The 57,671-nt window shown below is 70.2% G+C and carries 52 protein-coding genes and 2 pseudogenes (2 of these 54 cut by a window edge); 51 read left to right on the forward strand and 3 right to left on the reverse strand.

From position 1 onward, the window contains the following. The 15 genes and pseudogenes from smc to ALLO2_RS09755 form a co-directional block, all read left to right on the forward strand. A pseudogene (smc, locus tag ALLO2_RS09685) lies at positions 1-1,357 on the forward strand (chromosome segregation protein SMC) (it extends 2,312 nt beyond the left edge of the window). A 63-nt stretch (positions 1,358-1,420) separates the two neighbouring features. Next, positions 1,421-2,665: a signal recognition particle-docking protein FtsY gene (gene ftsY / locus ALLO2_RS09690; protein WP_035731308.1), complete on the forward strand. Its 1,245-nt coding sequence runs from the start codon at positions 1,421-1,423 to the stop codon at positions 2,663-2,665. Positions 2,666-3,054: 389 nt separating this feature from the next. Continuing rightward, positions 3,055-4,608: a signal recognition particle protein gene (gene ffh, locus ALLO2_RS09695; protein ID WP_035731311.1), complete on the forward strand. Its 1,554-nt coding sequence runs from the start codon at positions 3,055-3,057 to the stop codon at positions 4,606-4,608. Between the two features lie 248 nt (positions 4,609-4,856). After that, a complete protein-coding gene (gene rpsP / locus ALLO2_RS09700; protein ID WP_035731314.1) occupies positions 4,857-5,303 on the forward strand; it encodes a 30S ribosomal protein S16 in 447 nt (148 codons plus the stop codon). Then, the gene (locus ALLO2_RS09705) at positions 5,304-5,537 is read left to right on the forward strand and encodes an RNA-binding protein (RefSeq protein WP_011437969.1); all 234 of its coding nucleotides are present in this window, start codon (positions 5,304-5,306) and stop codon (positions 5,535-5,537) included. A gap of 47 nt (positions 5,538-5,584) precedes the next feature. Further along, on the forward strand, positions 5,585-6,124 hold the full coding sequence (gene rimM / locus ALLO2_RS09710; RefSeq protein WP_011437968.1) for a ribosome maturation factor RimM: 540 nt from the start codon (positions 5,585-5,587) through the stop codon (positions 6,122-6,124). Positions 6,125-6,246: 122 nt separating this feature from the next. Next, complete coding sequence (trmD, locus tag ALLO2_RS09715; RefSeq protein WP_011437967.1) at positions 6,247-7,059, forward strand: tRNA (guanosine(37)-N1)-methyltransferase TrmD; 813 nt, start codon at positions 6,247-6,249, stop codon at positions 7,057-7,059. 220 nt (positions 7,060-7,279) lie between these two features. Then, entirely contained in the window at positions 7,280-7,636 is a 357-nt protein-coding gene (rplS, locus tag ALLO2_RS09720; protein WP_011437966.1) for a 50S ribosomal protein L19, read from the forward strand. Between the two features lie 184 nt (positions 7,637-7,820). Continuing rightward, positions 7,821-8,879 (forward strand): signal peptidase I, encoded by a 1,059-nt coding sequence (gene lepB, locus ALLO2_RS09725; RefSeq protein ID WP_011437965.1) that lies wholly within the window; start codon positions 7,821-7,823, stop codon positions 8,877-8,879. Beyond that, complete coding sequence (locus tag ALLO2_RS09730; protein WP_011437964.1) at positions 8,876-9,598, forward strand: ribonuclease HII; 723 nt, start codon at positions 8,876-8,878, stop codon at positions 9,596-9,598. The genes lepB and ALLO2_RS09730 overlap by 4 nt, the downstream gene beginning before the upstream one ends. Beyond that, a complete protein-coding gene (locus ALLO2_RS09735) occupies positions 9,595-9,891 on the forward strand; it encodes a DUF2469 domain-containing protein (RefSeq protein WP_035731318.1) in 297 nt (98 codons plus the stop codon). Before ALLO2_RS09730 ends, ALLO2_RS09735 begins: the two co-directional genes overlap by 4 nt. Before the next feature lie 300 nt (positions 9,892-10,191). Continuing rightward, complete coding sequence (locus ALLO2_RS09740; protein ID WP_011437962.1) at positions 10,192-10,548, forward strand: YraN family protein; 357 nt, start codon at positions 10,192-10,194, stop codon at positions 10,546-10,548. Beyond that, entirely contained in the window at positions 10,548-12,083 is a 1,536-nt protein-coding gene (locus ALLO2_RS09745) for a YifB family Mg chelatase-like AAA ATPase (protein ID WP_035731321.1), read from the forward strand. The genes ALLO2_RS09740 and ALLO2_RS09745 overlap by 1 nt, the downstream gene beginning before the upstream one ends. A gap of 110 nt (positions 12,084-12,193) precedes the next feature. Further along, positions 12,194-13,534 (forward strand): DNA-processing protein DprA, encoded by a 1,341-nt coding sequence (gene dprA, locus ALLO2_RS09750; RefSeq protein ID WP_011437960.1) that lies wholly within the window; start codon positions 12,194-12,196, stop codon positions 13,532-13,534. An 87-nt stretch (positions 13,535-13,621) separates the two neighbouring features. Then, positions 13,622-14,707: a tyrosine-type recombinase/integrase gene (locus ALLO2_RS09755; protein ID WP_023840225.1), complete on the forward strand. Its 1,086-nt coding sequence runs from the start codon at positions 13,622-13,624 to the stop codon at positions 14,705-14,707. A 93-nt stretch (positions 14,708-14,800) separates the two neighbouring features. Here ALLO2_RS09755 and ALLO2_RS26335 read toward each other — a convergent pair. Then, positions 14,801-16,027: pseudogene (locus ALLO2_RS26335) on the reverse strand (M23 family metallopeptidase); the annotation flags it as partial. 265 nt (positions 16,028-16,292) lie between these two features. Here ALLO2_RS26335 and rpsB point away from each other — a divergent pair. The 14 genes from rpsB (at position 16,293) to ALLO2_RS09830 (ending at position 31,325) form a co-directional block, all read left to right on the forward strand. Next, positions 16,293-17,162: a 30S ribosomal protein S2 gene (rpsB, locus tag ALLO2_RS09765; RefSeq protein ID WP_011437957.1), complete on the forward strand. Its 870-nt coding sequence runs from the start codon at positions 16,293-16,295 to the stop codon at positions 17,160-17,162. A 265-nt stretch (positions 17,163-17,427) separates the two neighbouring features. Further along, complete coding sequence (gene tsf / locus ALLO2_RS09770) at positions 17,428-18,042, forward strand: translation elongation factor Ts (protein ID WP_011437956.1); 615 nt, start codon at positions 17,428-17,430, stop codon at positions 18,040-18,042. Between the two features lie 276 nt (positions 18,043-18,318). Continuing rightward, positions 18,319-18,876, forward strand: a complete 558-nt coding sequence (gene frr / locus ALLO2_RS09775; protein WP_011437955.1) for a ribosome recycling factor — start codon at positions 18,319-18,321, stop codon at positions 18,874-18,876. Between the two features lie 138 nt (positions 18,877-19,014). Beyond that, positions 19,015-19,956, forward strand: coding sequence for a phosphatidate cytidylyltransferase (locus ALLO2_RS09780; protein WP_035731326.1), 942 nt, complete (start codon positions 19,015-19,017; stop codon positions 19,954-19,956). A 101-nt stretch (positions 19,957-20,057) separates the two neighbouring features. Continuing rightward, entirely contained in the window at positions 20,058-21,323 is a 1,266-nt protein-coding gene (gene rlmN / locus ALLO2_RS09785; RefSeq protein ID WP_023840223.1) for a 23S rRNA (adenine(2503)-C(2))-methyltransferase RlmN, read from the forward strand. Next, a complete protein-coding gene (locus ALLO2_RS09790) occupies positions 21,304-22,632 on the forward strand; it encodes a PHB depolymerase family esterase (RefSeq protein ID WP_232235003.1) in 1,329 nt (442 codons plus the stop codon). The genes rlmN and ALLO2_RS09790 overlap by 20 nt, the downstream gene beginning before the upstream one ends. A 161-nt stretch (positions 22,633-22,793) precedes the next feature. Next, on the forward strand, positions 22,794-24,074 hold the full coding sequence (dxr, locus tag ALLO2_RS09795; protein ID WP_011437951.1) for a 1-deoxy-D-xylulose-5-phosphate reductoisomerase: 1,281 nt from the start codon (positions 22,794-22,796) through the stop codon (positions 24,072-24,074). A 31-nt stretch (positions 24,075-24,105) separates the two neighbouring features. Beyond that, complete coding sequence (locus ALLO2_RS09800) at positions 24,106-25,290, forward strand: RIP metalloprotease (protein WP_011437950.1); 1,185 nt, start codon at positions 24,106-24,108, stop codon at positions 25,288-25,290. A gap of 109 nt (positions 25,291-25,399) precedes the next feature. Next, the gene (ispG, locus tag ALLO2_RS09805; protein ID WP_051875048.1) at positions 25,400-26,608 is read left to right on the forward strand and encodes a flavodoxin-dependent (E)-4-hydroxy-3-methylbut-2-enyl-diphosphate synthase; all 1,209 of its coding nucleotides are present in this window, start codon (positions 25,400-25,402) and stop codon (positions 26,606-26,608) included. Beyond that, positions 26,568-27,419, forward strand: coding sequence for a GNAT family N-acetyltransferase (locus tag ALLO2_RS09810; RefSeq protein ID WP_011437948.1), 852 nt, complete (start codon positions 26,568-26,570; stop codon positions 27,417-27,419). The genes ispG and ALLO2_RS09810 overlap by 41 nt, the downstream gene beginning before the upstream one ends. A gap of 241 nt (positions 27,420-27,660) precedes the next feature. Next, positions 27,661-28,734: an ABC transporter substrate-binding protein gene (locus ALLO2_RS09815; RefSeq protein WP_035731415.1), complete on the forward strand. Its 1,074-nt coding sequence runs from the start codon at positions 27,661-27,663 to the stop codon at positions 28,732-28,734. Between the two features lie 157 nt (positions 28,735-28,891). Further along, complete coding sequence (locus ALLO2_RS09820) at positions 28,892-29,689, forward strand: ABC transporter ATP-binding protein (RefSeq protein ID WP_011437946.1); 798 nt, start codon at positions 28,892-28,894, stop codon at positions 29,687-29,689. Then, positions 29,679-30,716, forward strand: a complete 1,038-nt coding sequence (locus ALLO2_RS09825; RefSeq protein WP_035731333.1) for an ABC transporter permease — start codon at positions 29,679-29,681, stop codon at positions 30,714-30,716. Before ALLO2_RS09820 ends, ALLO2_RS09825 begins: the two co-directional genes overlap by 11 nt. Positions 30,717-30,869: 153 nt before the next feature. Beyond that, the gene (locus tag ALLO2_RS09830) at positions 30,870-31,325 is read left to right on the forward strand and encodes an Rrf2 family transcriptional regulator (protein WP_011437944.1); all 456 of its coding nucleotides are present in this window, start codon (positions 30,870-30,872) and stop codon (positions 31,323-31,325) included. Between the two features lie 31 nt (positions 31,326-31,356). Here the strand turns inward: ALLO2_RS09830 and ALLO2_RS09835 are convergent, their stop codons facing one another. Together ALLO2_RS09835 and ALLO2_RS09840 are read right to left on the reverse strand one after the other, a co-directional pair. After that, entirely contained in the window at positions 31,357-31,881 is a 525-nt protein-coding gene (locus ALLO2_RS09835) for a DUF4439 domain-containing protein (protein WP_011437943.1), read from the reverse strand. Further along, positions 31,878-32,591: a hypothetical protein gene (locus tag ALLO2_RS09840; protein WP_023840220.1), complete on the reverse strand. Its 714-nt coding sequence runs from the start codon at positions 32,589-32,591 to the stop codon at positions 31,878-31,880. Before ALLO2_RS09840 ends, ALLO2_RS09835 begins: the two co-directional genes overlap by 4 nt. Positions 32,592-32,880: 289 nt before the next feature. Here ALLO2_RS09840 and rimP point away from each other — a divergent pair, with 289 nt between their 5' ends. The 22 genes from rimP to ALLO2_RS09945 form a co-directional block, all read left to right on the forward strand. Continuing rightward, positions 32,881-33,687 (forward strand): ribosome maturation factor RimP, encoded by an 807-nt coding sequence (gene rimP / locus ALLO2_RS09845; protein ID WP_011437941.1) that lies wholly within the window; start codon positions 32,881-32,883, stop codon positions 33,685-33,687. Then, positions 33,684-34,781 (forward strand): transcription termination factor NusA, encoded by a 1,098-nt coding sequence (gene nusA / locus ALLO2_RS09850; protein ID WP_011437940.1) that lies wholly within the window; start codon positions 33,684-33,686, stop codon positions 34,779-34,781. The genes rimP and nusA overlap by 4 nt, the downstream gene beginning before the upstream one ends. A gap of 7 nt (positions 34,782-34,788) precedes the next feature. Further along, positions 34,789-35,058 carry a YlxR family protein gene (locus ALLO2_RS24290; protein WP_011437939.1) on the forward strand — a complete coding sequence of 90 codons (270 nt, stop codon included), beginning with the start codon at positions 34,789-34,791 and terminating at the stop codon, positions 35,056-35,058. A gap of 282 nt (positions 35,059-35,340) precedes the next feature. Continuing rightward, positions 35,341-38,571, forward strand: a complete 3,231-nt coding sequence (gene infB / locus ALLO2_RS09855) for a translation initiation factor IF-2 (RefSeq protein ID WP_035731338.1) — start codon at positions 35,341-35,343, stop codon at positions 38,569-38,571. Positions 38,572-38,649: 78 nt separating this feature from the next. Then, complete coding sequence (locus tag ALLO2_RS09860) at positions 38,650-39,048, forward strand: DUF503 domain-containing protein (RefSeq protein ID WP_035731421.1); 399 nt, start codon at positions 38,650-38,652, stop codon at positions 39,046-39,048. Continuing rightward, positions 39,041-39,547 (forward strand): 30S ribosome-binding factor RbfA, encoded by a 507-nt coding sequence (gene rbfA / locus ALLO2_RS09865; RefSeq protein ID WP_011437936.1) that lies wholly within the window; start codon positions 39,041-39,043, stop codon positions 39,545-39,547. Before ALLO2_RS09860 ends, rbfA begins: the two co-directional genes overlap by 8 nt. A 61-nt stretch (positions 39,548-39,608) precedes the next feature. Then, the gene (locus tag ALLO2_RS09870) at positions 39,609-40,733 is read left to right on the forward strand and encodes a bifunctional oligoribonuclease/PAP phosphatase NrnA (protein WP_023840216.1); all 1,125 of its coding nucleotides are present in this window, start codon (positions 39,609-39,611) and stop codon (positions 40,731-40,733) included. Next, positions 40,730-41,713, forward strand: a complete 984-nt coding sequence (gene truB, locus ALLO2_RS09875; protein ID WP_035731343.1) for a tRNA pseudouridine(55) synthase TruB — start codon at positions 40,730-40,732, stop codon at positions 41,711-41,713. Before ALLO2_RS09870 ends, truB begins: the two co-directional genes overlap by 4 nt. Before the next feature lie 66 nt (positions 41,714-41,779). Then, complete coding sequence (locus ALLO2_RS09880; RefSeq protein WP_011437933.1) at positions 41,780-42,709, forward strand: bifunctional riboflavin kinase/FAD synthetase; 930 nt, start codon at positions 41,780-41,782, stop codon at positions 42,707-42,709. Between the two features lie 184 nt (positions 42,710-42,893). Beyond that, entirely contained in the window at positions 42,894-43,163 is a 270-nt protein-coding gene (gene rpsO / locus ALLO2_RS09885) for a 30S ribosomal protein S15 (RefSeq protein ID WP_011437932.1), read from the forward strand. A gap of 285 nt (positions 43,164-43,448) precedes the next feature. Next, complete coding sequence (locus ALLO2_RS09890) at positions 43,449-45,638, forward strand: polyribonucleotide nucleotidyltransferase (RefSeq protein ID WP_035731346.1); 2,190 nt, start codon at positions 43,449-43,451, stop codon at positions 45,636-45,638. 9 nt (positions 45,639-45,647) lie between these two features. Continuing rightward, positions 45,648-47,051 (forward strand): pitrilysin family protein, encoded by a 1,404-nt coding sequence (locus ALLO2_RS09895; protein ID WP_011437930.1) that lies wholly within the window; start codon positions 45,648-45,650, stop codon positions 47,049-47,051. 101 nt (positions 47,052-47,152) lie between these two features. Continuing rightward, complete coding sequence (gene dapB / locus ALLO2_RS09900) at positions 47,153-47,887, forward strand: 4-hydroxy-tetrahydrodipicolinate reductase (RefSeq protein WP_011437929.1); 735 nt, start codon at positions 47,153-47,155, stop codon at positions 47,885-47,887. Between the two features lie 65 nt (positions 47,888-47,952). Next, complete coding sequence (locus ALLO2_RS09905; protein ID WP_023840213.1) at positions 47,953-48,177, forward strand: hypothetical protein; 225 nt, start codon at positions 47,953-47,955, stop codon at positions 48,175-48,177. Continuing rightward, positions 48,174-48,674 carry a hypothetical protein gene (locus ALLO2_RS09910; protein ID WP_011437928.1) on the forward strand — a complete coding sequence of 167 codons (501 nt, stop codon included), beginning with the start codon at positions 48,174-48,176 and terminating at the stop codon, positions 48,672-48,674. Before ALLO2_RS09905 ends, ALLO2_RS09910 begins: the two co-directional genes overlap by 4 nt. Before the next feature lie 498 nt (positions 48,675-49,172). Beyond that, the gene (locus ALLO2_RS09915; RefSeq protein WP_023840212.1) at positions 49,173-50,123 is read left to right on the forward strand and encodes a UDP-glucuronic acid decarboxylase family protein; all 951 of its coding nucleotides are present in this window, start codon (positions 49,173-49,175) and stop codon (positions 50,121-50,123) included. Between the two features lie 409 nt (positions 50,124-50,532). Next, positions 50,533-50,889, forward strand: a complete 357-nt coding sequence (locus ALLO2_RS09920) for a hypothetical protein (RefSeq protein ID WP_035731348.1) — start codon at positions 50,533-50,535, stop codon at positions 50,887-50,889. A gap of 26 nt (positions 50,890-50,915) precedes the next feature. After that, on the forward strand, positions 50,916-51,983 hold the full coding sequence (gene galE / locus ALLO2_RS09925) for a UDP-glucose 4-epimerase GalE (protein WP_011437926.1): 1,068 nt from the start codon (positions 50,916-50,918) through the stop codon (positions 51,981-51,983). Next, entirely contained in the window at positions 51,961-53,589 is a 1,629-nt protein-coding gene (locus ALLO2_RS09930; protein WP_051623788.1) for a UDP-glucose/GDP-mannose dehydrogenase family protein, read from the forward strand. The genes galE and ALLO2_RS09930 overlap by 23 nt, the downstream gene beginning before the upstream one ends. A gap of 204 nt (positions 53,590-53,793) precedes the next feature. Beyond that, on the forward strand, positions 53,794-55,116 hold the full coding sequence (gene hisS / locus ALLO2_RS09935) for a histidine--tRNA ligase (protein ID WP_035731351.1): 1,323 nt from the start codon (positions 53,794-53,796) through the stop codon (positions 55,114-55,116). Between the two features lie 445 nt (positions 55,117-55,561). Further along, positions 55,562-56,359 (forward strand): FAD-dependent thymidylate synthase, encoded by a 798-nt coding sequence (gene thyX, locus ALLO2_RS09940; RefSeq protein ID WP_232235004.1) that lies wholly within the window; start codon positions 55,562-55,564, stop codon positions 56,357-56,359. Between the two features lie 65 nt (positions 56,360-56,424). After that, on the forward strand, positions 56,425-57,671 hold the 5' portion of the coding sequence (locus ALLO2_RS09945) for a phosphoketolase (RefSeq protein ID WP_035731354.1). 1,162 nt of this gene lie beyond the right edge of the window; the window shows 1,247 of its 2,409 coding nt (coding positions 1-1,247); its start codon is at positions 56,425-56,427; its stop codon lies beyond the right edge, outside the window.

The raw sequence follows: 57,671 nt of genomic DNA on the forward strand, positions 1-57,671 counted from the left end.
GNNNNCGGCATNCGAGATCGCCCGGTTGGAGGGCGCCCGATCACGGGCCGAAACAGCCCGTGATCGGGCATACGGAGCGTTGACCGAGCTCGAGGCGTCGCTCGCCGCGACATCGGAGCAGCCGGAGGCGGGGGAGCGGGCTCCGGATGAACGAGACCGGCTCGTCGCGGCTACCTCCGCCGTGCGCGCCGCCGAGGTCGAGGCCCGGTTGGCCGTCCGTACCAGCGAGGAGCGGGTGCGAGGCCTGCAGGGACGCGCCGACGGACTGATCCGCGCGGCGGCGAACGAGCGGGCGGCACGGGCCGCGGCGGCCCGTCGGCACGAGGTCCGCGAGCGGCAGGCGGCCGTCGCGACGGCGATGGGGGATGCGGCTCAGGTCGCTCTCGACCGACTGGACCATTCGCTGGCTCGCGCCGCGGCGGGGCGGGNGGNGGCCGACGCACTGCGCAAGGCCGCCGAGACGGAGCTGGTCGGGGTGCGTGACCAGGGGCGCGCTCTGGCCACCGAACTCGCGGCGCTGCGCGACGCCGCCCATCGCGACGAGCTGGCCCGAGCGGAGAAGCGGCTGCGGGTGGAGACCCTGGAAGCCAAGGCTCTGGAGGAGCACGGTATCGACGCCGATGACCTGGTGGCCGAGTTCGGCCCGGACACGCTGGTCCCGCCGGATGAGCCCGACGGCACCGCGGCGCCGTTCGATCGAGCCGAGCAGAGCGCCCGGGCCGCCACCGCGGAGAAGCAGCTGGCCCGGCTGGGGCGGGTGAATCCCCTGGCCCTCGAGGAGTTCGCCGCGCTTCAGGAGCGGGCCGCGTTCCTGTCCGCGCAGCTCGAAGACATCAAGAGCACCCGCCGGGATCTTCTGCTGGTCGTCGAGGAGGTTGATCTGCGGGTGCGTGAGGTCTTCGCCGTCGCGTTCGCGGACACCGCCCGTGAGTTCGAGATCGTCTTCTCGACGCTGTTCCCGGGCGGTGAGGGCCGGCTGGTGCTCACCGATCCTGATGACATGCTCACCACGGGCATCGAGGTCGAGGCGAGGCCGCCGGGAAAAAAGGTGAAGCGTCTGTCGCTGTTGTCCGGCGGGGAGCGTTCACTGACCGCACTCGCTCTCCTGCTCGCGATATTCCGGGCCCGCCCTTCGCCCTTCTACGTGCTCGACGAGGTCGAGGCAGCTCTGGACGACCGCAATCTCGGCCGACTGCTCGAGGCCGTCGAGGGTCTGCGTGAGAAGTCGCAGCTGATCATCATCACCCACCAGAAGCGGACGATGGAGATCGCTGACGCCCTGTACGGCGTGGCCATGCGGGGCGACGGGGTGACGACAGTGATCAGTCAGCGGCTGCGGGAGCGGGCGGCGCTCTGACGCCGCCGCCCTCCCGCCGGGCGAGCGCCACGGCCTTGTGGCGTCATCTGTCAGGATCGGTACGTGGAGCTCCTCATCCTGATCGTCGTCATCACCGTCGTCGTACTGGCCACCGTGGGCCTGGTGGCCGGCACGGCCCTGCGTCGACGCCCCCGCCGATCCATCGAGGAAGGCCCGCGCCCGGGCGCCGACTACCGTCCCGGGGTCGGTGACGACGCCGAGGTACCCCGCGATTCGGCGACCAGGACGGTCGACGACATCGGTCTTCCCGATGTGCTGCCGCCATCCCCGACGGAGAGCGATGGCGTCGGCGCCCCGCTCGCCGAGATACCGGCCGCGCCGGGGATCCCGGTCCAGGAGCGGATCCCACCGGAGGCACCGCCGCCGGCAGCCGGCCGCCTCGTCCGGCTGCGCCTGCGGCTGGCTCGTTCGCAGAACGCGCTCGGTCGCGGACTGCTCTCCCTGCTGTCCGGCGACAATCTCGACGAGGACGCGTGGGAAGACGTGGAGGCGACCCTGCTCCTCGCCGACGTCGGGGTCACGGCGACCACCGAGCTGGTCGCCGCGCTGCGGGAACGCACGAAGGTGCTCGGTGCCCGCACGCCCGCGGATGTGCGGGAGATGCTGCGCGACGAGCTGCTCGCCCAGATCGGTACGACGACCGACCGATCGCTGCGCACGACGGCCCCGGATCGTCCCGCCGTCGTGCTCGTCGTCGGTGTCAACGGCACGGGCAAGACCACGACCTGNGGAAAAATCGCGCGGCTGCTGGTCGCGGACGGGCGTACGGTCGTGCTGGGCGCGGCGGACACGTTCCGTGCCGCGGCCGCGGATCAGCTTCAGACCTGGGGTGAACGGGTCGGCGCGATCACGGTCCGCGGGGCCGAGGGGGGTGACCCGGCGTCGGTGGCGTTCGATGCGGTCCGACAGGGCACGCAGAGCGGCGTGGACACCGTGTTGATCGACACCGCCGGCCGGCTGCACACCAAGGCAGGTCTGATGGACGAGCTGGCGAAGATTAAAAGAGTGGTGGGCAAGCACGGTCCGGTCGACGAGGTGCTGCTCGTGCTTGACGCCACGACCGGTCAGAACGCGCTTGTCCAGGCGCAGGTGTTCACGCAGGCGGTTGATCTCACCGGAGTCGTGCTGACCAAGCTGGACGGTACGGCCAAGGGCGGGATCGTCATCGCCGTGCAGCGCGAGCTCGGTATGCCGGTGAAACTGATCGGCTTGGGAGAGGGTCCAGACGATCTTGCTCCCTTCGAGCCGGAGGCGTTCGTCGACGCGCTGTTGGGCGAAGCCGGCTGATCGATCGAGTGGCCGCCGGATCGACGAAGACCACAACGTGCTCAGCGTCAAGACCTTCCGGTCGTTCGGCATGTGACCTAAGCTTCATCACTGAGCGGAGCTGTGGGGCTCCGCGGTCAGCCGCGACATGTTCCTCGGTGTTCTCCTGGCTGGGGGGTGAGCGTCCGGCGAGGCGTCTCGCCCTCCTCAGCGCAGAGGGCGGACCCGGCAGGTGAATGACCAGGCCGGCGTCCGTGCGGGCATGCCTCGCCGGGCCGCGCACGTCGCGTCCGCGTCGATCGGCCGATGCGTGACGCCGTCGGTTGATCGGACACGGGGGTGTGCTGCCTTCGTCGTCGGGTGCGTACGCTGGTCCCTGCGGTCCGTCTGCGATCTCGGAGTGTGTGCGCGTGTTCGACACCCTTTCCAGCCGCCTCGACAAGGTCTTCGCGTCGCTGCGTGGCAGAGGGCGCCTTACCGATGCCGACATCGACGCCACCGCGCGGGAGATCCGGGTGGCTCTGCTCGAGGCGGACGTCGCGCTCCCGGTCGTCCGTGGCTTCGTGGCCGCGGTGAAGGAGCGTGCCCGCGGCGCCGAGGTCAGTGCGTCGTTGAACCCTGCCCAGCAGGTAATCAAGATTGTCAATGAGGAGCTCGTCGCGATCCTCGGCGGCGGCACGACGACGCTGCGGTACGCCAAGACCCCGCCGACGGTGATCCTGCTCGCCGGCCTGCAGGGAACGGGTAAGACCACCCTGGCCGGCAAGCTCGGGCGCTGGCTCAAGGCTCAGGGTCACACCCCGCTGCTGGTCGCGGCCGACCTGCAGCGTCCGAACGCGGTCAACCAACTGCAGGTGGTCGGGGCGCGGGCCGGGGTGGAGGTCTTCGCGCCCGAGCCCGGCAACGGGGTCGGGGATCCGGTGCGCGTCGCGCGCGACGCGCTCGCGCACGCGCACCGGCAGGTCTTCGATGTGGTCGTCGTCGACACGGCCGGGCGGCTCGGCGTCGACGAGGAGATGATGCGGCAGGCGGCCGACATCCGCGACGCCGTCTCACCGGATGAGATTCTCTTCGTCCTGGACGCGATGATCGGTCAGGACGCGGTCGCGACCGCGAGCGCCTTCGCCGATGGCGTGGGATTCAGCGGCGTGGTCCTGACCAAGCTCGATGGCGACGCGCGCGGTGGTGCGGCCCTTTCGGTCGCCCAGGTGACCGGTCGGCCGATCATGTTCGCCTCCACCGGTGAGGCCCTGGACGACTTCGACGTCTTCCACCCGGAACGCATGGCGTCGCGGATCCTCGGCATGGGTGACGTCCTCACCCTCATCGAGCAGGCCGAGAAGGCGTTCGAGGCCGAGCAGGCCGAGGCCATGGCGGCGAAGATGGTCGCCTCCGAGTTCACTCTCGAGGATTTCCTCGAGCAGATGCTCGCGGTCCGCAAGATGGGCCCGATCGGCAACCTGCTCGGCATGCTGCCGGGGATGGGCCAGATGAAGGATCAACTGGCGCAGGTCGACGATCGGGACGTCGATCGGGTGGTTGCGATCATTCGGTCCATGACGCCGACGGAACGGCGTGATCCCAGGATCCTGCAGGCGTCCCGCAAGGCTCGGGTCGCGCGTGGATCCGGGGTCACGGTCACCGAGGTCAACCAGTTGCTGGACCGGNTCGCCGAGGCCCGCAAGATGATGCGACAGATGGCTGGCGGCATGGGGATGCCGGGGGGGATGGGTCGAGCGAAGGCCGCCTCGGCTCGCAAGGCCGCGAAGAAGGGCAAGGGAGCCAGTCGCAAGGGTAATCCGGCGGCACGGGCGGCCCAGGCCAAGGCGCAGAAGTCCACTGCGCAGGAGCGGGCGGCGAAGGGCCCCGCGCTTCCGGACGGCATGCCGGATCTCTCGGCGCTGATGCGGCAGCAGGACGGCTTCGGTGGGATGCCGCCGCGCGGCCCCCGCGGGGGCCGTTGACCCGCGCGATGCGGCCGTGGGGCGGGTGCACGGGCTCCCCGCTCGTGTGCGGCGGTCACGATCTGGCAGACTGTAAGCTCAATACAGGCCCTGCCTGCCAGCGTCGGTGTGGCTGCCCTCATTCCTCGCGGTGTCGCGCGGGAGATGTGTGAGTGGCTGTCCGGCGCGGGTGCTTCCCACCACCGGGGCTCCATGCGCAGCCATGGAAAACCAGTGGTCATCGACATGTCTGGAGCCGTTCGACCACCGTGGCAACCAAGATTAAACTGCAGCGTCTCGGCAAGATGCGCGAGCCGCACTACCGCATCGTCGTGGCCGATGCCCGTACCAAGCGGGATGGTCGGGTCATCGAGTCCATCGGGCAGTACCACCCCAAGTCTGACCCGAGCATCATCAAGGTCGACGCCGAGCGGGTGGGGCACTGGCTCTCGGTCGGTGCACAGCCCACCGAGCCCGTCCTCGCGATCCTCAAGGTCACCGGGGACTGGCAGAAGTTNAAGANCCTGCCGGCGCCCCCGCCGATGAAGGTCGCCGAGCCAAAGGCGGACAAGCGGGAGATCTTCCAGGCGGCCGCGCGGGCCGCCGCGGGCGCCGAGGACCGGCCGGCGACCACGCCGAAGAAGGCCAAGAAGTCCGGGTCGGCAGAGGAAGCGGAAGCCGCCCCGGCCACGGACGCACCGGCCGCGGGGCAGTAGGTGCTGGAGGCGGCCCTCGAACATCTCGTGCGAGGCATCGTCGATCACCCCGACGACGTCCGGGTGGACCTGAACAACGGTCGGCGTGGACGCACCCTGGAGGTGCGGGTGCACCCCGAAGATCTCGGGAAGGTCATCGGTCGGCGAGGTCGTACCGCTCGTGCGCTGCGCACGGTGATGGGTGGTGTCGGAGGCCGGGGCCTTCGGATCGACGTCGTCGATGTGGATCGTTAGGATCTGTCGGCGTTGTCGCGAGCTTCGTCCTGATTGCCCGAGAAGTCGTGGCTGAGGAGATCGTCGTCGGGCGGATCGGCCGTCCGCATGGCATCCGCGGTGAGGTCACGATCGAGATTCGTACCGACGTGCCCCACCGCAGGTTTGTCGTAGGGGCGGTCCTCGGTCGCGAAGGGGGGGGGACTGCGCTCACCGTCTCCGGCGCTCATTGGCACTCGGGCCGCCTGTTGCTTCACTTTCGCGGGGTGGACGATCGTGGCGCCGCGGAGGCGCTGCGCGGCGTGCTCCTGACCATCGACGCGGATCAGGCGGGATCGCCGCTCGACGACGCCGACGGTGACGGCGAAGCCGTGGAGATGTGGTGGGATCGGGACCTGGTCGGCCTGCGGGCGGTGACCACGGCGGGCATGTTGTTGGGGCACGTCACCGACATCATTCACTCCCCTGCGGGAGACCTGCTCGCGATCGGCGGCCCGGACGGTGGCGAGCATCTCGTCCCCTTCGTCCGTGACATCGTGCCGACCGTCGACCCCCCCGCCGGCCGGATCGTCGTGGATCCGCCGCCCGGCCTGCTCGATCTCGATTAACCCGGGTCCTGGGCGGGNAGTCGGCTGCGCGCCCTCGGCCCGGTCTTCGGCTGGCGGGTAGATCGGGTTTCTGGGCAGGCAGCCGATATCTCTGAAAGAGCCGATATCTCTGAAAGCAGCCGATGCGCGCCGACATCGTCACCATCTTCCCGGCCTATCTCGAGCCCCTGCGTCTGTCGCTCGTGGGCCGGGCTCAGGAGCACGGAACCCTGCAGATCCATACACATGATCTGCGGATGTGGACCACGGATGTTCATCGCACCGTGGATGACGCCCCCTACGGGGGAGGCCCGGGGATGGTCATGCGGCCCGAGCCCTGGGACGCGGCGTTGTCGCAGATCACCGCACGAGTGGCCGATAGCCGGCCCCGGGTCGTCGTGCCGACCCCGGCGGGGACTCCGTTCACTCAGCGCCACGCCGAAGAACTGGCGCGCGAGCCCTGGCTGGTGTTCTGCTGCGGGCGCTACGAGGGCATCGACGCCAGAGTGATCGAGACCTGGGCCGATGACGAGATCTCCATTGGAGACTATGTGCTGGCCGGGGGCGAGGCCGCGACCCTGGTGATTCTCGAAGCGGTTACGCGGCTGCTGCCCGGAGTACTCGGTAACAGCGCCTCAGTCGCCGATGACTCTTTCTCCGACGGCTTGCTGGAGGGCCCGGTCTACACCCGTCCGCCGGTATGGCGGGGGACCGAGGTGCCGCCCGTTCTCCGCTCAGGCGATCATGAGGCGATCGCCCGCTGGCGTCGTTCCCAGGCGCTTCGTCGTACCCTGTTGCGGCGCCCGGACCTCCTGGAACACCGCGAGTTCGCCGAAGCGGACCGAGTCGTACTCGCTGCCGCCGCGGCCGAGGCGGCCGGGCGGATGCTGCCGGCCCCCACCGAGGGGACGGGCCTGATCCATCATCGTGACGTCGAGGGGCCGGGCGAGGGGTAGGGCGGTCCGCTCTCTCTCCCGGGTGTGGCACAGTAGGATGCAGTGTCCGTCGGTTCGTGACCGGTTCGGGCGGCCTCGGGTCGCATGTCTTTCCCGCGGGACACCTCGCGGTGATTGCGTCCACCCATGCCGGCCGGGTCGGCCTCGACCACGGATTGTCCACCTCGGTGCGTTCCGGGGCCGCGGACCATCCATCTCAACTCTTCAGGAAGCGACTGCCATGCACACCCTGGACAGCCTCGACGCCGAGTCGCTGAGGACCGACGTGCCCGAGTTCTGGCCGGGCGACACCCTCAAGGTCCACGTGCGGGTCGTCGAAGGAAACCGTCAGCGCATCCAGGTCTTCCAGGGTGCCGTCATCCGCCGCCAGGGTGGCGGGGTGCGGGAGACCTTCACCGTCCGTAAGGTCAGCTTCGGCGTAGGCGTGGAGCGGACCTTTCCCCTCCACAGCCCGATCGTCTCGAAGATCGAGATCGTGAGCCGTGGTGACGTCCGACGGGCCAAGCTGTACTACCTGCGTCAGCTGCGCGGTAAGGCCGCCAAGATCAAGGAGAAGCGTGAGCCGGTCGCGCGCTGAGGCCACCGCCACCCCGTGACGCGTCCGGATTCTCCATCCGCGACTTGCCGGTTGCCCGTGCAGGTGGCGCCGCCGTTGATGGACGAAGATAGGCGGCACGGTCCGCAACGCTGTCGCAAGGTGCGGCTGGTGGCACGTCGACCGGTCCGATGAGGTTTGACGGTCGATTCTGCGAGGTGGCGGCGTGAATGCATCCGATCCCAGTGGGCCTCGGGTACCGGGAAGAACCGATGGCGGTCAGCCGGACGGTGCGTGGCCGAGCCCTGCGGCCGAGCCTGACGGCCCGAAGGACCAGGCACAGCCCGACGGTCCGGAAGCCACCGGTCGTCGGGTTTCCCGGCCCGAGGCGGCGCGGACCCGTGGCCGTGGCTCGTTCCTCCGCGAGCTCCCGGTCCTTGTGCTGATCGCCTTTCTGCTCGCCCTGCTCATCAAGGCTTTTCTGGTCCAGGCGTTCTGGATCCCCTCGGAGTCGATGGAGCGGACGCTGCTGGTTGACGACCGGGTTCTCGTCAACAAGGTCGTCTACCACTTCCGCGACGTGCACCGGGGTGAGATCGTCGTCTTCAATGGCAAGGGAACCGGATTCGATCATGCCGAGTCCGTCGTCCCGCCGCCGAGCAACGCGTTCAGCAGGTTCGTTCGTGGCGCGCAGAACCTGTTGGGTCTCGGGGCCCCGAGCGAGACCGACTTCATCAAACGCGTCATAGCGGTCGGCGGCGACACGGTCGCGTGTTGCGATACCGCGGGCAGAGTCTCGGTCAACGGCCATCCGCTCGACGAGCCGTACGTCTACCAGAACGACTATCAGCGGTTCGGTCCGCTGACCGTCCCGGCTGGCTACCTGTGGGTGATGGGTGACCATCGCGGGGCCTCCTCGGATGCCCGGCAGAACGGACCGATCCCGAAGCATGCGGTGGTGGGACGGGCCTTCGTCCGTGTCTGGCCACTTGGCCGGTTCGGATTCCTGGGCGTTCCGAACGATTTCGCCGGGATTCCCGCCGCGTCGGTGCTGCCTCCGGCTCCTCGTGCGTCGGCCGGGTCGACCACATCCGCCGCGCTGTCTTCTACCGGCGACGCCGTGGTGCCGCTGCCGGGCTACCCGGCCACGGATGACGTATCCCTGTTCGCCCTTGCCGTGCTGATCCCTCCGGCGTGGACCGCCACCCGTCGGCCTCGCCGGATGCCACGAGGATCCACGCGCACGCGCGCACCAGGGACGGCTCGCCGCCGCGGTCCGTCATGAGACACTACGGTGTCGCTCTTCGCCGGGATGCCGGGCTGTTCGGTTACGAGCGCGCCCTGAACAGGCATGGTCTCGGCCCGGTCGCAGGGGTCGATGAGGCGGGTCGTGGGGCATGCGCCGGACCCCTGGTCATCGCCGCGGTGATTCTGGCTCCGGAGGCTCGTCAGCGGCTGGCGCGGTTGGCTGACTCCAAGCTCCTGACCGAGCAGATCCGTGAGAGCGTTTTCGAGGACGTGATGGCCGCCGCCGCGGCGTGGTCGACCGTCGTCATCTCCGCGGCCGAGATCGATCGGGTCGGCTTGCACGTGGCCAACATCACCGGAATGCGACGCGCGGTGGCGCGCCTGTCTGCGCGCCCGGGTTACGTGCTCACGGATGGATTCGCGGTCGCCGGTTTCGGAGTGGAGTCGTTGGCGGTGGTGAAGGGAGACCGGGTGGTCGCGTGCGTGGCGGCAGCTTCGGTCGTGGCGAAGGTGACGAGGGACCGGATCATGCGTGCGTTGCACACGCGCTATGCCGAGTACGATTTCGCGCAGCACAAGGGATACGTCACCGCGGCCCACGCGGCGGCGCTGGCGCGCTGCGGACCGTGTGACGAGCATCGGATGTCGTACGTCAACGTGGCTGCGCATGCGGCGACGACGAGGGAAGCACGATCGTTGCGGCTGGAGGACAGGGTGCTTGTGACCAGCCGGCATGGCGTCACGGAGACTGTATGAGCGCGGAAGACCTCGAGAAGTATGAGACCGAGATGGAGCTGCAGCTCTATCGCGAGTACCGCGACGTGGTGGGGCTGTTCTCGTATGTGATCGAAACCGAGNGCCGCTTCTACCTCGCGAACGACTACCAGATCGAGGTCAGGAACAGCACGGACGGCGAGGTCTTCTTCGAGTTGATCTTGCGGGACGCCTGGGTGTGGGACATGTTCCGGCCTGCGCGTTTTGTTAAGAATGTCCGAGTAGTCACCTTTAAAGATATCAACGTCGAGGAGTTGACCAAGGCCGAGCTCTGACGCCGACTCTCGGCGTCACGCTTTCCCGGCCCGGCTGCCTGATCGCCTCGGCATCTTGATCGTCTCGGCGGTATGTTCGGCGGATCGGCACCTCATTCCGGTCGGCTGTCGCCTGGATCGACGGTGCGATTCGACCCGTCNCCGAAGTCCGTGATGACCCGCTGAGATGTCCGCCCAGCTCGCTCCTGTGGAGAAACCCTCGTCATCCACATGTCGATCATGTGGATGGCTCTCCGGCCCGCCCACGTCCACGCTGGTCACGACCGGCGGGCACCCGTCCCCCGGCGAACGGGAGCGGCGATGCGGGCAAAGGACGCACTGGGCAGGTTCGGCGAAGATGTCGCCGCCCGCCATCTGGCGGCGGTCGGCGCCGAGATCCTCGACCGTAACTGGCGCTGCCGCGAGGGCGAGCTCGACCTTGTTGTGCAGGACGGTGAGAGCCTGGTGTTCTGCGAGGTCAAGACCCGATCCGGGACGCGTTACGGATCGGCCGCCGAGGCCGTCGTAGGTCGCAAGGCGGCTCGGATCAGACGCCTGGCCGCCCGGTGGCTCGCCGAGCACCCCCACGCCTCGTCATTGGTGCGTTTCGACGTCCTCCTGGTGTCCCGTCCTTCGACGGGTCCGGTTCGTGTCGAGCACATCCGGGGAGCGTTCTGATGGCTCTCGCGCGGGCCCGGGCGGTGGCGGTCGTCGGGGTCGAAGGTCACATCGTCGAGGTGGAGGCGGATCTCGCCGATGGTCTTCCGCGGCTGACTCTCATCGGTCTGCCCGATGCCGCGTTGCATGAGTCGCGGGATCGGATTCGCGCCGCGATCGTGAACTCGGGCCAACGGTGGCCTGATCGGCGCATCACGCTCGGGTTGTTCCCCGCCACCCTCCCGAAATCGGGCAGTGGTTTCGACCTGGCCATGGCGGTGGCGATCCTCACCGCGGCCGGCGTGGTGCCGCGCGCCGCCCTGCTCCGTCGGGTACTCATCGGCGAGTTGGCGCTGGATGGCCGGGTGCGCGGTGTCCGCGGGGTGCTCCCGGCGGTACTTCGGGCGGTGGCTGCCGGTGTCGAACGGGTCGTGGTGCCGGCGGGCAACGCCGCCGAGGCGGCGCTGGTACCGGGCGCGGNGGNGGNGCCCGCTGTCGATCTCATCAGTGTGCTGGCGCTCCTGCGGGGAGAGATCGCCGCCGAGCCCGTGGCGGCCCCCACGACCGAAGCTGCCTCCACCGACGGTCAGGCCGGGGATCTGGCGGACGTGGCGGGGCAGAGCAGGGGCCGGCTGGCCGTCGAGGTCGCGGCGGCCGGTGGCCACCACCTGTTCATGCAGGGGCCGCCCGGCAGTGGCAAGACCATGCTGGCCGACAGACTGCCCGGGTTGCTGCCGAACCTCGGTACCGAGGCCGCTCTCGAGGTGACCGCGGTCCATTCGGTCGCCGGCCTGCTGCCCGCGGACTGCCCGCTCGTCNCCCGACCGCCGTATCGCAGCCCGCACCACAGCGCGACCCCGGCGGCACTCGTCGGGGCAGGCTCGACGGTGATCCGGCCCGGGCTGGCCAGTCAGGCGCACCGGGGCATCCTATTTTTGGACGAGGCTCCGGAGTTTACCCGTCAAAGTCTCGATGCGCTACGTCAACCGTTGGAGAGCGGAGAGATCGAGATCGCCCGCGCTCGCGCGACGACCCGGTTTCCCGCCCGCTTTCAGCTGGTTCTGGCGGCGAATCCCTGCCCGTGTTCGAAGGCCCGTGGCCCGCGCGCGGTGGGCTGCGAATGTCCGAGCCTGGTCCGTCGGCGCTATCTGGCCCGTCTGTCCGGGCCGCTCCTGGATCGGATCGACATCCAGGTGGCGTTGAGCGCTCCCAGCCGGGCGGAGCTACGGGCGGACCGTGGCCAGGGTGATTCGTCCGCGGTTGTCGCGGCGCGGGTCGCCGCGGCCCAGGATGCGACCCGGGTCCGACTGGCCGGAACGCCGTGGCGGCTCAACGCGGAGGTGCCGGGGCCGGCGATGCGCCGCCTGTGGCCGCTGCCGGCGAGGGCGACGGCCGTGGCCGAGCGGGCATTCGAAAGAGGCCTGCTCACCGCGCGCGGTCTCGACCGTGTCCTGAGGTTGGCGTGGACCTTCGCCGATCTCGCCGGCCGGGGCACGCCCGGTCCCGAGCAGTTCGGTGCCGCGCTGGATCTGAGATTGCCCGGGTGGTCGGCATGAGCGTGGGAGACCCCCATGGGGACGCTCCTGACCGTGACGTGAACCGTGTCGCCCAGCAGGAAGAAGCCGCAGAAGAAGCCGCATCCGGTGCCGTCTTCAGGGAGTGGGACATGAGCTCGACGACTCCGCCGGATGCCCGGGGGGCGGATCCCGCTTCCGCGCCCGGGAGGGTGGCACCGGGTGACAGCGACTGGTCGGATCCCGAGCGGTTGGCCCGTGTCGCCCTGGCTCGCGTCTTCGGCCCGGAACATCGTCGCGTGGCCGTCGAGGTCAGGCGTCGGGGTGCGTTCGAGGTGTGGAATGCGCTCCGGGCGGCGCATCCGAGTGTCGATCCGGTTCGGGACCTGGACGCGGCATGGCGCGCCGGCGCCCGGCTGGTCTGTCCCCAGGACGCCGAGTGGCCCCTCGAACTGGATGCNCTGGACCGCCTTCGGGACGCGGGGGATGGTTCGATGATCGGCACTCCACTGGCTCTGTGGGTTCGCGGTCCGCTCAACCTGAGCGAGCTCCCACCCCGGGCGGTCACAGTCGTGGGCTGCCGGACCGCGACCAGCTACGGGCTGCATCTCGCCGGAGAGATCGCGTTTGCGATGGCGGAACAGGGATGGGCCGTGGTGTCGGGAGCCGCGTTCGGCATTGACGCAGCGGCACATCGGGGGGCGTTGGCCGCAGCCGGACCGACGGTGGCGGTGCTCGCCGGGGGTGTTGACGTTCCCTACCCGACCGCCCATGTGGAACTGCTGGAGGAGATCGCCCGTACCGGGGCGGTAGTCAGCGAGGTGTCGCCGGGCACGCCGCCGTACCGACGCCGATTCCTCACCCGTAATCGCATCATCGCGGCTCTGTCCCGGGGGACGGTCCTGGTCGAGGCGGGCCACCGTAGCGGCGCGCTGAACACGGTCGCCCACACCCGTCGGCTCGGTCGTCCCGTCATGGTCGTTCCGGGACCGGTGACCAGCGCCATGAGCGCAGGCTGTCACCGGCTGCTCCGGGACTTCCGTGAACAGACGGTTCTGGTCACCGGGGCCGAGGACATCAGGGAGGAAATCGCGAGTATCGGATCGCTCGTACAGCGGCCGGCGAGCGGGAATGGCCCGCGGGACGGATTGTCCGAGGCGGTGCGCGAGCTTCTCGACGCGATGCCGGCCCGCGCTGCCGTCGGGGTGTCCGTGCTGGCGCGCCGCACCGGCCTGCGCCCCGAGGCGGTGCTGGCGATGCTGGGCCCACTCGCGGTGGAGGGGCTGGTCGAGAACGTGGCGGGCGGTTACCGCCTCACGGATCTGGGCCGAGCGCCGTCGAACCCGTCCCATCCCGCAACGTCCGGCAGGAGGTCCGGTACCCAACCGGGTGCCGCCCACGGCGGGGCGGATCGTTCCCCGACGCGCAGTACCGCGGATCCGGGACTCGACGGGGAAAACCCCGACGGCGAAAACCCCGACGGGGAGACCTGAGTCAGCCCGGATGCAATGTCCCCGGGTGCAGTGTCACGGACGCCGCGGCGTCTTGACGAGAACCATCGATGTTGCCACGGTCGTCTCATGGTCCTGCGAGGCGAGAGCGCCGAGGAGCCCGCCGACGGTCGGCTTCTGCCGCGGCAGCGCTCCCGAGCGACGTGTGGATCAGACGCCCGGCCAGTCGAGATCGTCGAGACACCCGAGTCCGACTGGGACACGGCGGTCGCGGGTTTTCTCCGCCACCTCATCGCGGAGCTGGCCCGATCTCCTGAGACCGTGCGTGCCTACGCCGCCGACCTCGCTAACCTGCGCGCTCATGCGGAGCGGATGGGCTGTTCGGTCCTCGCCGACCTCGATCTGGCGCTTTTGCGGAGCTGGCTCGCTTCGATGCGCGCCGCCGGGGCGGCGCCGGCAAGCCTGGCCCGGCGCGCCTCGATGGCCCGGGTCTTCTCTTCCTATGCGGCGCGCCATGGCTTCCTCGACACCGACGTCGCCGCACGGCTCGTGGGTAACCGTACGGTCAGAAGGGTGCCTGAGGTGCTCACCGCCGCGGCCGCGCGTCAGCTCCTTGAGAACCCTTCGCCTGATGTGTCGCCCCCGGGCACGTCGCAGCCGTCCGGGCTGCCGGACTCGACGGCAGACTCCGAGCGGGTCGTACGGCGGGCGGTGGAGCTGCGGGACGCACTCGTTCTCGAGCTTCTGTATGGCAGCGGAATCCGGGTGTCCGAGCTGTGCGGTCTTGACCTGGGGCACATTGATGACGACCGAAGGTTGCTGCGGGTCCTCGGTAAGGGCGGCAAGGAACGCAGCGTGCCGTTCGGTGTGCCGGCGGTGGCCGCCCTACGGTCCTGGAGATCAACGGGACGGCCGCGGCTGATGACCGCTCGTAGCGGGCGTGCGCTGCTCCTCGGCCTGCGCGGAGGTCGCCTCGATCCGCGCACGGTACGGCGGATTCTGACGACGAGGGTGGCGGCCGGTGTCGCTCCGGCCGGCCTGACTCCGCATGGTCTGCGGCATTCGGCGGCGACGCACATGCTGGAAGGCGGGGCCGATCTGCGCTCCGTCCAGGAATTTCTCGGCCATGCGAGTCTCGCGACCACGCAGATCTACACCCATGTGACACCGGAACGGTTGCGCGCGGCCTTCGAGCAGGCTCACCCCCGAGCCTGAGACAAGGCCGGGGGACCCAGGGGAGCGATCTGCTGGGAGGAGGGGCAGGAGGCGGGGCGGAGTTCTGCGGAAGAACAGCAGGGGATCGAGGTAGTCTATCCCGCGCAGAAGCCCCCAGTGCAGGCATGCGGCCACCGGACAGCCTGGATGGCCATCGCTCATCCAGCCGAGCAGGTCTCCGGCTCGGACCGCGGTTCCGGGGCTGATCGCCGGCGTCAGTGGTTCGTAGGTCGTGCGGAGGTCGCCATGCGTGACGGTGACGATGCCGCGGTTCGCCACGGACCCGGCGAAACTCACCACCCCGTCGGCCGCGGCGAGAACCGGGGCGGCCGGAGAGGCCTTGAGGTCGACTCCGCGATGACCGGGTCCGTAGGGCGAAGGCGGGCGTTTGAAACCGCGGCTCACCGTGACGGCCCCCGACAACGGCCATCGCAGAGCCCGGACCCCGCCGCCGTGGGCCGGCGGTGCCGCGGAGTTCTCCGGTCCGACGTCGCCGGGTGGCGGGTCCGGGTGCTCGTCCCCTTCTCCGCCGCCCAGCGGGCCAGCGGCCGGCGGGGTCACGGCCGGCCGCGTTCGTTCCCCGGCCCGGCGGGCCGCCGGCCGGAGGGATCGTGGGGCGGAGGGAGGCCGGACGGCGGGAGTCGCCGGTCGTCGAGGTGACGAGGTCGCCTTCGGCGCGGGGGCCGGGGGCGAGGGGGCCGGATGTGCCGCCGGCGTTGACCGCGCCGTGGACGGAGCAGGTGTCGTCGAGGGTTCCGCCGACGTGCCGGGGGTGAGCCTGAGAGGAGGTGGGCCCGCGGTCCTCACCACAGCCCGAACCTGGCTGACCCCCAGAGCCTGCTCGATGACGTCGTGGCGGGGCTCGGTACGGAATCCGTCACCGGGGCCGAGCCCACCGGCGGAGTCGGTCGCACCGGACGGGGCAGACCGCCCAGGCTCGGACAAGGACTCGGGCAAGGCGGTGGTGCTCCGTTGCGGATCACGTGCCGCCAGGACGAGGCGTGGCCCGTCGGCGTGTGGCTTGATCGGCATCGTGACGGGCCGTCCCAGGGCGATCAGGATGGCGACCGCCGGGATGACGAGCCAGAGCGGGTCGAAGCGTGGCAAAGGGGGCATGACGGTGACACCTCCGGGTCCGGGGGAGGCGCGGCGGCCGGATCCGGTCCAGGTCCGCTCGTCCGGCCGCCGCTGTGCCGGTCCGAAGGGGGAGCGGACCGGCCTCGTCCACGGTGCGGCGTTTTGACGCCGTTGGNTAGACCGGCCGTGTGATCTGTGGATAACTCCCGCCGCGTGCTGTCGATGCCCGCGCTCTGTGGACATCGCCGGCCGGTCCGTTGATCCGATCCGACGTGGTAGTCCGATGGATCCTCGTGCCCGGCGGGTATCATCGATCGCAGGGCCCGTCCACCGGGCCCAGTTCGCACGCCCACTGTCGATGATCCGGATCTGATCATCGGAAGGGTCTCCTCGGTCCGCCGCACAGCGGCGGCCACGACCAATCGGGCGTCAGGGGCTGCCGTCGTCAGATGGCGCCGTCACAACCGAGGCGTCCCGGCCCAGGCCGGGCGGGAAGGAGCGACGTCCGATGGCCGTCGTCACCATGAAGCAGCTGCTGGAGAGCGGTGTGCACTTCGGGCACCAGACCAAGCGCTGGAATCCGAAGATGAAGCGGTACATCTTCACCGAACGTAACGGCATTTACATCATCGACCTGCAGCAGACACTGTCCTACATCGACCGCGCCTACGACTTCGTCAAGGAGACCGTGGCGCACGGTGGGACGGTCCTGTTCATCGGGACGAAGAAGCAGGCCCAGGAGGCAATCGAGGAACACGCGGCCCGGGTCGGAATGCCGTACGTCAAGGAGCGGTGGCTCGGTGGCATGTTGACCAACTTCTCCACGGTCTACAAGCGTCTTCAGCGGCTCAAGGAGCTCGAGGAGATCGAGGTGACCGGTGGTACCGAGGTGCGCACGAAGAAGGAGCAGCTCGTGCTGACCCGGGAGAAGGTCAAGCTGGAGCGCACCCTCGGCGGTATCCGCGACATGAGCCGGGTGCCGAGCGCGGTGTGGGTCGTCGACACCAAGAAGGAGCACATCGCCGTCGGTGAGGCCCGCAAGCTCGGCATTCCCGTCGTGGCGATTCTCGACACGAACTGCGACCCGGACGAGGTCGACTACCCGATCCCCGGCAACGACGACGCGATCCGCAGCGCTGCCCTGCTCACCCGGGTGGTCGCCGATGCGGTCGCGGACGGTCTGATGGCCCGTGCGGGCGCCTCGAGCTCTGCCGATGCCAAGCCCGAGCAGTCCGCGGGTGAGGAGCCGCTCGCCGAGTGGGAGCAGGCCCTGCTGCGTGGTGAGGCACCTGCCGAGGCCCCGGGTGCGGTGGAGCCGGCGACGGCGGAGCCCGCGGACGGGACACGGCCGGACGCCGCGGTCGGCACCGCGGTCTGACCCGCTACCGCGTCTCATTCGCCTGCGGTGGTGGCGATCGACCAACGGTGACATTGTGTGAGGATGACGGTGGTTCCCCGAGTCGGGTCGGGGACCACCGCTCCCGAATGTCAGGCCTGGTTCCGGTGGTCGGACCCGTGCACCGGATCGGGCGCGCAGCCAGGGCCGCTCGGGCGGGCGCTCCCGCGGCGCCCGGCGGGCACCGCGGGACCGGGGCCGATAGAACTACGACAGCATCCAGACCCACACCGACGAGAAGAGCACCATGGCAGAGATTTCAGTCGCTGACATCCGGAAGCTCCGGGAGCTCACCGGCGCTGGGATGAGCGACGTCAAGAAGGCGTTGGTCGACAACGCCGGGGACTTCGAGAAGGCGAAGTCCTGGCTGCGGGAGAAGGGCAAGGCGCAGGTCGCCAAGCGTGCGGCACGCAGCGCCGCCAACGGCCTGGTCGAGTCCTATCTGCATCGGACCGACCCGCAGCTCCCGCCCACCCTCGGCGTGCTCGTCGAGCTTCGCTGCGAGACGGACTTCGTGGCCAAGACCGAGGACTTCAAGCAACTCGCCCGCGATCTCGCGCAGCACATCGCCGCGGCGGACCCGCTGTACGTCACCGCCGAGCAGATCCCGAACGAGGTCCTCGAGGCGGAGCGAAAGATCTACGAGGCCGCGGCCCGCGAGGAGGGCAAGCCCGAGCAGGCGATCGCGAAGATCGTTGAAGGGCGCGTCAACGGGTATGTGAAGAGCAGCGTGCTGCTTGACCAGCCATGGGTGAAGGACGGCAAGGTGACCATCCGAGCTCTGCTCGACCAGGCCGGCGCGTCGCTGGGTGAGAAGATCGAGGTCGGTCGGTTCTCCCGGTTCAACATCCGCCAGGCCTGAGCGTCGTCGGACCGCCGGCTCCCTGTCGGGTGGCCGGCGGCCGTCGGCTCCGAGGCTTCTCGGNGGGTGCGGTGTCGGCCCAGGTCGGCGGGGACGTCGTGGTAGGGCACACTGCAGGCGGCGGCTGTGCGATCATCGGTCAGGCGAATCCGGGACCGGGCGGGACGGCTTCGCCCCTGGGACGACGAACTCGGCTGCGCTCGGCCGAACCGCGGTGATGACAGGACCGGCGCCCGGTGGACGCCGGCGGACCAGGAACAGACGGAAGGAAATGCGGTGATCGACGACACGCTTCTCGAGGCCGAGGAGAAGATGGAGAAGGCGGTCTCGGTCGCCAGGGAGGACTTCGCGAACATCCGCACGGGGCGTATCACTCCCGCGGTCTTCTCCAAGATCCTGGTGGACTACTACGGCGCTCCGACACCGGTGCAGCAGCTCGCGTCGTTCCACATCCCGGAGCCACGTATGGTGATCATCACGCCTTACGACAAGTCGTCCCTGGGGGCGATCGAGAAGGCCGTGCGTGATTCCGATCTCGGGGTCAACCCGAGCAATGACGGCACCATCATCCGGTGTGTTTTTCCGGAGCTGTCCGAGCAACGGCGTCGCGATCTTGTCAAGGTGGCTCGGACCAAGGCCGAGGAAGCCCGGGTGAGTATCCGCAACGTCCGACGTCACGCCAAGGACACGATCGATCGGATCGTGCGGGACGGCGATGCCGGCGAGGACGAGGGCCGGCGGGGTGAGAAGGATCTCGACGAGGCAACCCACCGATACGTCGGACAGGTGGATGAACTTCTTCGGCTCAAGGAATCGGATCTTCTCTCGGTTTGATCACTCCCGCGTCCGTTCTCGATACCGGCCGCTCGCTCCGATGTTCGGTTCCCATGGTCTCGGAATCGCCTGGACGGTCCCCGGATCCGCGCATGACGCATACGCGATGCGGCGGTCGCTGCCCACGGCCGGGCAGCCATGACGACTGTCGACGGCCGCGCGGTGGCTGAGTCCGGGCCGTCCGGGTCATCCGCGCCGCCGGGATCCTCGCCGCCGGGATCCTCGCCTGGGTCCGGTAATCACGGCCGGCCCGCCGGGACGGCGTCCCGGCCCTCACGTGCCGGCCGCAATCTGCCGGCCGCCATCGGTGTCGGCATCCTTCTCGGTGCCGTCATCCTCGTTCCGCTGTTCACCCTGCGGGTGATCTTTGTCGGGGTGATCAGTGCCGCGATGGCCCTGGGCACCCACGAGGTGGTCCGCGCGATCCGACTGACGCAGGTACGGGTTCCCCTGCTTCCCCTGGTTGCCGGGGCGGCGGCCATGCCGGTCGTCGCGTACGCCGACGGGACCACCGGCCTGCTGCTGACTCTCGCCGGCACCATCGGCGTGGCGGCGCTGGTCCGTGCTTTCGGGCCGTCCACGGGTCTGCTCCGCGACGTCGCCGGCGCCGCGTTCGTGGCCGGCTACATCGGCTTTCCGGCAGGCTTCGCCGCGCTGCTCACCGAACCCTCCGANGGTCGCTGGCGAGTCGTCGCCTTTCTGGGAACGGTGGTGGCCAGCGACGTCGGTGGTTACACGGCCGGTGTCCTCTCCGGCGGTCGGCACAAGATGGCCCCCACCGTCTCCCCGGGGAAGTCGTGGGAGGGATTCGCCGGTTCGGCGGTGACCTGTGTGATCGTCGCCGGGATCGTGCTGGCCTGGCCGCTGGAGGCCGAGGCCTGGCAGGGCGTTCTGCTCGGGCTGGCGGTCGCGTGTACCGCGACGATCGGCGACCTGGGTGAGTCTCTGCTCAAGCGCGACATCGGCATCAAGGACATGAGCAGCCTGCTGCCCGGCCATGGTGGCCTGATGGACCGTCTGGACTCGTTGTTGTGCACCGCCCCGGTCGCCTGGCTTCTGATCACTTCCTTCCTGAACTGATCGAAACCGGGTCCAGTCGACCGGTCTCGCCTCTCGTAGGCCCCTTCGGACAGATCAGTGCATTCGTCTCGGTCGCGGTCACCTGGCAGACTGGATCCGCGATGACTGCCACGACCGCCGAATCCGGACGTCCGGACCAGCCCCCGACCGCCGAGGCGGGCCGGCCCGTGCGGCTGACACTCACCCGGCGAGTGGGCCGAGCGCCGCGTCACCTCGCCGACCTGACCCGGCAGGAACGGCGTGACGTCGCGGTGTCGCTGGGGCAGCCGGCCTTCCGCGCCGATCAGGTGGCCCGGCACTACTATGCGCGGTTGATCGCCGCCGATGAGCCCGAGGCGATGACCGACCTGCCGGAGCGGGACCGCCAGCCGCTCCTCGACGCCCTGCTGCCGAGGCTGCTCGTCCCGGTGCGGACGCTGAGCTGCGACGACGGTCTGACCCGCAAGACGGCATGGCGGACCGTGGACGGCGCTTCTCTCGAGTCTGTGATCATGAGATATCCGGATCGCGCGACGGTCTGTGTGTCGAGCCAGGCGGGCTGCGGCATGGGCTGCCCGTTCTGTGCCACCGGTCAGGGGGGGCTGACCCGCAACCTGTCGACCGCGGAGATCGTCGAACAGGTCGTGCACGCCGCCCGGGTTCTCCGGCGCCGTGAGCTCGCGGGCGGCGAGACCAGGTTGTCGAACGTGGTCTTCATGGGGATGGGCGAGCCGCTGGCGAACTATGCCGCGGTGATCGCCGCGCTACGCCGCCTCACCGCTCACCCCCCCGACGGCCTGGGCCTGTCGGCTCGCGGCCTGACGGTCAGCACCGTCGGCCTCGTTCCGGCGATTCGTCGTCTGGCCGGAGAGGGCCTGCCGGTGACTCTGGCGGTGTCCCTGCACGCCCCGGACGACGTTCTACGGAACGAACTCGTCCCCATCAACACCCGTTGGCCGGTGGTCGAGGTGCTCGCGGCCGCCTGGGAGTACGCCGAGATGACCGGCAGACGGGTAAGCGTCGAGTACGCGCTGATCGACGGGGTCAACGATGACGTGGGACGCGCCGACGCCCTCGCGGACCTGCTCGTCGGCCGGCTCGCGCATGTGAACCTCATTCCGTTGAATCCGACCGGTGGATCCTCGTGGCGCGCCAGCGCCCCGGCCGGCCAGCGCGCGTTCGTCCGCCGGCTCCGTGACCGCGGCATCGTGACGACGGTGCGCGACACCCGGGGCCGGGAGATCGCGGCAGCCTGCGGACAGCTCGCGGCCGAGCCGGCCGGGAAGCCGGAGCGGAGGGACCGGCCGGAGCAGGTCGGATCCGACCGTCTCGTCGAGTTCGGTGCCGTGGGGAGCACGACGCCTGACGGTGACCGTGTCCTTCGGTAGTCCGACGAGTCGACGCCGGGGGGCCTCCCGGCCGGGTATCCGGGCGACGAACACCGTATGGCTGCCGATCACGGCCGCCGCCGGAGTGTTGCTGCTGCTCCTGTGGTACGCGATGTCCCAGGAGCCGGGGCCGGCGAAGACCTCGGCGACCCAGGCCGCTCTCGGAGCATCCGGCGGTCGTGCCGCCGGTGCCGCCGTGGCGTCGGCCATACCGTTGCCCACGGTCCCACCACCCCCCGAGAGCGGCTGCGTCACCGGGAAGACCCTGCCGTCCGGGATCGGTACCCGCACGCTGCGGGTGGGAGGAACCGAGCGCGGCTACGTCCTCGCCGTACCGACCGCGGGTCCACGGGCCAGGCCACTACCACTGATCTTAAATTTCCATGATCTGAATCAGACGCCGGAAGATNTGGAAGCGTACACGCGGCTCGCCGATCAGGGGACGAAGGCGGGCTTCGTGGTCGCCGCCCCGATCGGGACGCAGATGCGGTGGAACTTCACCAGATCGAAGGCGGTGGGACCCGACGACGTACTCTTCGTCGGCGCGCTGCTCAACGACCTTGTCGGTCAGATGTGCCTGGACGCGGGACGCGTCTTCGCCGTGGGCTACGGTGACGGCGCGAACATGGTGCTCACGCTGGCCTGCGCGCTGCCGGGCCGTCTTGCGGCGGCGGTGACCGTCGGGTCGAGCGTGCTGCCCGGCTCCTGCGCCAAGCCCGCCACCAACGTCCTGGAGATCCATGGGACCTCGGACCAGATCGCACCGTATGCCGGCGGAGGTGCTCCGCGACCGGCCCCCTTCACCGGGGTCGTCGCGCAGCCCGTGGAAGACCGGCTCGCCCGGTACGCCTCCGCTCTGGGCTGCGGCGGAGCCCGCCAGACCTCCCGGGACACGGCCGCCTGGCAGCGCACCGTGTGGAGCGGCTGCCCAGCCGGCCACGATGTCGGACTGTTAGCCATGCAGGGCGCGGGGCACACCTGGCCGGGGGCGCAGGCACGCCCGGCGCTGGGTCCGACCTCCGTCAGCCTGAGTGCCACCATTGTGGCGTTGACCTATTTCGGTTACACGCCTACGCCCGCGACAAGTGGCCTGCCCGCTCCCGCCGTCTCCGCCGGTCCCGCCGGCCCGGGCGTCGCCACCAGTCCGACTCCCGCGGCACCGTCGGCTGAATCCTCCGGACCCGCCGCATCCTCCGGACCTGCCACCACGCCCGCGTCGCCCGCCGCCCCGGATGCCGCCCCCCGTGCCGAACCGTCCGGGCAGCCGGCAGCCGGCGCCACACCTTCTTCCTCACCCGGCCGGGGATGAGTAGACGTCGGAGCCGTCGTCGACGTGACCGACCGGGCCGACGTGCCACCCCGATCGGGGTGGCCGATCGGGGTGGGCGGCGACCGCAAAGTCCTGCCCACCAGACCTGACGAAACGTAGTTGTCACTGGACCCATTGCGCATCTTCGGGTGGCACCTGTCATGAACCGAACAGGGCGGCGTCGAGCGGTCGGTGGGCCTGAGAGAATAGGTGACGTGGTGGAGGCTTCGATCCTGCGTGAGGTTGTCCTGCTCGGGTCCACCGGTTCGATCGGAACCCAGGCAATAGATGTCGTACGCCGCAACCCGCAGCGGTTCCGGGTGGTGGCGTTGATGGGCGGCGGGTCCCGGGTGGACCTGCTCGCCGCTCAGGCACTGGACCTCGGCGTCCAGGCCGTGGGAGTGGCGGCGGCCTCGGCCGCTCAGGACCTCCAGCTGGCCTTCTTCGCCGAGGCGTCGCGGCGTGGCTACCGTCGGGGNGAGTTCCCCGTGCCAAAGATTCTCGCCGGTCCCGACGCCGCGAGCGAGATCGCGGCGTGGCCATGCGACATCGTCCTCAACGGCATCACCGGCTCGGTCGGGTTGGCCCCGACGCTCGCGGCGCTGGCCGCCGGCCGGACTGTGGCGTTGGCGAACAAGGAATCGTTGGTCGCCGGGGGGCCGTTGGTGCTCGACGCGCTCGGTGGCGACCCCGACCGCCTGGTGCCGGTGGATTCCGAGCACTCCGCACTGGCGCAGTGCCTGCGTGGCGGGCGGCGGGACGAGGTACGCAAACTGGTGTTGACCGCCAGCGGAGGTCCCTTCCGCGGGCGCCGCCGCGACGAGCTTGCCGCCGTTACCCCGGAGCAGGCGTTGGCCCATCCCACCTGGGACATGGGACCCCTGGTGACGATCAACTCGGCGACCCTGATGAACAAGGGGCTTGAGCTGATCGAGGCGCACCTGTTCTTCGGGGTTCCCTACGACGACATCGAGGTCGTCGTGCACCCCCAGTCGTTGGTGCACTCGATGGTCGAGTTCACCGACGGCTCGACGATCGCTCAGGTCTCCCCACCGGACATGCGACTGCCCATCGCGCTGGCGCTCGGCTGGCCGGACCGGGTGGCGCAGGCACAGCCGCCGATGGACTGGTCGCGGGCGCAGGCGCTTACCTTCGAACCGCTGGACGAGGTGGCGTTCCCGGCGGTGGAGCTCGCGCGCACAGCCGGGCGGCGCGGCGGCACCGCCCCCGCGGTCTTCAACGCCGCGAACGAGGAGGCGGTGGCGGCCTTCCTCGCCGGGCGGCTGCCCTTCATCCGTATCGTCGACCTGGTGGCCGAGGTCATCGCCGAGCACGAAGTGATCGATCATCCCACGGTGGAGGAGGTGTTCGCCACCGAACGAGCCGCGCGGGCGGCGGCAGGGCGGCTGATCCGGCGCGAGACCGAACGGGACACGGTATGAGCCGCCCCCCCGGCGCCGAGGGGGCGGTCTGATGGAGCTTCTCGGCATTGCGGCGTTCGCACTGGCCCTGCTGGTGTCGGTCGTCGCGCACGAGGCCGGGCATTTCGTGACGGCCCGGCACTACGGCATGAAGGCCTCCAAGTTCTTCGTCGGTTTCGGGCCGACCATCTGGTCCCGGCGGCGGGGGGAGACCGAGTACGGTGTCAAGGCCATTCCGGCCGGCGGTTTCGTCAAGATCGAGGGGATGACTCCGCTCGAGGAGATCGATCCGGCCGATGAACCCCGCGCCTTCCACAATGCGCGGGCGCGGGCCCGGCTCGTGGTCATGTCGGCCGGTTCCTTCGTGCATTTCGTCATCGCCATCGTGCTGGTCTACGGAGTGCTCGTTGTCCTGGGCACGACCACGATCAGCGAGTCGAGGGTCGGCGCGACGAGTTGCATCGCCACGACCGCGACTTGTTCCGGACCGGGGCCGGCCGCGGCGGCCGGTCTGCGGCCGGGTGACCGGATCGTCAGCTTCGGCGGAGTTCCGGTCACGACCTGGACGCAGTTCACCCGGCAGGTGCGTGCGCACGGAGCGGGGCCTGCGGTGATGGTCGTCGAACGGGACGGCCGCACCCTCACTCTCACGCCGAACCTGGTGGAGGTCCGGCGCGATCGGGAGACCGGGCAGGCGGGCGACGACCGGGTCGGCGCCTTGGGCGTCAAACCGGGAACCGAGACAGTGCACTACAACCCGATCGAAGCGGTGCCCCGCACCTTCGATGTCATCGGGTCCGGGTTCACCGGCATGTACGAAACGCTGACCCGCCGGATCGGTGATATCGGTAATATCTTCAGCGACAACCGCGACCCCCAGGGTTTCATCAGCGTGGTGGGAGCGGCGCGTATCGGCGGTGACGTGGTCTCGGCCGAGGGCAGTTCGGCCGTGGACCGGGTGCGGAACCTTCTCATTCTGGTCGCCGCGATCAATCTCGCGGTCGGAATTTTTAACCTGTTGCCCCTACTCCCGTTGGACGGCGGTCATATTGCCGTGCTGGGCTTCGAGCAGGCCCGGCACGGTCTACGCAGGCTCCGGGGTTATCGCGGTCCGGTGCAGAAGGTGGATTTCGCCAAACTGTTACCAGCCACGTACGCCACGGTCGTCGTATTGCTCGGGTTCAGTCTGCTTGTCCTGTCCGCCGACATCGTCAATCCCATTCGCCTGAATCAGTAATTTCGTATGAACATGCGCGACGGTGTGCCATTCTGCCCTGCCTCCTGCAGCCGACAGGCCGAGTCAGTCGCACGTCGATCTTCGTCTCCGATTCGCCAGTGAGGACAACGTGACCGTAACTCTGGGCATGCCAACCGCTCCGGCCCGTCCGCTCGGCACGCGGCGGCACAGCCGGCAGATCCACGTGGGCAACGTCCTGGTCGGGGGTGACGCTCCGGTCTCCGTTCAGTCGATGTGCACCACGTTGACGTCGGACGTCAACGCCACGCTGCAGCAGATCGCACAGCTGACAGCGTCGGGATGCCAGATCGTCCGGGTCGCGGTGCCAAGCCAGGACGACGCCGACGCCCTCGCCGCGATCGCCCGCAAGTCCCCGATCCCGGTGATTGCCGATATCCACTTCCAGCCCAAGTACGTCTTCGCCGCGATCGACGCGGGCTGCGCCGCGGTCCGGGTCAACCCCGGCAACATCAAGGCTTTTGACGACAAGGTCGGGGAGATTGCTCGCGCGGCGAAGGCCGCCGGCGTTCCGATCCGGATCGGGGTCAACGCGGGTTCACTCGACAAGCGGCTGTTGGCGAAGTACGGCAAGGCCACGCCGGAGGCGCTGACGGAGTCGGCCTTGTGGGAATGCTCGCTGTTCGAGGAGCACGACTTCCGTGACATCAAGATCTCGGTGAAGCACCACGACCCGGTCGTCATGATCCAGGCGTACCGGCTGCTCGCCCAGGCCTGCGACTACCCGCTGCACCTCGGTGTCACCGAGGCCGGACCGTCCTTCCAGGGCACGGTCAAGTCCGCGGTCGCCTTCGGGGCCCTGCTCGCCGAGGGAATCGGTGACACGATCAGGGTGTCGCTGTCGGCACCGCCGGTCGAGGAGGTGAAGGTCGGCACCGCGATCCTGGAGTCCCTGGGACTTCGGCAGCGTAAGCTCGAAATCGTATCCTGCCCTTCCTGCGGTCGGGCTCAGGTCGATGTCTACACCCTTGCCAATCAGGTCAGCGCCGGTCTCGAGGGCATGGAGGTCCCGTTGCGCGTCGCCGTCATGGGCTGCGTCGTGAACGGGCCGGGCGAGGCCAGGGAGGCCGATCTCGGCGTCGCATCCGGGAACGGCAAGGGTCAGATCTTCGTCCGAGGTGAGGTCGTGAAGACCGTTCCGGAGGCGCAGATCGTGGAAACCCTCATTGAGGAAGCCATGCGGCTGGCCGAGGAGATGGCGGCGGACGGCACCCCGTCCGGCGAACCCTCGGTTTCCGTGGGTTNACCGGTTCGACCGGATGGGCCTACCTCTGCGGTCCGCGCCGACCCGTCTGCTTGACGACAGGGATCTTCCGGCCGTCCGCGAGCTCTTGGCCCGCAACCCGGTCGCCGATGTGTTCGTCGCATCTCGGGTCGAGGCGGCGGGGCTCGACCCGTGGCGTCTCGGCGCCGAGATGTGGGGGCACACCGTGGACGGCCGCCTGGTCGCCCTGTGTTATTCCGGCGCCAACCTCTGGCCCGTGGCGGCGGGCCCCACCTCGGCGAGACTGTTCGCCGAGCGGGCCCGCCGGCAGGGACGGCGCTGCTCGTCCATCGTCGGCGTCTCCTCCTCGGTGACGGCGATGTGGAAGCATCTGGAGCCGACCTGGGGGCGGGCCCGAGAGGTACGGGCCGACCAGCCCCTGCTGGTGATCGACCGCCCGCCGCGGGTCGCCCCCGATCCGGCGGTGCGTCCGGTGCGCCCGGACGAGCTGGACGTCATCCTGCCGGCCTGCATCGCCATGTTTACCGAGGAGATCGGGGTGTCCCCGGTGCTCGCCGACGGCGGCGCCCTTTACCGCGCCCGCGTCGCCGAGTTTGTCGGTCAGCGGCGTTCCTTCGCCCACATCGCCGACGGCCGGGTGCTGTTCAAGGCCGAGATCGGCGCCGTCGCGGGCGACGTCTGCCAGATCCAGGGCGTCTGGGTCGACCCGGCGCTGCGTGGGCGCGGCCTCGGCGCCGCGGGAACCGCGAGCGTGGTCGCGCTGGCGCGGGCCGCCTTCGCCCCGCGGGTCAGCCTGTACGTCAACGACTTCAACCATGCCGCCCGCCGAGTCTACGACCGGGTGGGCTTTCAGCGGGTCGGGACCTTCGCGTCGATCCTGTTCTGAGGTCGATCCCGGTCTGAGAGCGTCCCGGACCCGCTCCTATGGTGTCCGGGGCCTCTGCGCTCCAGCGAAAAAAATGTCTGTTTTGTCGGATATGTGCTCCTGTCTGGTCAAAGATATTGCAGATCGATGTCATCGTGATGAAGCCACCTGGCCAGGATGGGCACCATCTGGCATGCTTACCATCCCGATGACTTCGATCGACTTGCATGGCGCGGGTGTCAGCCCGCGTGAGGGGGTATCTATGAGGCCGAGCAGACTGTGGCGTGCAGCGACGCCACTCATCGCCGCGGGGGCGCTTGTACTGGCGGTGGTGGGNTGCTCGAGTGACGACGGGGNCTCCCAGACGGTCGCCTCGAACGGCCAGATCACCGGCACCCTACGGCTCGGGTACTTCCCGAACCTCACCCACGCGCCAGCTCTCTACGGCGCCGAGAAGGGGATCTTCGCCAAGGACCTCGGCTCTGGAGTCACGCTCAAGACATCGACCTTCAACTCCGGCGTGCAGGAGGCGGAGGCGATTCTGTCCGGCGCCATCGATGCCGGTTATATCGGTCCCAACCCGGCGGTCAACAGCTTCATCAAGTCGCACGGGGAGGCGGTGCGGATCGTCTCCGGCGCTACCTCGGGTGGTGCGTCGCTGGTGGTCAAGCCTGAGATCACCTCCGTCGCGCAGCTCAAGGGCACCACGCTCGCCACCCCGAGCCTGGGCAACACCCAGGACGTGGCGCTGCGGTACTTCCTCAAGAAGAACGGGCTGAAGACCGACACCCAGGGTGGGGGTGATGTCTCCATCAAGCCCCAGGACAACACCGTGACGGTGGACGCCTTCGCCAACAGGGCCATCGACGGGGCCTGGGTGCCCGAGCCGACGGCCTCCCGGCTCGTCGCAGCGGGGGGCAAGGTGCTCGTCGACGAGGCCGACGAGTGGCCGGAGACCAAGGGCCAGTTCGTCACGACGGTGCTTCTGGTGAGCACGGACTATCTGAAGAAGAACCCGGAGATCGTCCGCCGGCTCATCACGGCGAATGTGGAATCGATCAACGCGCTCAACGCCGACCGTGACGCCGGCGCGAAGGTCACCAACACGGCGCTGGGCAAGCTGAGCGGCAAGCCGCTGTCCGACAAGATCCTCACCTTGGCCTGGAAGGGGCTGACCTTCACTCCGGACCCGATCGCGGCGTCCCTGTTCACCTCGGCAAAGCACCAGGAGGAGCTCGGCCTCATCAAGAACCCGAAGCTCGACGGTCTGTTCGATCTGACGGTCCTCAACGAGATCCTCGCCAAGCAGGGCAAACCGACGGTCGCCGACTCCTGACCCGCGGCACCCGGCGGTAGCCGGGCCGGCTGAACCTCGGTCCGAGACCACAGGGCGACGACCAGGCCGGGGTGTCGATCATCGATGCCCCGGCCTGGTCCGTCCGTCCATCCGTCCATGCACACCGGCCGCATACACCGCGACGGGGGAATGAACCATGACCGCTGTACTCGCCGACACCGCTGTACTCGCCGACACCGCTGTACCCGCCGACACCGCGCTGCGCATCCACCGCGTCAGTCGGGTCTTCGGATCCGGGCCCGCCAGCGTCAAGGCGCTCGACGACGTCTCCCTGGACGTCCGGGCGGGCGAGTTCGTCTGTCTCCTCGGCGCGTCCGGCTGTGGGAAATCGACCCTGCTCGGCTTGGTCGCCGGTCTCGACCAGCCGTCTGTGGGCGTCGTCGACACCACCGGCCGGCGGGTTGGGATGATGTTCCAGGACTCGGCGTTGCTGCCCTGGCTGACCGCGGGCGGCAACGTCGAGGTGCCGCTGCGGCTGCGGGGGATCGGCAAGGCCGAGCGGCGGGACCGGGTCGAGAGTCTGCTCGCGATGGTCCGGCTCGCCGGTATGTCCGCGAAGCGCCCCCATGAGCTGTCCGGCGGCATGCGCCAGCGGGTGAGCCTGGCTCGGGCCTTCGCGCAGGAGGCCGACATCCTGTGCATGGATGAGCCGTTCGGTGCGCTCGACGCGATGACCCGCGATCTGCTCCACGACGAACTTGAACGGATCTGGCGGGAGACGGGGGTCACCGTCATCTTCGTCACCCACGATGTGCGTGAGGCGGTCCGGCTCGGTGACCGCATCGTGCTGCTGTCCTCCCGGCCTGGCCGGGTCGCGGAGATCTTCGACGTCGACCTCGACCGCCCCCGCCGGATCGACTCCACCCACGTCTCGGAGCTCGCCACCAAGGTGACCGCGCGGCTACGCGAGGAGGTCGGCCGCCATGGCCACTGACGTCAGCGTCTCCAGCGATAAGAGTGTCCTGCTCGGCGAGGCGGGTAAGTCCTTCGACGTCGACACGGCCCTCGCCGGCCTCGACGCGCTGGACATCCCGACCGCGCAACGGCGGCCGTTCGCGGTCCGCGTCTGGGCGGCCAGCTGGCCGAAGCTCGGCGCTCTGCTCCTGTTCCTGCTGCTCTGGCAGATCGTCGTCTGGAGTGGCTGGAAGCCCAGCTATGTGTTGCCCGGCCCGGGCGAGGCACTGGGCGAGTTCGTCGACCAGCTGGGCAGCGGACACTTCTGGGACGCCCTCGCCCGCACCCTGGTCCGGGCCCTGGAGGGATACGCTCTCGCCGTGCTCATCGGCACCGTGGTCGGGATCGCGGTGTCCCGCTTCGGAGTCCTGCGTACCGCGGTGGGATCGTTCATCACCGCGGTGCAGACGATGCCCTCGATCGTCTGGTTCCCGCTCGCCGTCCTGCTGTTCAAGCTCAGCGAGTCCGCAATCATGTTCGTGNTGGTGCTCGGGGCGGCGCCCTCGGTGGCCAACGGCGTCATCTACGGCGTGGACTACGTGCCGCCTCTGCTGGTCCAGGTCGGCCGCAGCATGGGCGCGCGTAGCCTGTCCCTCTACCGGTACGTCGTGGTACCGGCGGCCCTGCCCTCGGTGCTCGCGGGCCTGAAGCAGGGCTGGGCGTTCGCTTGGCGCAGCCTGATGGCCGGCGAATTGCTGGTCANCGTTCCGGGGCATCCGTCCGTCGGAGCTGACCTGCAGAATGCCCGCGAACTACTCGACACGGTCGGGGTACTGGCCTCGATGATCACGATTTTCGTGATCGGGGTGCTCATCGACGCCGGGTTCAACGCGGCGGACCAGCGGATGCGGCAGCGCCGTGGGCTGGTTGCGGAGGGTACGACGGCGGTCCGGGCAGCTCGGCGTCGCCGGAGCGGCAGCGCCGACGGGTCCGCCGCGGCCGCCACCACGGCCACCTCCTCCGCCGGAGGCGGCACGGACGCCCCCCGTCCCGAGAGGGCTGGCTGAGGAAGTCCCGATTCCCCGGCCGGCAGGTTCGTTGGCCGGCAGGTTCGTTGGCCGAGCCGGCGGCGGGAACAGCGCCCGTCGGCGCGGGGCCGTGCCTCGCCCGGTGCCGACCCGGCCCACCCATTCGGCGAGGACCGGCGGCAAAATGGATGCATGCAGATCTCCGCTCGCGCCGACTACGCATTGCGCGCACTCCTGACGTTGGCCGCGAGCAACGGTCGGCTCGTCAAGGGCGAGGCGCTTGCCGCGGCGCAGGATCTGCCGCTGCGCTTCCTCGAGAACATCCTCACCGATCTACGCCGGGCGGGGCTGGTCCAGAGCCGCCGGGGCGCGGACGGGGGATACCAGCTGAGCCTTCCCCCCGAGCGGATCACCATCGCCACGGTGATCCGGGCGACCGACGGTCCGCTCGCCAGCGTGCGGGGCCGGCGTCCTGAGGACACGAATTACGACGGCGCGGCCAAGCACCTGCAGGATGTGTGGATCGCGGTTCGAGTGAACCTGCGGCGGGTGCTGGAGGCCGTGACCCTCGCCGACGTGGCGAGTGGTCAGCTTCCGGACATCGTGACCACCCTCGGCTGCGATCCCGACGCGTGGGTCACCCGCTGACGGGAGCGGCCCGGCCTCCCTGGACGCCAGGTCATGTCCCCGGTAGCGCGCGGCTCGCGGCTGCCAGCGGCATGCCGGCCGCGATGCGGGCCCGCTGCGCGCGTACGGCGGTGCCGGTCAGCGCGTCCAGAGCCAGCGCACGGACGTCCCCGACGAGCACAGCGACAGCGTCGTGGGCCGCCATGGCGCAGGCGTCCTCGATCCTGGCCAGGAGGGCCAGTGCCGCCCCGATGCCCTCCGGCGCGACGGGGAGCCGATAGGCGGGCAGTGCCGGTGGCGCATCCCCGCCGCGGGCCCGGATCGCGGTGATGAGGTCGTCGCGCAGCGCCTGGTGCGCCAGACAGCTCAGTCGCGCGAGCTCGCGCGCCTGAGCCGCGGCCGGGCCGAGCGGCGCGACGGCACCTCCTGCCGCCGCGGTGGCGTAGACCGCGGCATGCGTGGCCGTGAGCATCGTGACCAGTGCCGCGACGCCCGCGGGATCCGGGTGCTCGGTTGCGGCGGTCGATTCCGTGGGGGTCGCCGACGCCGGATCGCCCGATGGTGTGTCGGCGGTCATCCGGACACCCGGCTCGCAGCGAGGGCCAGCAGCTCCGCATGCGCGGTCCCGGCGGCGCACATGCTCGCCAGCAGGGACGCGAGCGGACCGCCCGCGCGCAGGCAGTCGGTGCGGGCGGCGTTCGTCGCCGCACCCTCCATCCCGGTCAGGGAGGCGAGGGTGGCGGCGCGGGCCGTGGGTGACTCGTTGACGAGCTGCGCCGTTCCCGCCGTCCCGGCGCCGTCACGCCCGATCGCCTGGGTCGGGGTGGCTGCCTGGGTCGGGGTGGCTGCCTGGGTCGGGGTGGCTGCCTGGGTCGGGGTGGCTGCCTGGGTCGGGGTGGCTGCCTGGGTCGGGGTGGTCGCCTGGGTCGGGGTGGCCGGTGCGGAGCCCGGGAACTGTTCGGCCAAGGTCCGGAGCTGGACCTCGTGATGGGCCCGCAGCGTGTCGAACAGGGGACGCAGGGACGGGTGGCGCTCGGCCGCCGTCCGGTACGCCGCGGCCAGCGCGGCCGCCCGGACGGCGGCGGCCCTCGCCGCCCGGCGGTCGTCGCCGTCCGGACCCACCGCGGGACCGGTCCGATTCGTCGTGACCGTGGTGCTGCAGCCGGCGGCCTCGAATCCGGCAAATCCGGCGAATCCGGTAAGGGCAAGGCTGGTCAGCCCGGTGAGGAGCCGTCGTCGGGAGGCGTGGGTGAGGTTCGCCGGATCCACCGTCGCAGCTTTGCACATCCCCTGCTGTCGTCCGGAGCGCCGTGTGGTCCGCGCGGCCTGATCCGGTTACCCCCGGGTCGCGACGGACCCCGGTCGGGGCGGACGTAGGCTATGGATCTCACCCGGGATGCCGTCGCCCCGGGGCGGCCCAGCCCGGCGGGACCGTCGGCGGTCGGTCCTCGCTGTTCGACGGTGCCGCGGGTCGGGTCGACGAGGGTCGCACGGCTTGATGGCGCCGGCCGAACCTGGGTATCGCCCCCGGGGGATGACAACGTAGCGGCCGGCCTACGGCGTGGGGAGCGACGTCGTGGGTTCGGCGGATGATCAGGCATCGCGGATGCGGGAAGGGACGGTCGAAGTGGTAGGGGCGGGGGAGGCCGGCCGCGCGCGTGACCGGAGCCCATCCGGATCGGCCCGCGGGCGCGGCGGCGTTCGGACGGCGCTGCGGGCTCGGCTGGCGGCTGGCCTCGCCGACGCGGGCTTCGATCTCGAGGATGTGACGGTCACACGGGCCGGATCGCGCAGCGTGGTGCGGGTGGTGGTGGACCGCGACGGAGGAGTCGACCTGGACGCGGTCGCGGACGCCAGCCGGCTCGCCTCCGAGCTGCTTGACGCCGCCGAGACCGACGGCCAGGGCCTGGTCGCCGGGCCTTATGTTCTCGAGGTCACCTCACCGGGCGTCGAACGGCCGCTGACCGAGCCTCGGCACTGGCGCCGCGCGATCGGCAGGCTTGTCACGGTACGTGATCGAGACGGCATCGTCCTCGCCGGGCGTGTCCTGTCCGCCGACGAATCGGGGGCGGATCTGGCGGTGGCGACGGATCCCGCGCGGCCCGGACGCCCCCCGCGTCGGCGGCTCGCGCGGGTGACCTTCGCACAGGTGGCCCGGGCTACCGTCGAGGTCGAGTTCTCGGCCGAGGCGTATGATGATCTTTCTATCGAGTCGGTGGAGACGCCGTCTTTGTCCGCCGTGTTGGTGGAACCCGGCGAGACAGCCGATCTCGGGTACGGAGAGCCGGACGACGATCTTCCGGCGGCGCCGGGGAGGGAATCCAATGACGACGGCCGGGAGGCCGGCCCCCGGGGCGCGGCCGGTAAGGAGATGACCCGGTGAAGCTCGACGTGGCCGCGCTGCGCGGAATCGAGCGGGAGAAGGACATTGCCTTTGACACCTTGGTGCAGGCGATGGAGACGGCCCTGCTGACGGCTTATCACCACACGGCCGGGTCCGCGCAGGACGCCCGGGTGGTGATCGACCGGACGACCGGAGATGTCTCCGTCCTTGCCCGGGAACAGGGCCCGGACGGCACCAGCCGGGAGTACGACGACACCCCGGCGGACTTCGGGCGGATCGCGACCATGACCGCCAAACAGGTGATCATGCAGCGGCTGCGCGAGGCCCAGCAGGAGGTCACCTACGGCCAGTACGCCGACCGGGAGCACGAGATCGTTTCCGGTGTGGTGCAACATCACGAACAGCGGGCCGGCTCCAGGGTCGTGCTCGTCAATCTCGGCACCGTCGAGGGTGTCCTGCCGCCGGCCGAGCAGGTCCCCGGCGAGCGGCTTGAGCACGGCGACCGAATCAAGTGTTATGTGGTGCACGTCGCGCGGGGGCCGCACGGACCCACGGTGACGTTGTCCCGCACCCATCCCGAGCTGGTGAAGGGGCTGTTCCGGCTGGAGGTGCCCGAGGTCGCCGACGGCACCGTGGAACTCGCCGCGATCGCCCGCGAGGCCGGGCATCGCAGCAAGATAGCGGTGCGGTCCCGGGTGGCCGGGGTCAACCCCAAGGGCGCGTGCATCGGGCCGATGGGCAGCCGGGTGCGTGCCGTCATGGCCGAACTGCGGGGCGAGAAGATCGATATCGTTGACTGGTCGGCCGACCCGGCAACCTTCGTCGGGAGCGCGCTGTCTCCGGCCCGGGTGGCCCGGGTCGAGGTGACGGATCCGGCGAGCCGCTCGGCGCGGGTGGTGGTGCCCGATTACCAGCTGTCGTTGGCCATCGGGCGTGAGGGGCAGAACGCCCGCCTCGCCGCCCGGCTGACGGGGTGGCGCATCGACATCCACTCTGACACCGAGGACTCCGGCGAGGGCGGTGGGAGCGGATCCGAACGGGACTCCGCTGGAGCGCCTCGACGATCGGGACCAGCTACGGTGCCGCGGCGATCACCTGCCGCGGGTGGCCATTCTCGGGGCCAGGCNGGATAGACTTACGATGGCGCGTCGTGCGGAGCCCGTCCGTACCTGTGTCGGATGCCGAAGCCGTGCGTCGAGTTCTGACCTACTGCGTATCGTCGTAGAAGGCGGCGAGCTTCTGCCGGATGCTCGTCGTCGGATGCGTGGTCGGGGTGCGCACGTGCATCCTGATCTTGCGTGCCTCGATCTCGCGGAGCGTCGCAAGGCGTTCTCACGAGCACTGCGGGTGTCAGGCCCGCTCGGGTCGAAGCAGGTCAGGCTGTATCTGGAGCGGTTTCGCCCGCGGTAGCCGGTCCCTCCGGGAGCGGTCCGCCGTAGTCGCGCCAGGCACAGGGAGATACCAGGTAAAGATGGATGGATGGAACGGGCGGACCGCGGCAGCGGGCCGGCCGGGTCAGACGGAGTGGGTACCCGCGCCAGCGGCATCCGCTCCCACAGGCGGCGCCAACAGACGTCGACAGGGAAGCAGGTCGAGACAGCGATGACCGCTCAATGAGCACCCAGCCATGATCACGACCGGCAGGTAACGAGGTCACGCGGGCACGGACCGCGGGCCGAACGAAGGAGCACCGTGGCAGGAAAGGCCCGCGTACACGAGCTCGCCAAGGAGCTTGGTGTCGACAGTAAGACCGTGCTCGCCAAGCTCAAGGATCTCGGCGAGTTCGTGAAGTCCGCTTCGTCCACTGTCGAGGCACCCGTCGTCCGCAAATTGAAGGAAGCGTTCCCCGCCGACGGCGCACCCACTTCCCCGGGCCGGGCCACCAGCCGTCCGGGACCGCCGGGTGGCGGCGCTCGTCCGACCCCGCCGTCCCGTCCTGGTCTGGCGCCTCGGCCCGGTCCGCGCCCGGTTCCCGGGCGGCCTGGTCCCCTCGGCCGGCCCGGTCCGGCGACCCCGGCGCCGTCCCCCTCGCCCGCGTCCCCGCCGCTACCGGCCTCCCCGGTGCAGGCTTCGCCGGTGCAGGCCTCCCCGGTGCAGGCTTCGCCGACGTCTGCACCCGCCGCTCCCCGTCCGGCCGCGGCCTCCGCCGTGCCCGCGCCGCCGATGCCGTCCGTGCCGTCCGCTCCCTCCGGGCCGCGACCCGGGCCGAACGCGCCGCGTCCCGGTGCCCCGCAGGGCGGTGGCCGTCCGCGTCCCGGCACCCCGGTTCCTCCCTCGGGTCCCACCGCTGGCGGTCCGACCGCAGGCGGTCCGACCGCTGGCGGTCCGACCGCTGGCGGTCCGACCGCAGGCGGCCCCCGGCCCGGGCCGCGTCCCGGACCCCGGTCGGCTGCGCCCGGTAACAACCCCTACACGACGCCGTCCGCTGGGCCGCGTCCGTCCGCTGGGCCGCGTCCGTCGGCCGGGCAGTCGGGTCCGCCATCGACGCCCACTCCCCGGCCCAGCGCCCCGCGGTCGGGTACCCCCCGGCCAGGTACCCCCCGGCCGGGTGGACCGCGCCCCGGTGGCACCGGTGCCGGTGGTCCACGGCCCACTCCCGGCGGGATGCCACCACGTCCCGGCGGTCCACGGTCAGGAGCGGGGGGCGGCATGCCGCCCCGCCCAGGNGGCACCGGGGGGCCGCGCCCCAACGCGAACATGTTCCAGCCTCGGCCCGCCGGTGGCCCTCCCGGACGCCCGGGCGGTGGTGGCGCGCCCGGTCGTCCCGGCGGTGGTGGCGCGCCCGGTCGTCCCGGCGGTGGTGGCGCGCCCGGTCGTCCCGGCGGTGGCGGCGGTCCGCGTCCCGGCGGATTCGCCGGGCGGGGTGGTGCGCCCGGTCGTCCCGGTGGTGGTGGCGGCGGTGGTGGTGCGCCCGGTCGTCCCGGTGGTGGTGGCGGCGGTGGCGGTGCGCCCGGTCGTCCCGCGGCCGGCGGCCGTGGCCGCGGTGGGACCACGGCGGGCGCCTTCGGCCCCGGTGGCCGTGGTCGCCCCGGTCGCCAGCGCAAGTCCAAGCGCGCGAAGCGGCAGGAATGGGAGAGCGGGCTCGAAGCGCCGCGCATGGGCGCGATGGTGCCCCGCGGCAACGGGCAGGCCATCCGGCTTCCCCGTGGCGCCTCGCTGGCCGATTTCGCCGACAAGATCGACGCGAACCCGGGCGCTCTGGTCCAGGTCGTGTTCACCCAGCTCGGCGAGATGGTGACCGCGACCCAGTCCTGCACCGACGAGACGCTGCAGCTGTTGGGTGTCACGCTCGGCTACGAGGTCCAGATCGTCAGCCCGGAGGACGAGGACAAGGAGCTTCTCGAGAGCTTCGACCTCTCCTTCGGCGGGGAGTACGGCGACGACGTCGAGCTCAGCTCCCGGCCGCCGGTCGTGACCGTCATGGGTCACGTCGATCATGGTAAGACGAAACTGCTGGACGCCATCCGCTCCACCGACGTGGTCGGGGGCGAGGCCGGTGGTATCACCCAGCACATCGGTGCCTACCAGGTGCGGGCCAAGGTCGACGGCGACGAGCGTCCGATCACCTTCATCGACACTCCGGGCCACGAGACCTTCACGGCCATGCGGGCCCGCGGTGCGCAGGTGACGGACATCGTGGTCCTGGTCGTGGCCGCCGACGACGGGGTGAAGCCGCAGACCATCGAGGCGCTGAACCACGCCCAGGCGGCCGGCGTCCCGGTCGTGGTGGCGGTCAACAAGGTCGACAAGGAGGGCGCCGACCCGGCCAAGGTGCGGGGTCAGCTCACCGAGTACGGCCTGGTGGCGGAGGAGTACGGCGGCGACACGATGTTCGTTGACGTCTCCGCCCGCAACCGGACGAACATCGACGGCCTGCTCGAGGCGATCGTCCTGACCGCCGACGCATCCCTGGACCTGCGGGCTCCGACCGAGGTCGAGGCGCAGGGTGTCGCCATCGAAGGTCGGCTCGACCGGGGCCGGGGTCCGGTGGCGACCGTGCTGGTCCAGCGCGGCACGCTGAGGGTCGGTGACTCGGTCGTCGCCGGCGAGGCGTTCGGTCGGGTTCGGGCGATGCTCGACGAACACGGTGGTCAGGTGGTCGAGGCGGGCCCGGCCCGACCCGTCCAGGTCCTGGGGTTCACCAGCGTTCCCGACGCGGGTGACAACTTCCTGGTGGTGCCCGAGGACCGGGTGGCCCGTCAGATCGCCGAACGGCGTCAGGCCCGCGAGCGTAACGCGGAGCTGGCGCTGAGCCGGGGCCGTCCGACGCTGGAGACGATCCTCGAGCGGATGAAGGAGGGCGAGAAGACCCAGCTCAACCTCATCCTCAAGGGCGATGTGTCCGGTTCGGTCGAGGCGCTCGAGGACGCCTTGCTCAAGATCGATGTCGGTGACGAGGTCGGTCTGCGGATCATCGACCGTGGGGTCGGCGCGATCACTGAGACCAACGTGATGCTGGCGTCGGCGTCCGACGCGATCATCATCGGCTTCAACGTCCGGCCGCAGGGCAAGGCGACGGAGCTGGCCGACCGTGAGGGCGTCGAGGTCCGGTACTACTCGGTGATCTACCAGGCTATCGAGGACATCGAGAACGCCCTGAAGGGCATGCTCAAGCCCGTCTACGAGGAAGCGCAGCTCGGTACCGCCGAGGTCCGCGAGGTCTTCCGCGTGCCGCGGATCGGCAACGTGGCCGGCTCTCTGGTCCGTTCCGGCGTCATCCGGCGGAACACCAAGGCCAGGCTCATCCGCGACGGCGTCGTCGTGGCCGACAACCTCACGGTCGAGTCGCTCAAGCGTTTCAAGGACGACGCGACGGAGGTCCGCGAGGGCTACGAGTGCGGTATCGGTCTCGGGTCGTTCAACGACATCAAGATCGATGACGTGATCGAGACGTTCGAGCAACGGGAGGTTCCCCGCGCCTGAGCACGTCCGCGGCCGGTGACGATCGAGCTGTCTGCCCGATCGTCACCGGCGGTGTGTGCCCGGCGGCGGGAGACGACCATGTGGATCGGAACCCTCAGCCTTGATCTGCTGCTCGGTGACGTGCACTCGTTGAAGGAGAAACGGTCGGTGGTGCGGCCGATCGTGGCGGAGCTGCGTCGCCGTTTCGCCCTCAGCGTGGCCGAGACCGGCCATCATGATCTGCACCGGCGAGCCGAGATCGGGATGGCGGTCGTCGCCGCGGACCGGGCGCACTGCGTCGAGGTCCTCTGTTCCTGCGAGCATCTGGTGGCCCAGCGACCGGACGTCGAGGTCCTCGCCGCGCGGGCGCGCTACTTTTCGGCGGACGACGCGGACGACGAACCGCATGCACCCGGTGAACCGCACGCACCCGGTGCATCTGCCGCGGTGAGCGTGCCGCCGGCGGGACCGGCGAACGAGGAGGNGGACGGTGGCTGATCCGGCCCGGGCACGGCGGCTGGCCGTGCGTATCCGCGAGGTTGTGGCGTCCACGCTGGAGCGTGGCGTCAAGGATCCTCGACTCGGCATGGTGACCGTCACGGATGTGCGGCTGACGCCGGATCTGGTCGACGCGACGGTCTTCTACACCGTCTACGGCGATGAGACGGCGCGGCAGGCGTCGGCCCAGGCGCTCGAATCCGCCCGGGGGCTGCTGCGCAGCCAGGTCGGCCGGGCCACGGGGGTGAAGGTGACCCCGACGCTCACCTTCGTTCATGACCGACTTCCCGACGACGCCCAGCATCTGGAGAAGTTGATCAGCGTTGCCCGGGAACGCGACGCGTATCTGGCCGAGGTCCGTCGGGATGCTCGCCCGGCGGGCGACGACGATCCCTACCGCCGGCCGCGCCCCGCCGCCGGCGAGGTGGATGAGCTGAGCGAGGTGGATGAGCTGAGCGAGGTGGACGAGTACGGCGGGACGGCCCGGCAGGAGGGNTGACGGGGNACGGGCCCGGGACACCGCGGTGACAGGCACGAGACAGCTGCGATGGGAACTGACGATGAGCGATGCGACCGATCTCGCGGGCCCGCCGGCGGCGTCGGTCAACCGCTCCCGCCCGGACGGTGCCGGTCCGACCGGTGATTTCCAGGCCGCGGTGACCGCACTGACCGGCGCGATCGACGCCGGTGACGACATCCTGCTGATCGCCCACGTGAACCCCGACGGGGACAGTCTCGGATCGGCGTTGGCGCTGGGGCTCGCGCTGCGGTCGCTGGGCGGAAGGCCGCGGGTGTCCTTCGACGCGGATCCCTTCGTCGTTCCCCGGGTGCTTCGTTTCCTCGCCGGTCAGGATCTGTTGGTGGCCCCCGAGGCCGTCACCGGCCGGCCGGGTCTCGTGGTGACCCTGGACGCCGGCAGCCGGTCCCGGCTGGGCAGGCTCGCCAGCACCACGGCCGGTTGCCGGGTCCTGGTCGTCGACCACCATGCCTCCAACACCCGGTTCGGCGATCTCAATCTGGTCGACCCCGAGGCGGCCTCGACCAGCGCCATGGTCATCGACCTCGTCGATGCCCTGGGCGTGCGGCTCGACCGGGACATCGCGACAGCGATCTACACCGGTCTGGTAACCGACACGGGATCGTTCCGTTTCGCCGCGACGACACCGGCGGTGCACCAGCTGGCCGCCCGGCTGGTGGCCACGGGCATCCGTCCCGACCTGATCAGCCGTGCCCTGTGGGACACCCACCGCTTCGGCTATCTCAAGCTACTCGGGGAGGTTCTCGGCCGCGTCCGGCTGGAGCCCGAGTACGACCTCGTCTGGTCCTGGTGCGGCCAGGCCGATCTGCGCGCCGCGGGACTGGAGTACGACGAGATCGAGGGGCTCATCGACACGGTGCGCACCGTGTCGGAGGCAGAGGTCGCCCTTGTCTGCAAGCAGGATGGTGACGTCTGGAAGGTCTCGGTCCGTTCCAAGGGGGACGTTGACGTCGGCGCGGTCTGTACGGCTCTCGGTGGTGGCGGCCATCGCTTCGCCGCCGGATTCTCCTGCGGGACGACGCTCGACGAGTTGATGGACGTGCTTCGGGACGCGCTGGCGCGGGCTCCGCGCCTGGGGGGCCCGGGGACTCCGGAGAATCCGCGCGGCCCGGGTGGCCCGAGGAACGCGGTCCGGAGCCCGCGGTGAGCACCCGGGGGGGATCCACCCGGGGATCCGCGCGGCCGGGGGGAGCCGCATCCCGCCGGGGATCCGGTCCCGGTCCCAGTCCCGGGCCACAGGTCGACGGGCTCGTCGTCGTGGACAAGCCGGCCGGCTGGACGTCGCACGATGTCGTCGCCAGGGCGCGGCGCATTCTCGGGCAGCGTCGGATCGGCCACGCGGGCACCCTCGATCCGATGGCGACGGGCGTGCTGGTGCTGGGAGCCGGCCGGGGAACCCGCCTGCTCGGACATCTCGCCCTCACCGACAAGGTGTACGANGCCACGATCCGGCTCGGCCGGACTACCACGACCGACGACGCCGAGGGCGCGCCGGTCGAGGACCGTCCGGTGGACGTCGACGCCGACCGGCTCACGCGGGCCATGGCCGCCCTTACCGGGGTGCTCGACCAGGTTCCTGCCAGCGTGAGCGCGGTCAAGGTGGGCGGGGTACGCGCGTACGCCAGGGTCCGGGCCGGCGAGGTGGTCGATCTCGCCCCACGCCGGGTGACGGTCCACCGCTTCGACCTGCTGGCGCGGCGGGCCGCGGGCGACGGGGCGGTGGACCCGGCCGGAACCGATTTGGAGGTCACGGTCGGTTGCTCCAGTGGAACATACGTGCGGGCGCTCGCCCGTGATCTCGGGGCGGCGTTGGACTGCGGGGCGCATCTGACCGCCCTGCGGCGCACCGCCGTTGGTCCCTTCGACCTGGCGGGCGCAGTGACTCTCGACACGTTCGCCGAGCTGGGGCCGCGGGCGGTCACATCGCTGACCGACGCGGTCGCGGCCGGCTTCCTGCGCCGCGACGTGACGGCGGAGGCGGCAGCGGACGTGTCCCATGGCCGACGGTTGCCCCCGGTGGGACGGCCGGGTACGTACGGCGTCTTCGGTCCCGACGGGACCGTGCTGGCCCTGGTCGAGGAGACCGAGCATGCGGTCCGGTCGCTCGTCGTCTTCGCCCCGGTCTAGTCCGGCGGCCCCGGCCGGGGTTCGGTGGCCCGACAGCGCCCCACGAGAATGTCCTAGGCTTCGCACGTGCAAACGTGGCGAGGGGCGGAGAACACGCCTGTCCAGTGGCGGGGCGGGGTCGTCACGATTGGCTTCTTCGACGGGGTGCACCTCGGGCACCGGCAGATCATCGGCCGGGCGGTCCGGCTGGCGCGGGAACGCGGTGAGCGTTCGCTGGTGTTGACCTTCGACCCGCATCCCGGTGAGGTGCTGCGACCCGGCAGCCATCCCGCCCTGCTCACGACGCTGCGTTTCAAGGCCGAGCTGTTGGCCGGGACCGGGGTGGACGCGCTCTGCGTCGAGCCGTTCACGCTGGAGTTCAGTCGGGTCTCCCCGGCTGACTTCGTGCACGGGATACTGGTCGAGCGGCTGCGGGCGAGCGTGGTCGTGGTGGGGGAGAACTTCACCTACGGTCACCGGGCCGCCGGGACGCTCGCGACGCTGTCGGAGGCGGGCGCCCGGGAGGGATTCGAGGTTGACGGGGTCCGTCTCGTCCGCTCCGGCGAGCAGGTGCTCTCCTCGACGGCGATCCGTGCCCGGGTGGCCGAGGGCGACGTGGCGGCTGCGGCGGCCGCGCTGGACCGGCCGCATCGGGTCGAGGGTGTCGTCGTGCACGGCGACGCGCGTGGCCGCACCATCGGCTATCCTACGGCGAACATCCAGGTGACGCCGTGGGCCGCCGTTCCGGCGGACGGCGTGTACGCGGGCTTCGCCTGCTGGTCCGGCCGCCGCCAGCCCGCCGCCATCTCGATCGGTACGAATCCGACGTTCGAGGGACGCGACCGGCGCGTCGAAGCGTTTCTCCTGGACTTCGACGAGGATCTCTACGGCGAGTACATGGCCTACGAGTTCACCCATCGGCTGCGTCCGACCCTGCGCTTCGACTCGGTGGCCGAGCTCGTCACCCAGATGGCCGCGGATGTGGAGGCCACCCGCGCGGCAACCCTGCTCGTCTGAACTCGGCTGAACTCGGCTGAACTCCGCCGGTGGCCGAGCGGCTCTCCTCGGGTTGATAGGCTTCCCGGTCAGGCGGGTGCGGTGTGTCCGGACCGGACGGCGATGATGCCGAGGTCCGGTGATCGATCCGGGTGGGGAAGACCCCGGACGCGCGCCGTCCCGAAACAGAAGGAGAAGGTGGAGCGTGCCGCTCGCGAGCGACGTCAAGCAGAAGATCATGTCCGATTACGCCACCGTCGAGCGGGACACGGGCTCGCCCGAGGTGCAGGTCGCGATGCTGACCCGTCGGATCAGTGACCTGACCGAGCATCTCAAGGTGCATAAGCACGATCACCACAGCCGCCGCGGTCTGCTGCTGCTCGTCGGCCGTCGCCGACGGCTGCTGAACTACCTGGCGAAGACGGATATCAACCGATACCGCGCTCTGATCGAGCGACTCGGGCTACGGCGGTAGCGCGAAGAGGGGGAGCGGCCCGGGTGGGACGCTCCCTCTGACGCATCGGGGGTAGGTACCGAATGCGTCGAGCCGTCGGCGGAGTCGTCCGCTCGGCGGTGTGGAGGACCTGGCCGGGTCCGTGGTGGTGCGAGCCGCCGGTCCTCGGTCGTGGTCGCCGGGATGGGTACGGGCACCGGACCCGGGGACTTCGACTGAGCACCGGCATCCTCGTTGGCGTGGACCCGGCCGTAGAAGAGGCTCGGCCGCGTGGATCCGGCCGAGGAAGAGGATGGAGTGGTTCGAGTGGACGACTCGACACATGCGGCCGAAGCGGTCATCGCGACCCCGGCCGGAGACCGGACGGTTCGGTTCGAGACCGGACGTCTCGCCAAGCAGGCCGCCGGCTCCGCCGTCGCCTACCTGGGCGACACGATGGTGCTCTCGGCGACGACGGTCAGCAAGCAGCCCAAGGAACAGCTCGACTTCTTCCCGCTGACGGTGGATGTCGAGGAGCGGATGTACGCGGCCGGGCGCATCCCCGGTTCGTTCTTCCGGCGGGAGGGCCGCCCCAGCGAGGACGCGATCCTCACCTGCCGGCTCATCGACCGGCCGCTGCGGCCGTCGTTCGCCAAGGGGCTGCGCAACGAGATCCAGGTCGTGGCCACCGTGCTCGCCCTGGATCCCGACACCCTTTACGACGTGGTCGCCATCAACGCGGCCAGCGCGTCGACGACGCTGTCCGGCCTGCCCTTCACCGGGCCGATCGGTGCGACCCGGGTCGGGTTCGTCGACGGCGAGTGGATCGCCTTCCCGACCCATGCGGAGCTCGCTCGGGCGACCTTCGACATGGTCGTGGCCGGTCGGGTGATCGAGGACGGCTCGGACGTCGCGATCATGATGGTGGAGGCCGAGGCGACCCCGGGCACGGTCGAGCTGCTCGCGCACGGCGCGCCGGCTCCCACCGAGGAGGTCGTGGCCGCGGGCCTCGAGGCGGCGAAGCCCGCCATCCGTGAGCTCTGCCGGGCCCAGAGCGAGCTGGCCGCGCTCGCCGCGAAGCCTGCCCGGGAGTTCCCCGTCTTCATCGACTATCACGACGACGTGCTGGACGCGCTGTCCGCGGCAATCGGCGACGAGCTGTCCGCCGCGCTGCGCATCCCCGGCAAGGCTGAGCGCGAGAACGAGCTCGACCGGGTCCGCCAGCTCGCGGCCGAGAAGGTGGCCTCCCAGTTCGAGGGGCGAGAGAAAGAGATCGGCGCCGCCTACCGGGCGCTGACCAAGAAGCTCGTCCGCTCCCGCATCGTGACCGAGAGCGTGCGCATCGACGGTCGCTCGACAACCGAGATCCGCGCGCTGTCGGCCGAGGTCGACTACATCCCGCGGGTACACGGCTCGGCGCTGTTCGAGCGGGGCGAGACGCAGATCCTCGGCGTCACGACCTTGGCCATGCTGCGCATGGAGCAGACGGTCGACACGCTCAACCCCGACCGCACCAAGCGGTACATGCACAACTACAACTTCCCGCCGTACTCCNCCGGCGAGACCGGCCGCGTCGGTTCGCCGAAGCGCCGAGAGATCGGCCACGGGGCACTCGCCGAGCGGGCCCTGCTCCCGGTGCTGCCCAGCCGCGAGGAGTTCCCCTACGCGATCCGGCAGGTATCCGAGGCGCTGGGTTCGAACGGGTCAACGAGCATGGGCTCGGTGTGCGCGAGCACCCTGTCGCTGCTCAACGCCGGGGTACCGCTCAAGGCGCCGGTCGCCGGGATCGCGATGGGCCTCATCCACGCCGACGACTCCTACGTCACCCTGACCGACATCCTCGGGGCCGAGGACGCCTACGGGGACATGGACTTCAAGGTCGCCGGCACCCGGGACTTCGTCACCGCGCTCCAGCTCGACACCAAGCTCGACGGCATCCCGGCCTCGGTCCTCGCCGCGGCGCTCCAGCAGGCGCGCGGGGCGCGGCTCGCGATCCTCGACGTGATGGCCGAGGCCATCGGCAGCCCGGACGAGATGTCCGCTCACGCCCCGCGGGTCATCTCCGTCAAGATCCCGGTGGACAAGATCGGGGAGGTCATCGGACCCAAGGGTAAGATGATCAACCAGATCCAGGCGGACAGCGGTGCCGAGATCACCGTCGAGGACGACGGGACGATCTACATCGGCGCGGTGGACGGTCCGTCGGCGGAGTCCGCCCGGTCGGCGATCAACGCGATCGCCAACCCGCAGATGCCCGAGGTCGGCGAGCGTTATCTGGGGACGATTGTGAAGATCNCCAATTTTGGGGCCTTCGTCTCGCTCACCCCGGGCCGGGACGGCCTGCTCCACGTCAGCAAGCTCAAGACACTCTCCGGCGGTAAGCGGGTAGAGAAGGTGGAGGACGTCCTGACGGTGGGCCAGAAGCTCCAGGTCGAGATCACCGAGATCGACAGCCGCGGGAAGATCAGCCTGTCCCCGAGCGCCGAAGCCGCCGACGCGGCGGCCGCCGCCTCCTGACGGCCCGTCGTGTCCGACACTCCCACGCCCGACCTGACCTGCTCAGCGGGGACCGCCGGCGCGCCGCGGAACAAGCCGGTTCCCGGCGCCCGGGCCGCGCACCTGCTCGCTGCTGGCGGAGTCAGTGGCGAATCGTTGCTGGACGGCACGGCGCGCCGCACCGTGCTCCCCGGCGGTCTGCGGGTCATCACCGAGCGGGTCCCCGGGGTGCGCTCGGTCGCGATCGGCGTCTGGGTCGCGGTGGGCTCGCGCGACGAGACGCCGGTGACCGCCGGATGCTCCCACTACCTGGAGCACCTGCTGTTCAAGGGCACGCCCAGCCGGGACGCGTTGACTATCAGCGCGTCGGTCGAGGCGGTCGGCGGGGACATCAACGCCTTCACCGGCAAGGAGTACACCTGCTACTACGTGCGGGTGCTCGACTCCGATCTCGCGATGGCCGTCAACGTCATCGCCGACATGGTCACCAACTCGCTGGTGACAGCCGACGACGTCGAGGCCGAGCGTGGCGTGATCCTGGAGGAGATCGCCATGTACGAGGACGACCCGGGTGACCTCGTCCATGACGTATTCGCGGCGGCGATGCTCGGGTCGTCGGTACTCGGCCGCCCGGTGCTCGGGACGACCGAGTCGATCGAGGGGCTGGGCCGGGAGACCATCGCGGACTACTACCGCTCCCGGTACGTCCCGCCGGCGATGGTGGTCTCCATCGCCGGCAACCTGGCGCACGACCGGGCGCTGGCGCTGGTCGCCGAGGCGTTCGCCGACCGTCTGACGGTGAGCGCCGAGCCGTTCGAGGTGCGTGGCGGATCGTACGACTACCCGCCGCCGCCCGGCATCGTCGTGACCGACCGGCCGACCGAGCAGGCGCATCTCGTGCTCGGCACCAGGGGACTGTCCCGGCACGATCCGCGCCGTTACACGCTCGGCGTGCTGTCGACGGCGCTGGGCGGTGGGATGAGCTCGCGGCTGTTCCAGGAGATCCGGGAGAAGCGGGGGCTGGCGTACTCGGTGGGCTCGTTCGCCTCCCACTTCGCCGACGCGGGCCTGTTCGGCGTCTATGCCGGATGCGCCCCCAAGCGTGCCGACGTGGTCCTCGAGCTCGCCCGTGAGCAGGTACGCCAGATCGCCGAGCACGGGATCAGTGCCGAGGAACTCGACCGGGCCCGTGGGCAGAACCGCGGCTCGATGATCCTCGGCTTGGAGGACACCGGATCCCGGATGAGCCGCCTCGGCAAGAGCGAGCTCGTCCACGGTGAGGTCCTGTCGGTCGACGAGATCATCGCCCGGGTGGACGCGGTCACCCTCGACGATGTCACCGCGATCGCGCGGGAGCTGCTGGACCAGTCCTGGGCCCTGGGCGTCATCGGACCCTTCGACGACCACGACTTCAGCGCCGCCGTCGCCCGTTAGCGACTCTCGTCCCGAGAGGTTCACCGATGTCCGACTCCGAGTCCCGCCCGGTAACCGGCGCTGTCCCGGTAACCGGCGCTGTCCCGGTAACCGGGACAGCGGTGGGGGTGCTCGGTGCACGGGGACGGATGGGGTCGACGGTGTGTGCCGCCGTCGAGGCCGCCGCCGACCTGGCGCTGGTCGCGGCCCTCGGCACCGGCGATGACCGTGGTGCGCTCGCCGCGGCCGACGTCGTCGTCGACTTCACCACCCCCGACGCGGTGATGGACAACCTCCGCTGGTGCGTCCAGGCCGGCAAGCACGTCGTCGTCGGCACCACCGGCTTCGACGAGCCGCGGCTCGCGACCCTGCGTGGCTGGCTGGCCGCGGCACCGGGGGTCGGGGTGCTCGTCGCGCCGAACTTCGGGGTAGCCGCCGTGCTGATGATGACGTTCGCCGCCCGGGCCGCCCGGTTCTTCGACTCGGTGGAGATCATCGAGTTGCACCATCCCGGCAAGGCCGACGCGCCGAGCGGCACCGCCCGGCGTACCGCGCAGCTGGTCGCCGCGGCGCGTACCACCGCCGGGTTGCCGGTGGCCGGCCCGGACGCGACAACCGCCGCCCTCGACGGTGCCCGCGGCGCCCGGGTCGATGGCGTGCCGGTGCATGCCGTCCGCCTCGCCGGGCTCGTCGCGCATCAGGAGGTCCTGCTCGGGGGCGCCGGGGAGACCCTCACCCTGCGACACGATTCCTACGACCGCACCTCGTTCATGCCGGGGGTGCTGCTAAGCGTGCGGAAGGTCGGCGAGCGACCGGGACTCACGGTCGGTCTGGAGTCGCTGCTCGACCTGGACTAGCGCCGCGGGCATCTTGGGGCAGGTGTCTGCTGCCACCACGGGCCGCGAAAGATAGGTTTCCGGATGTGGTCGGACACGTTGACCGTCGTTTCCCGGCGGGTACCCGTAGCGTCTTTGGTATCGATCTTGGTACGACGTTCAGCTGCCTGGCCCGGGCGCGCCCCGACGACGTGTGCTCCCTGGTCAAGCGGCGGATGCCGGTCGTGGCGACCTTGGCGGCACCCGGGGCGCGGATCCGGCTGGATCCGGACGGCCCGGTGGCGTCGGCATCCGGTGGGGCGTCCAGGTGAGGGCCCGGTGGCTGGTGGCCGTGCTCGTCGCGGCGTGTGGCTTCTACCTCGGGCTGATCGGGTGGCGGGGAATCCAGTTGCTCGGCGACGATCGCTGGGCGGCCCGTGGACTCGGTCTCGGTGTCGTGCTGCTTCCGATGATCGGCGCCGTCGTCATCCTGCGTGAGCTGCGTTTCGGCCGCGACACCGAGCGGCTTGCCCGGATGTTCGACGTAGCCGCGGATGCGACGGCTGACGTCGAGTCCGGCACCGCCCGCGGCTTCGACCCCGGCGCCCGTGCCGACGAGCCGGTTCTCGTGCGCCGGCCGTCGGGCCGGATCGACCGCGCCTCGGCCGACGCCGCGTTCGCCCAGCGTCGGGCGGAGGTCGAGGCGGCGCCGGGTGAATGGCGTCGCTGGTACCGGCTCGCGGTCTCCTATGGAGATGCCGGGGACACCCGCCGGGGACGCGCCGCGATGCGTCACGCGATCGTCCTTGAGCGGCACTCCCGCGGGTGACCGTGCTCCGTCCCCTGGCGGTGAATTGCTCATCCAATGCAGGCGGCTCCGGGACGGCCATTGACATCTCCCGTAGGGAGTCGGGCGCCATCGGTGACGGGTGGTTATATCGTATCGACGTGGCTAGGAGGGAGACTGGGCCGGGCCGCGTACTTAACGCGTCGATGACCTGTGTANGATGCCGCAGAGGGTCGGCGTTGTCGGCCATCAGACTACTGGGGGGTAGTGCGGTGTTCGTGTCCTGCGGCCATTCGAGATCGGTCCGGCAGTGTCCATGCTGAGTGCTCCGGCGGGTGAGCAGCTACTGATCCTCTGATCTCCGATCATTTGATGTCCGTTTCCCCCGATCCTCCAACCTGGCCTCGCGGCGCGATCTGATCGGATGCGCCGCCTCCTTCGCATGGCTCAAGGGAGGACGCCCGTCGTCGCCGGACTCCGGACAGCGATCGACGGGCACTCTCCGGGGTCCTCTGTATTCCAGATCCGGGAGCACACGACGTGCGTGCGATAGTGACCGGCGGCGCCGGTTTTCTGGGCAGTCATCTCTGTGAACGCCTACTGGGCGGCGGCTACGAGGTCATCTGTTTCGACAACTTCATCACCGGCCGGCCGGAGAATGTGGAGCATCTGCTCGCCGACCCACGTTTCCGCCTGGTCAACCGGGATGTGAATGATTTCATTTATGTTTCTGGTCCGGTCGACGCCGTGTTGCACTTTGCGTCCCCGGCATCTCCGGTGGATTACTACGAGCTGCCGATCGAAACGCTCAAGGTCGGCTCGCTCGGTACCTTCCACGCCCTTGGCCTGGCGCGGCAGAAGAATGCTCGGTTCCTGCTCGCCTCGACCTCGGAGTCCTACGGCGATCCACAGGTCAATCCCCAGCCGGAAGGCTACTGGGGCAACGTGAACCCGGTCGGCCCGCGCAGTGTGTACGACGAGGCCAAGCGCTTCTCCGAGGCGGTGACCATGGCCTATCGGCGCAAGCACGGTGTCGACACCGGTATTGTCCGCATCTTCAACACCTACGGCCCGCGGATGCGGGTCGATGACGGTCGCGCCATTCCCGCCTTCATCTCCCAGGCGCTGCGGGGCGAGCCCATCACGGTCGCCGGTGACGGAACCCAGACCCGGTCCATCTGTTACGTCGACGACCTGATCGACGGCATCGTCCGACTTCTGCACTCGGACCTGCCCGGGCCCGTGAACATTGGGAACCCGCACGAGATGTCGATCCTCGACACCGCGGTGCTCGTCCGTGACCTGTGCGGATCGACGGCGCCGATCACCTTCGTCCCGCGGCCCCAGGACGACCCCTCGGTGCGTCAACCCGACATCACCCTCGCCCGGACCCTCCTGGGCTGGGAACCGAAGACGAGCCTGCACGACGGGCTCACCCGGACGATCTCCTGGTTCGCCGGCCAGCTCGCGGAGAGCCGTCAGGTCGCTTGACCGGCGTCACAGGTGTCCCGCCCCGCCACCGAGCTTTCCGGGGACGTGGCTTTCCAGGAACGTGGCCGCGCGGGGAACGTGACTTTCTGTTTGCGGGGGGAGGGTTCGTGATGGCCGGCGCCACGCCGTGTGCACCGCCGCGTTACGTGAGATCGGTGGCATTGGTCCGCANCCCGCCGAGGATGTCAGCGCCACCTACCTGCCGTGCGCGCTCAGGCCGAGGCGGGGCCCTCGCCGCCGATGCGTGGGCGAACGGCGACGGGCCCGGGACGTCCGCGGCAATGGTGACCCGAGAGTTCCCGTGGCCACGCCACCTCCCGGACATCTTCTTCCGGGACGTGGGCCGCCGGTCCCGGGTGCCGTGCGCGCGGTTCTTGCCACCGGCCGTGCACTACCCGACGCTGGCGCTGTGACCGGACCGGGGCTCCTGCTCGCGCCGATCGTCTGGTTCACCGGGATCGCCGCGGCCGCTACCAGGTCGGCGATGCACCGACCTGGGGGTTATGTTCTGCTGTGCCCGATGTCCGTCGCCCCGGGTGTGCCCGTGCCCATCGCGGTGTTCGCTGCCCGAACGGTCGGGACCGCGCGGTCCAGCCGAAGGGCGGTGGCGGTGGCGGTGGCCGTGGCCGTGGCCGTGGCCGTGGCCGTGGCCGTGGCCGTGGCCGTGGCCGTGGTACGGATCCTAGCCGCCGTCGGGTTGATCCTGCTGCCGGGATCGGTTGTTCCGGGCCGGTGTGGAGCACCGGTGACGAGTTGTTTCAGTTGATCACCGAAGAAGTGGATAACCGAGCTATGACGTCGACGAGTCGAGCCGAGACGGTCCTGGTGACCGGGGCGACGGGGTTCATCGGCTCTCATACCTGGGTGGACCTGCTCGCCGCGGGTCATCGGGTAGTGGGAGTGGACAACTTCGTCAACAGCTCACCGCGGGTGCTGGACAGGCTGCGTAAGGTGGTGGACGGCGACATCGACTTCGTGCGGCTCGATGTCCGTGACCGGGCGGCGCTCGGTGACGTGTTCCGCCGATGGAAGATCGATTCCGTTATTCACTTCGCCGCTCTCAAAGCCGTCGGCGAGTCGGTCGACATCCCGCTGGAGTACTACGACACGAACGTCAACGCGACGTTGGGTCTGGTCCGCGTGATGGCGGAGCACGGCGTGCGCCGGCTGGTCTTCTCGTCCTCGTGCGCAATCTACGGAGCGGCGGACAAGGTACCGATCGCCGAGGACACGCCGGCCCGCCCGACCAATCCCTACGCGCGCACCAAATGGATGTGCGAGCAGATCCTCGCCGACCTCTGCGCCCGGGATCCGTCCTGGCACGTGACGTCCCTGCGATACTTCAACCCCGCCGGGGCGCACGAGTCGGGCCTGCTCGGCGAGGATCCCCGTGGGGTGCCGAACAACGTCATGCCCTACCTGGCCCAGGTGGCGGTCGCCCGGCGCCCGGAGCTGTCCATCTTCGGCGACGACTACCCCACGCCCGACGGCACGGGCGTACGCGACTACATCCACGTGGTCGACCTGGCGGAGGGCCATCGACTCGCTCTCGATCATCTCGATGACCAGGCGGGACATCGGGTCATCAACCTCGGGACCGGCGCTGGCACCTCCGTGCGGGAACTGCTCGCGGCCTTCTCCGCGGCCTGCGCTCGTGATCTCCCCAGTCGCGTCGTGGCGAGGCGGCCGGGGGACGTCGCCGCCCTGGTCGCCGACGCGGCGCTCGCCCGTACGGCACTCGGCTGGTCAGCCCGCCGGGATGTCGCGGACATGTGCCGGGACGCCTGGGAGTTTCAGCGTCTCAATCCAGGGGGGTACGACGATGAGGAGGAGCCTGATGAGCTCGTCGGACAGCCTTGATGATGCGGCGGCGCCCGGAACCGGGCCTCGTCCACGCCTGACCGTCATCGGCACCGGGTACCTGGGGGCCACCCACGCGGTGTGCATGGCGGAGCTTGGCTTCGAGGTGCTCGCCGTGGACGTCGACCATTCGAAGATCGAGCGGTTGTCCGCGGGGGAGATCCCGTTCTTCGAGCCCGACCTCGCCGACCTCCTGCGCGCGAACCTCCGGACCGGACGGCTGCGTTTCACCACCTCCTTCGAGGAGATTGCCGAGTTCGGCGACGTGCACTTCGTCTGTGTGGGCACCCCCCAGCGTGCCGACGGTTACGGGGCGGACCTGAGCCACCTGCACGCCGCCATCGAGCGCCTCGCGCCGCTGCTGACCCGGCCGTGCCTCGTGGTCGGCAAGTCGACGGTGCCGGCCGGCACGGCTGCGGGGCTCGCCCGGACGATCGCGCAGCTCGCCCCGGCGAACCGCCCGGTCGCGGGCGAGACGGCGCCCGGCGCGGCGGGGGCCGACGGGTTGGGCCGCGTCGAGGTGGGTCATGACGGGTTGGGCCATGACGAGGTGGACGAGCCCGCCGCCGACATCTCCAGCGATCTCGCCGGCGTCCAGCTGGCCTGGAACCCGGAGTTCCTCCGGGAGGGCTTCGCGGTGGCCGACACCCTGCGACCGGACCGGCTCGTCTTCGGTGTCGCCTCCCCGGCTGCGGAGGGAGCGCTGCGGGCCGCTTTCGCGCCGGTGATCGCCCAGGGGGTGCCGGTCATCGTGACCGACTACGCGACGGCCGAGCTGGTGAAGACGGCGGCCAACTCCTTTCTCGCGACGAAGATCTCCTTCATCAACGCGATGGCGGAGGTGTGCGAGGCGGTCGATGCCGATGTCCTGACGCTGGCCGAGGCGCTGTCCCACGACGTGCGCATCGGCGGGAACTTCCTGCGTCCGGGGGNGGGGNTCGGGGGNGGCTGCCTACCCAAGGACATCCGGGCCTTCCAGGCCCGCGCAGACGAGCTCGGGGTCGGTGCGGCGCTGCGTTTCCTGCGTGAGATCGACGAGATCAACAATCGTCGCCGGGACCGTGTGGTGGACCTGGTCACCGCGGCCCTCGACGGCACGCTGGTCGGCCGGCGCCTCGTCGTGCTGGGCGCCGCGTTCAAGCCCAACTCCGACGACGTGCGGGACTCCCCGGCGCTCGCGGTCGCGGGGCTACTGGCCGAGACCGGCGCCGGGGTGACGGTCGTGGATCCGGTCGCGACGCACAACGCCCGGCAGGCCCTGCCCGGCCTCGCCTACAGCGACTCCGTCGAGGCCGTGGTCGAGGGGGCCGACGCGCTGGTCCTGCTCACCGAGTGGCGCCAGTTCGCCGACCTGGACCCGGCCCGGCTCGGGGCCGTGGTCCGGCGCAAGGTCGTGGTGGACGCCCGGCACGCGCTCGACGCCGACCAGTGGCGCCAGGCCGGATGGGTCTACCTGGCCCCCGGCCGGCCGACCGGCGTCATCCCGAGCTCGTTGCCGGAGCAGCGGCACCGGGGGGACGGAGCGCCGCCGGCGCCGGTCGAGCAGTGCGGCGAGACGGGTGCGCGGCTCGCGGAGGTCGAGGCGCGCGCGGGGCACCCGGTGTGATCGACGGGATGGGGCCCGGTGGAACGGGCCCCATCCCCGCCGTGGAATCGCTCTCCGGCTGTGAGGTCAACGAGCCCCACGCGATAGGCTGCTGCTTATGCGTCTCCTCGCTCGACATCGGTGACTGCCACCCGGCTTCGCGGTTGACCGTGCCCGGGGCGGCAGGTGCCCGTCCGTTCGAGATGATGAGGAGATTCCGCGGCGATGAGTGACGCGCCGATCGTCCGTCCCCTGCCCGTGAGCGGATTTCCCGAGTGGCTGCCCGAGGTCCGTCTCGTCGAGCAGCGCTGGCTCGACACCATCCGAGCGACGTTCGAGCGGTACGGCTTCTGCTCGGTGGAGACCCCCTCGGTCGAGGCGCTCGAGGTGCTGACCGCGAAGGGGGAGACCTCCCAGGAGGTCTACATGCTACGCCGCCTGCAGGCCGACGCCGACGACGACAGCGCCCGCCTCGGCCTGCACTTCGACCTCACAGTGCCTTTCGCGCGGTACGTGGCCGCCCACTTCAACGACCTCGTGTTCCCGTTCAAGCGCTACCAGATCCAGCGGGTGTGGCGGGGGGNGNGNCCTCNGGAGGGNCGCNTCCGCGAGNTCACCCAGTGCGACATCGACGTGATCAACGTTGATCAGGTGCCCCTGCACTTCGACGCGGAACTTCCCCGCATCGTGCACGAGGTCCTGGGCACCCTCGGCGTTCCGCCCTGGACCCTCAACATCAACAATCGCAAGGTGCTCCAGGGCTTCTACGAGGGTCTGGGCATCGGCGATCCGCTGGCCGTCATCCGGGTCGCCGACAAGCTCGACAAGATCGGCCTCGCGGGGGTGGAGGGGCTGCTGACCACCGCGGTCGGGCTCGACCCGGACCAGGTGCGCGCCTGCCTGGAGCTCACGGGCATTCGGGGCTGCGATCCCGGCGTCGTCGAGGAGGTACGCCGGCTCGGGGTGAAATCGGACCTGCTCTCCGAGGGGCTCGACGAGCTCGCCGCGGTTCTCGGCGATCTCGCCGACCTGCCCGCCGGCGACGTGGTCGCGGACCTCTCGATCGCCCGCGGTCTCGACTACTACACCGGGACCGTCTACGAGGCGAAGTTCGTCGACTGGCCGGACTTCGGCAGCATCTGCTCGGGGGGGCGGTACGACAACCTTGCCGGCTCCTTCATCCGCCGCAACCTCCCCGGCGTCGGGATCTCGATCGGCCTCACCCGCATCTTCGCCAAGCTCCTGGCCGAGGGCCTGCTCACCACCGGGCCGTCCAGCCCCGCCGACGTGCTGGTCGTGATCCCCGCCCCGCCGCGCCGCGCCGCCGCCCTCGCGACGGCCGCCGAGCTGCGCACCCGGGGGCTGCGGGTGGAGACCTACCACCAGCCGGACAAGGTGGCCAGGCAGGTCCGCTACGCCTCCCGCAAGGGCATCGGATTCGTCTGGTTCCCGCCCTTCGACGATGGCCGGGCGCACGAGGTGAAGAACATGGCCACCGGGGACCAGTCCGCGGCGGACCCGGCGACCTGGACCCCGTCCGCGGGCTGACCGGCGGGCCCGGGGGNCGTGCGCAGCCCGCGGTCCGATGCGCGCGGCGGGCGTGCCGCCGCGCCATCGCCGGGAGGCTGTCCGTCGTGACGTGGCCGGGCGGCCGGGGATTGACGGGGGCGGAGATCCCCGGCCGCGCCATGCCACGCCGTGAGGGCGGGCACTGCGACTCCTCGTCGCTGGGGACTGACGAGGCGTCCACCTCCGGTGTACCACGCGGGTCGTGACTGCCAATCCCCGCGCGTCGATCGGGTGACCGGACGGGTAAGTGGATGCCGACACGATCCCGGTTGGGCGATTGCTGGCCCGGTCGGGTGATTGCAGGCCTGGCGTCCGGGTGCATGCCGCCGCCGGGTGAGGTCCCCGCGCCCCGGCGGATGGGCGCCGTCTATCGTGGGCGGAGTCCGCCAGCGACCGGGCAACGGGTCCCGCGTCCAGATGATGGATGATGGAGGTGGCAGTGTCGCAGCCGACGTCCGAACCGACGTCCGAACCGACGTCCGTGCGGCTTCGGGTCCAGGTGATCGCCAAGACCGAGTTCATCCCCCCGGACGACGTGGCCTGGAGCACCGACGCCGACGGCGGTCAGGCCCTCGCCGAGTTCGCCGGGCGGGCCTGCTACCAGAGCTGGAACAAGCCGAATCCGGCGACCGCGACCAACGCCGGCTACCTACGGCACATTCTCGACGTCGGGCATCTGTCCGTGCTCGAGCACGGGACCGTATCGCTCTATCTCACCGGGGTGTCGCGCAGCCTCACCCATGAGCTGGTCCGGCACCGGCACTTCTCCTACAGCCAGCTCTCCCAGCGCTACGTCCCCGAGCGGGACGCCGCCGTGGTGGAACCGGAGGTCATCGCGGCCGATCCGGAGCTGCACGCCCTGTTCCAACAGGCCGCGGCGGCCTCGCTGGAGGCCTACGGGCGCCTGTTGGAAGGTCTGGAGAAGCGGTTCGCCGACGTTTCCGCGCCCATCTCACGGCGCAAGCAGGCGCGCCAGGCGGCCCGGTCGGTGCTGATGAACGCGACCGAGACCCGGATCGTGGTCACCGGGAACTACCGGGCGTGGCGGCACTTCATCGGGATGCGGGCGAGTGAGCATGCCGACGNGGAGATCCGCGGGCTTGCCGTCGCCGTCCTGCGGGAACTGCTCCGGGTGGCGCCCAACGTGTTCGCCGACTTCCGGATCTCGACGCTGGATGACGGCACCGAGGTCGCCTCCAGCCCGCTGGTGGGGGAGGGCTGAGCGCCGGACCTTCCCGCCGCCGGCCGTCTATTGATTTACTGGGAGAAAGAGAAAGAGTACAGCCGATGACGAGCGTCGTCGACGCCGAGCGGAGCGGGGCGGATCCGGCCGCGGGGCCGTTGTCCCCGGCGGAGCTTGACCTCATCCACGCCTACTGGCGAGCGGCGAACTATCTGTCCGTCGGACAGATCTACCTGCTCGACAATCCCCTGCTCACCGAGCCGCTGCGTCCGGAGCACGTCAAACCGCGCCTGCTCGGGCACTGGGGCACGACTCCCGGCCTGAACCTCATCTACGCCCATCTGAACCGCGTGATCCGGGCAAAGGACCTGAACGCCATCTACATCATCGGTCCGGGTCACGGCGGTCCCGGCATCGTGGCGAACGCCTACCTGGAAGGCACCTACAGCGAGGTCTACCCCTCGATCGGCCGGGATGTGGCGGGGATGCGGCGGCTGTTCCGGCAGTTTTCCTTCCCCGGCGGAATTCCCAGCCACGTCGCGCCGGAGACTCCCGGGTCCATTCATGAGGGCGGCGAGCTCGGTTACGCGCTGACCCACGCCTACGGCGCGGCCTTCGACAATCCCGACCTGGTGGTCTGCGCCGTCGTGGGGGACGGGGAGGCCGAGACGGGCCCGCTCGCGGCGAGCTGGCACTCCAACAAGTTCCTCGACCCGGGTCGCGACGGCGCGGTGCTGCCGGTCCTGCACCTCAACGGCTACAAGATCGCCAATCCGACGATCCTGGCCCGCATCCCCGAGCAGGAGCTGACCGCGCTCCTGCGTGGCTACGGGTACCATCCGTACTTCGTGGTCGGGGACGACCCGGCCGCGGTGCACCAGCGGATGGCGGGCGTCCTGGACGCCGCCGTCGGCGAGATCCACGAGATCCAGGACCGGGCCCGCCGCCACGGCCGCACCGAGCGCCCCACCTGGCCGATGATCGTGCTGCGGACCCCCAAGGGGTGGACCGGGCCGGCCACTGTTGACGGCCTGCCGGTCGAGGGCACGTGGCGGTCCCACCAGGTGCCCGTCGCGCAGTTGCACGACAACCCCGGGCACTTGGCCCAGCTGGAGGCGTGGCTGCGCTCCTACCGGCCGGAGGAGCTCTTCGATGCCGGCGGCGCCCCGCGGGCCGAACTCGCCGCGCTCGCCCCCCGCGGTCCCCGGCGGATGAGTGCGAACCCGCATGCCAACGGGGGCGAGCTGCTGCGTGATCTGACTCTTCCCGACTTCCGTGACTACGCGGTCGACGTCACCGCCCCCGGGACCACCCTCGCCGAGCCGACCCGGATCCTGGGCGCGTTCCTACG

The sequence above is a fragment of the Frankia sp. Allo2 genome, assembly GCF_000733325.1.
GTDB lineage: Bacteria > Actinomycetota > Actinomycetes > Frankiales > Frankiaceae > Frankia > Frankia casuarinae.

Excerpts from the sequence above, each read along its gene's own strand:
- trmD (WP_011437967.1), top strand. The coding sequence starts at position 6,247 with ATGCGCGCCGACATCGTCACCATCTTCCCGGCCTATCTCGAGCCCCTG.
- rplS (WP_011437966.1), top strand. The coding sequence starts at position 7,280 with ATGCACACCCTGGACAGCCTCGACGCCGAGTCGCTGAGGACCGACGTG.
- ALLO2_RS09730 (WP_011437964.1), top strand. The coding sequence starts at position 8,876 with ATGAGACACTACGGTGTCGCTCTTCGCCGGGATGCCGGGCTGTTCGGT.
- ALLO2_RS09740 (WP_011437962.1), top strand. The coding sequence starts at position 10,192 with ATGCGGGCAAAGGACGCACTGGGCAGGTTCGGCGAAGATGTCGCCGCC.
- ALLO2_RS09755 (WP_023840225.1), top strand. The coding sequence starts at position 13,622 with ATGGTCCTGCGAGGCGAGAGCGCCGAGGAGCCCGCCGACGGTCGGCTT.
- rpsB (WP_011437957.1), top strand. The coding sequence starts at position 16,293 with ATGGCCGTCGTCACCATGAAGCAGCTGCTGGAGAGCGGTGTGCACTTC.
- tsf (WP_011437956.1), top strand. The coding sequence starts at position 17,428 with ATGGCAGAGATTTCAGTCGCTGACATCCGGAAGCTCCGGGAGCTCACC.
- rlmN (WP_023840223.1), top strand. The coding sequence starts at position 20,058 with ATGACTGCCACGACCGCCGAATCCGGACGTCCGGACCAGCCCCCGACC.
- ALLO2_RS09800 (WP_011437950.1), top strand. The coding sequence starts at position 24,106 with ATGGAGCTTCTCGGCATTGCGGCGTTCGCACTGGCCCTGCTGGTGTCG.
- ALLO2_RS09810 (WP_011437948.1), top strand. The coding sequence starts at position 26,568 with ATGGGCCTACCTCTGCGGTCCGCGCCGACCCGTCTGCTTGACGACAGG.
- ALLO2_RS09820 (WP_011437946.1), top strand. The coding sequence starts at position 28,892 with ATGACCGCTGTACTCGCCGACACCGCTGTACTCGCCGACACCGCTGTA.
- ALLO2_RS09830 (WP_011437944.1), top strand. The coding sequence starts at position 30,870 with ATGCAGATCTCCGCTCGCGCCGACTACGCATTGCGCGCACTCCTGACG.
- ALLO2_RS09835 (WP_011437943.1), bottom strand. The coding sequence starts at position 31,881 with ATGACCGCCGACACACCATCGGGCGATCCGGCGTCGGCGACCCCCACG.
- ALLO2_RS09840 (WP_023840220.1), bottom strand. The coding sequence starts at position 32,591 with ATGTGCAAAGCTGCGACGGTGGATCCGGCGAACCTCACCCACGCCTCC.
- ALLO2_RS24290 (WP_011437939.1), top strand. The coding sequence starts at position 34,789 with ATGGCGCGTCGTGCGGAGCCCGTCCGTACCTGTGTCGGATGCCGAAGC.
- ALLO2_RS09870 (WP_023840216.1), top strand. The coding sequence starts at position 39,609 with ATGAGCGATGCGACCGATCTCGCGGGCCCGCCGGCGGCGTCGGTCAAC.
- galE (WP_011437926.1), top strand. The coding sequence starts at position 50,916 with ATGACGTCGACGAGTCGAGCCGAGACGGTCCTGGTGACCGGGGCGACG.